This is a genomic window from Autumnicola lenta (assembly GCF_031846515.1).
Taxonomy (GTDB): domain Bacteria; phylum Bacteroidota; class Bacteroidia; order Flavobacteriales; family Flavobacteriaceae; genus Autumnicola; species Autumnicola lenta.
The window spans coordinates 1-57,671 of the sequence record NZ_JAVRHO010000004.1 but is presented as its reverse complement, the minus strand read 5'-3'; the positions used below and the strand labels follow the sequence as shown (position 1 = coordinate 57,671).

Here is a 57,671-nt window from a genome sequence, read left to right as displayed (position 1 = left end):
TTTTGGAGGTTTAATTGCAGATAAGCTCCTGGGGTACCGTAATGCGGTAGTATGGGGTGCGCTAGTAATGACTTTGGGACATGCATCCATGGCTCTGGAAGGTTTTACAGACAATTTTTTCTATTTGGGGCTGATACTTTTGATCCTCGGAAATGGATTGTTCAAACCAAATATTTCTTCTATTGTAGGGCAACTGTATAAGACAGACGACAAAGAAAAGGATGCTGGCTACACCATCTTTTATATGGGGATTAATGCCGGCGCATTTCTCGGAATTCTACTTTGTGGATACATTGGTGAAAACATTGGCTGGCACTGGGGTTTTGGTCTTGCGGGTGTCTTTATGTTCTTTGGAATGTTGCAGTTCTATTTTGGCCAGAAAATTTTTGGAGAGATTGGCTTAAAAACTACAAAGGAAATTGATTATGTAGATCAAAAGACAATTAAAGGTGAAGTGAAATCTGAAGGAGGAGGGAAATTTAAAAGTGAAGAGCCTGAGAAAAAAACTGAAGTTTCCGCTGGAGTAAAAGGAGACAGGATCCTCGTTATTTCTGTTTTTGCACTTTTCACCATCTTCTTTTGGTGGGCTTTTGAGCAGGCAGGTGGCTCCATGACCATTTTTGCTGCAGATTATACAGATAGGGTGCTGGTTGGTAGCGGTGCATATACGTTCAAAATAATTAATGCTATTATAACGATAGTTCCATTACTGGTAATAACCTATGTTCTGGGACTTCTTTTTAAACAGACCTTTGGCTCTTTTGCCAAGTCTAACACTTTCCTTGGTATTAGCTTCTTTATTATCTGGGGAATAGTAATTTATATTTTGTACAGAGAATTTATAGCAGATGCTTCAGAAGTTCCGGCCTCGTGGTTTTCTGTTTTAAACTCTTTGTTTATAATCCTTTTTGCTCCTTTGTTTTCAAAGATATGGGAGAGCAGATTTAATCCCACCGGTCCGGTGAAATTTGGAATCGGACTAATCCTATTAGGTGTGGGCTTTGGTGCTCTTGCATACGGGGCTTCTGGAATTCCGCAGGGAGCCCAGGTTGCTTCTGTAAGTATGATTTGGTTGATCCTGGCCTATTTCTTTCATACCATCGGGGAATTATGCGTTTCTCCGGTTGGATTATCTTATGTAAGTAAACTGTCGCCGCCAAAATTGGTGGGGCTAATGTTTGGGATCTGGTTTATGGCCAATTCTCTAGCTGGTATCCTTGGAGGTTATACAGGTGGCTATATTGATGCTATTTCTGAAGAATACTCATTATCTGTGTTCTTTCTCATTTTTACTTCAATTCCCATTTTGATGGGGTTAATAATGATAGCGATCAATAAATTTCTGGTAAAGAAGATGCACGGAATCAGATAGAATAAGATTCTATATATAACAGAAGCATTCTTATAATTTAGGAATGCTTCTTGCTTTGTTGAAGAAAAAAATAGAAATATGAAGCTTAAGATATTTACTTTCCTGATAATTGCCATTTTTGGTGCCGCTTCACAGGCGCAGGAAATTGAGTGGATGAGTATGAACGAGGCACTGGATGCACAAAAAGAAAACCCGAAGAGCATTTTTATGGATGCTTATACCAGTTGGTGCGGCCCTTGTAAGATGTTGGATAGTAATACGTTTTCCAATAAAGATCTTGCCCAATATGTGAATAAGCATTTTTATGCGGTTAAATTTAATGCCGAAGGTCCTGAAGAAATAGAATATAAGGACAGGGTTTTTAAAAATCCAAAATATGACGCAGAGCGTAGTGGGAGGAATAGTACCCATGAATTTGCCAGTGCAATGAGAATTTCAGGATATCCTACAATGGTGTTTTTTGATCAAAAAGGCGAAATGATTGCTCCTGTTGTTGGTTACCGGACTCCCGAACAATTAGAGATATTTCTGAAGTTATTTGCCGGTGATGAGTATAAAAAATTCACCAGTCAGGAGGACTTCACGGAGTACAGAGAGAATTTTAAAGGTGAATTTACAAACTGAAATAATTGCCCAATTGAACACCTAAATTTAGTTTTTGTCACCTTGAGCGGAGTCGAAAGGTCAAGCAAAAACGTCCCGACTGCGCTCGATGTAATAATTTTTACTACAAATTTATTAGTTAAGTGCTTTTCCGAACAAGCACTAAATCCAAAGATAATCAGAGACGGTTATTCCGGCTTTGATGAAACAATAAAAGCTCCCTTTTCACCTGTATAGTGGAAAGGGATTTTTTTATTTTCAGCGGTTTGTTTCCACTTTTCTACATAAGAACTGTAATTACTACCATCGGCGATAATTTGGTGAAGATTTAGTTCTGTAATTAATCTGTCGAGATTTAATTTTGGAGAGTTTGTCAGGAGTAAAATATTAGGTTCAAAATCCGGAATTTTATATACGGCTGCGCTATCCACAACCAGTAATTTTTTTCCTGAAAAGTTATAGATGCTTTGCATCTCATTTGAAGTCACAGTATTTGCTTTTGTGGCAACTTCATAATTCTTCAGAAATAGTTCTTTATCCGGTTGAATATTTTCAGAAGTATAAAGAGTCAGTATTTCGTTATTTCTGAAGCCCAAAACAGTTCCGCGACTTTTATGAAAAACTACAGCTTCAGCTTGTCGATAATTGTAGTTTTCGAAGAGGAGCCCGCACTGCAGAAAAATAACAGCAAATAAAAAGAAGCTCAAATTTTTGAAGTTCATTTTATGAATCAGCATAATTCCGGCAACAATCAGGAGATATGCCAGCACTGCAATTAATGCTGAAAACGTAATATCAGTGAGCACAAAGGCTTCCTGAGCAGCTACGACATCTACAAAAGAGTTCATTGCCGCAATACAACTTCCGTAGAAGTCCGCGAGGAAATCCGGAAGGGCATTAATCAGCGCCAGGAAAATGATCAGAATTCCAACTCCAAGGATAAATCCAATAAATGGAAGGAGCACGAGATTTGTCAAAAAGAACAGACCCGGAAATTGATGAAAATAATACAGGCTTAACGGCAAAACCCCAATTTGCGCTGCAATACTCACGCTAAGAATTTTCCAGAAGTAATCGGTGATTTTATATTTGGGCGAATAGAGGTTATCAAGTTTTGGCTGAATGGTGACAATTGCAAAAACTGCCAGATAACTAAGCTGAAAGCCCACCTGGAAAATGTAATACGGATTTATTAGTAGCAGTACCAAAAGTGACATAAACAGGGTGTTTATGGTGCTGGTTTTCCTTTTAAGCTGCATGCCAATTGCCAAAAACGAGAACATGGTCACCGCTCTAATTACCGAAGGGGACAAACCGGCTATAAAAGCAAATGCCCACAACAGGAGCACGATAATTGCCATTTTCAGGTACCTGCCTTTAGGGAAAAATTCCACCGGACGCAGGAGCCAGTTGAGAATAAGCAGAATGATTCCCACATGCAGGCCCGAAACTGCCAAAATATGGACTGCTCCGGCTGCAGCGTAGTTTTCATAGGTTTCTGCGGATATTTCCCTTCTATTACCCAGGATTAGCGCCTGGATAATTGCCATATCCTCAGGTTGGAAACTATGCGTTCTAAGGCTGGAAATACTTTTGTTTCGCCATTTCTCAGCGATGGCTTTAAAATGCCAATTTTCGTCCTTTAGTAACTCTATTTGCTGTTTAGAAATGTTCGTTTGCCGAAGAACACCCAGGTTCTTCATATATTCCCTGTAATTGAACTGGTGCGGATTGAGAGGCTGGTTTATTTCTTCCAAAGCAGCTGGAATCAGCAGTTTGTCGCCAACTTTAAGGTTCAATTCTGTTAAATCTTTGGAAATATTGATTAAAATTCTACCGGTGAGCTTTTTTCGGGTTAATGTTTCTTCTTCTGAAGTATTTTTATAAGCTTCAGAGGCTTCTGCAATGTATTTTTCGGCATAAAATCCGTCTTTTAGTCTTTCTGTAATGGTAACCTTAATAATGTCTTCAGAATTGACATTTTCAGAATAATGAATGTAGTGGTTTGGTTGATTTTTGGGCTCATGGAGGTGAACTGTGACCAATCCGATGGCGAAAAAGAGGAGATATGCTGTTATTCCGAAGAAAAAATCCTGAAATACATTTTTTGTAGCCCTGATGAAGGTGAAAATGAAGAAAAAAAGTACAGAACCAAAAATGACAATTATCGACCCACTGGAAAACTCAGCATAGAATCCAAATAAAATACCAAGCAGGAAAACCAGGCATAGCTTTATCAGCGTGACATTTAAGAATCTCAAGACACAGAAGAATTTACTTCTGAAGATATAGAAAAATTAAATTACCCGGCGCGCCATCACAAAATTATTATGCCAATAACTTTCTGAAAGTGAAGAAATTATTACTCCGCGTGAGCTTGTGGAGTGGATAAAAAGAATATGGTCCGGCAGTACGTCTACTACCAGTCCAACATGATTAATAACTTTTCTGTTTTTATTAGTTTCGAAAAAGAGCAGATCACCCACAGTGACTTCTTTTAAAAACAATCTTTTTCCTTCTAAAGACATCGCCCGTGATGTTCTTGGCAGCGGAATATCTTCTTCCAGGTAGGCTGTATAAACCAGCCCGGAGCAGTCCATTCCTCTTTTTGTAGTACCACCATATTTATAGCCGGTGCCTTCAAACTTTTTAGCGTTGGAAATGATGTTGTACACACGTTTATCTGCCGGTTCAATATCTGGGCTCGAATCAAATTTTTCTTCTGAAGAAACCATTCTTTCTGATCTGTCTTTAGAAGCAACTTTGGTTCTAAAGGAGCCGCAGGAAGTTAAGGAAATTGCGAAAATTAGGAGTAAACTGAATTTCAGAAGTCTGTTTTTAAGAATTTCTGATTTATTTCTTTTGAAGAAAACCTGATTTACGGCTGAAGTTTTTTCCATTTTTTCAACTTTTTGCAGCATTATAGATAAGTTCGGCAGTGGTTTGGCTTGCGCCGGCACCTCCTAATTTTTGTTCCAAAAGATAATAATCTTCAATTATTTTTTCACGTTTTTTTCCTTGGAGGATTTTATCAAGTTCTTGTTTTAAGTTTTTCTGATTAAAGTCATTTTGAATGAGCTCCTTTACTACTTCCCGATCCATAATGAGATTTACTAAAGAAATAAACTTTAACTGAATAATTCGCTTTGCAATATGGTAGGAAATAAAACTGCCTTTGTAGCACACCACCTCCGGAACTTTAAAAAGCGCGGTTTCCAGCGTCGCAGTCCCGGAGGTTACCAGTGCCGCATGCGCCAAATCGAGAATATCGTAAGTGCGGTTCATCACCAGGTTTACATTGCTTTTTTTTATGAACTGCTGGTAAAACTCCCTCTCCTGGCTGGGTGCACCGGCAATTACAAATTGGTAATCTTTGTAAGCTTCAGTAATACTCAGCATCACTTCAAGCATTTTCGATATTTCCTGTTTACGGCTGCCGGGCAAAAGGGCAATTATCGGCCTTTTATCCAGATTGTATTGTTTTTTAAAATCTTCAGCATCTACTTTCTTCCTGTTTGAAATGGCATCGATTAAAGGATGTCCTACAAAATGCACCGGGAAGTGGTGCTTCTTCTCGTAAAATTCCTTTTCAAAAGGTAGAATCACGTACATCTGATCAATGTCCCTTTTTATATCTGCAATCCGGTTTTCTTTCCAGGCCCAAATCTGAGGGGAAACATAGAAGTGAGTGGGGATTCCCTGCTGCTTTGCCCATTTTGCAATGCGAAGATTAAAGCCCGGATAATCTACAAAAATGAGTACGTCAGGATTATAACTGGAGATGTCTTCTTTGCAAAAGGAAATATTCTTAAGGATGGTACGCAAATTAAAAAGCACTTCCACAAACCCCATAAAAGCCAGGTCGCGGTAATGCTTTACAAGGGTGCCGCCCTGTTGCTGCATGAGATCTCCTCCCCAAAACCGAAATTCGGGATTTTCATCGACTTCCTTTAGGGCTTTGATGAGGTTGGAGGCGTGCAGATCGCCTGAAGCTTCTCCTGCAATAATGTAGTACTTCAAAGTCTGTAGGTTTTAAAATTTCTTCAGCTTACAATTTTATATACTGCAATGGCCACGGCGATGCAGATCGTAGCGAAGAGGACACCGCGGGCATGGTAATGTTGTTTTTTGTTCAGAAAAACAAAGAATGGGAGAAAATTAAGTATCGCTCCCAGGGCAATGAGCTTACCTAAATATTCGTTTCTTACAGCATCGGCCAGGGTATCGTCAATATTCATTTCAGAAAAAATTGAAATATAGAGAAAAACGCCACCAATATTTGCGGCCAGACCTACTAAAAATCCAATAAATAGATCCTGTTTAGACATTAAGATCGCGGCTGTTTAATTCTTTTATAAAATGGTGGGCGGTAAGATCGAACTGGACCGGCACTACGGAAACATATCCGTTTTTTAATGCCCATTCGTCTGTATCCTGGCCGTCATCTTTATTCACGAACTTCCCGGTGAGCCAGTAATAATCCCGGCCCTGCGGATTTGTTCGCTTGTCAAATTCTTCTTCCCAATGCGCGTTTGCCTGCCTGCAAACTTTTATTCCTTTAATTTTTGAAGCGCTTAATTTTGGCAAATTTACATTTAGGACAACTCCTTTTGGAAGTCCGTTTTTCAATACATCCTGCGTGATTTTCTTTACGTACTTTTTGGCTGGTTCAAAGTCTGCGGTAAGAGAATAATCCAGCAGTGAAAATCCTATAGCCGGAATGCCTTCCACACCGGCTTCCACAGCAGCACTCATCGTGCCGGAGTAAATTACATTAATTGACGAATTTGAGCCATGATTAATTCCGCTTACGCAAAGATCAGGCTTTCGGTGCAGGATTTCCTGCGTGGCAATTTTTACGCAGTCGGCCGGGGTGCCGGAACAACTGTATTCTTTATGCTTGTAATTTTTGTTAATTGTTACCGGCTCACAAAATAAAGTGTCGCTTATGGTAATCGCGTGGCCCATGCCGCTCTGTGGACTGTCGGGGGCAACCACGATCACGTCTCCCAATTCCTTCATCACTTCAACCAAAGCACGTATTCCGGGGGCGGTTATACCATCATCATTGGTTACTAAAATCAGTGGTTTTTCTTTCGGCATAACAGGTAATTTAATTTGGCTAAAATAGTAATTTCAAAATGAAAGCTTATCTTAGTAGTTTAACAAATTATTAGTAGCATCTATATTTGTTGGCACAGTTTTTAATGTATTTTGGAAGACGATAATGAAGAAATTTATGCGGTTTATGAAAAGAAATTTTAAAGTTCTTATTATGCTGATGGTTATGGCGGCCTCAGCATGCAGTTTTACAACTAAAAAGTTCGACGATCCCAGTAAAGATAAGCTCCTGATAGACCTTATTACTTATGTTTTAAATCAGGGACATTATGATGCCAGAGAAATAAATGACGAGTTTTCGAGGGAAGTGTATTTAGATTTCCTTGAGGCGATGGATCCTTCAAAGCGGTTTTTCTATGCTAAGGATGTAGAAAAGTTTAGTGAATATCAGGATCTTATAGATGATGAGATAAAGAATAAGGAAATCGAATTCTTCAATCTTTCCTATAGCAGTTTAAACGAGCGCATGGAAGAAGCACGAGGTTTATACAAGGATATTCTATCCCAGCCATTCGACTTTACTGAGAAAGAAAATATTAATACAGACTATGATAAGCTGGATTATGTTTCTTCTAAAGAGGAAATGAAGGAGCGTTGGAGAAAGCAGTTAAAATTTTCTACTTTAATCACTTTTAGAGATAAGAAAGAGCAGGAAGAGCAGAAGAAAGAGAATGATCCTGATTATGAAGTGAAATCTGATACCGAACTTGAAAAAGAGGCGCGGGAAGTAACTCTTGAAACACTGGACGAATATTATGATTTCACAGATGATCTTGAACGAGAGGATTATTTTTCAGTATACATAAACGCTATTGTAGAAGAATTTGACCCACATACCTTTTATTTTGCACCACAGGATAAAGATCGTTTTGATATTGCCATGTCTGGTAAGCTGGAAGGGATAGGAGCAAGACTTCAGAAGAAGAGTGACAACATTACCATTACCGAAGTAATTTCGGGTGGTCCTGCCTGGAGAAGTGAGGAGCTGGACGAAGGAGATGTAATTCTGAAAGTAAAGCAAGAAGATGAGGATGCCGCTGTAAGTATAGTAGGTATGCGACTTAACGATGCGGTAGATCTTATAAAAGGTCCTAAGGGGACTGAAGTCACCCTTACTGTTAGAAAAAAATTAATGGGTAACATTGAAGATATCACCATTACCCGGGATGTTGTTGAAATAGAAGAGACTTATGCAAAAACTTCTATGGTGGAAAAAGACGGAAAGAAATTCGGGTTAATCAATCTTCCTAAGTTTTACTTTAATATGGAAGATTATGAAGAGCGCAATGCTGCTTCAGATATTAAAAAGGATATCATCCGCCTTAAAGAACAAAACATGGAAGGACTCGTGCTTGATTTACGTAATAACGGTGGAGGATCTTTAAAAACTGTAGTTGATATTGCAGGGCTGTTTATTGAAGAAGGACCAATAGTTCAGGTAAAATCCAGTGGAGAAAGAAAAGAAGTGCTTGAGGACGAAGATCCGGAAGTACTTTGGGACGGTCCGCTTGTGATTTTGGTAAATGAACTTTCGGCGTCAGCTTCAGAAATCCTCGCTGCCGCAATGCAGGATTATAAACGAGCAATAATTATAGGTAGCAAACAAACTTACGGAAAAGGTACTGTGCAAAATGTTATAGATCTTAACCGTTGGTTAAGAAACAATGATTATGGTGATCTTGGTGCATTAAAACTGACAACCCAAAAGTTTTACAGAGTGAATGGTGGTTCCACCCAGCTTGAAGGTGTTAAAAGCGACGTGGTTGTTCCAGACCGGTACAGCTTTGTAGATATAGGAGAGAAAGATCAGGAAAATCCACTACCATGGGATAAAATAGATCCTGCGGATTATGAAGAATGGAGTGGTTATGTAGATCTGGACGCAACTATAGAGCAAAGTAAGCAGCGAATGAGTGAAAATGCTCAACTAAAGCTTATTGAAGAAAATGCAAGATGGATTAAGAACCAAAGTGAGGATAACAATTACTCTCTGAATTTTGAAGAATATTCCGCGAGCATTGAGCAAAGAACAGAGCAGGCAAAAAAATATGATTCAGTTAGGGAATACGAAACTGATCTTACTTACGTTTCTCTTCCTTACGAAGAAGATGCTTTTGCAAATGATACTATACTCAAAGAAAAAAGGGATAGATGGCACAGAAGCTTAAGCGGTGATGTTTATGTGGAAGAAGCTATTAATGTTTTATACAACATGAGGATGGACAGTTTTAAAAGTTCCAAATACGCGAATATTAAAGATTAGTTGAAGTAAATCTTACATTTGCAAAACGCCCTGAAATTTTTCGGGGCGTTCTTTTTTATATTTGAATTCTATGAAAAGAAAAATACTTTATCCAGTTATTATTCTCGCTGTTGCAGCACTATTATTAGTTGCTGAACAGTGTACGTAATAGAATGATTAAATAATAGCTGAAATTAGAGTGCATTTTCAGGAGATTCGACGGCTTTCAGTATGCGGCCGTCGGCAAGCTTCCACTCTGTCAGGCCATTGGCACTTCTTCCCATGACTATCGCAGCGGCGGCAGAGGGACTGCTGAATAAGTAATCCTGAACAAAAGTGAGGCTATTGTTTATATTTTGAATGACGCCATCCTCTACCAAACTCTGACGGAAGCTTAACCAGTTTTTTGGAAAAGATTTGGTGACAGAACCGGCTATCTGTGAATTTTTAAGTACAACAAAACCCTCGTTCGTTAGCTGTCCCTTTGCATTTGCACCTCTTGTAGAATTAATATAAAAAGTATTATCTATCTCTTCCTCTATTGTCTGACTGTCTTCCCGGAGTTCTTCAAAGATTTTAAATCCTAAGGTGTTAACCAGCAGTTTGATATTTTCTAGAAATTCTTCCATTTCTGCCTGATCAGACTCGGAAATTACAGGCCGGGGAGGGATATTTCCGTTGTCCAGGTCATATCTTTTCACTCTTATCGCAATTTCATATAACCTGCTTTCTAAATATTTTATATGGGCTTTGTTTAAATTTTCGTCTTTGCTGACAAAGACAATTGCTTCATTCCAGAAATCTTTATAAGAGAGGTGCTGAGTTAGACGCTTATAAATGCCCTCAGCTTCTCCTATGTAAGCGAGTTCTTTATTCTCGGATTTATCAGAACGTCCAAAAAGAATATAGATTCCGGTATTTTCAAGTTCAGGACGATCAGAAGAAATTTTTATTTTTTTCCGGGGAATTTTAAAAGCTTTTCCCGTCCAGTTAGAAAGCTCACAGGTCATTCGCCCATTGGGCTCTCCATCAACAAGAAATATTTTTATGGTTTTACCAAAGTTTTTCATTTCCTAAATATTAAGTGTCGGCTGTTTACCAGGTTTAAAAAGACAGTCTTTCCGAATCCAGTTTAATAAATATAAACAGGAGAATCGTAAAGCCCCATAGCCCGGAACCTCCATAGCTTAAAAAGGGAAGAGGTATTCCCACGGTGGGAAAGACCCCTATTACCATCCCGATATTCACCAGAAAATGGATAAAAATTATTCCTACCACACAATATCCGTAAACTCTGTGAAATTGATTTTTCTGCCTTTCTGCAAGGATAATGAGTCGCAGCAGCAGTGCGACAAACAGGATTATCAGCAAAGAGCTACCAAGAAAGCCCCATTCTTCTCCAACTGTGCTAAATATGTAATCTGTATGCTGTTCTGGAACAAAATGTCCTTTAGTTTGTGTGCCCTCTGTCCATCCTTTCCCGGTCCATCCACCGCTCCCGATGGCGATTTCGCTTTGATTTGTATTATATCCTATTCCGCGGGAATCTACCTCCTTCCCCAGAACTATATTAAAGCGGTCCCTGTGATGCTGCTTGAAAACGTTCTGAAAGACATAATTGACCGAAAGTGAAAAACCTATCGCCACTATACCGATAAGAAGATATTTAAGTGCACTGGGACGGTTTCTCCTGTTAAAAAAGTAGATTAACACAATGGCTGTCAAAGTTCCTGCAATTACCCAGTATGGACCAAACAAAAGAGTCGTAACAAAAAGTAAAACAGCAGCAAAACCTAAAAGAATGTATTCAAAATGAAGACCTTCCCGGTAGAGTGGAAAAATAAATGAGAAATAGATCAGGGCGCTTCCAGCATCGGGTTGCATAAGGACGAGAAATACCGGAATTCCGATTATCAAAAAAACTTTTAATTGATCTGAAAAGTTCTGTAACTTCACATCTATCCCGCTAAGGTATTTTGCGACAGCAAGAGCTGTAGCTACTTTAGCAAATTCTGCCGGTTGAATGCTAACTCCACCTATGACATACCAGGCGGTCTGTCCTGCAATAGTGCTCCCGAAGACAAACAAACCGGCAAGGAATAAAATATTTAAAGCATAAAAAACACTGGCAAAACGCTGATAGAATTTGGCCTCTATAGAAAGTATTATGATTATCAGAAAGAAGCTGAGTCCAATCCAGAGCGCCTGCTTTCCGTGAACCTCATCCAGGTCAAAGAAAGATGTTGAGGTTCCACTTAAGGAAGCAGAATATATATTGGCCCAGCCAAAAAGAACCAGAGCCAGGTAGATTAGAATGCTCGTCCAGTCGAATCCTGCTGAGCTTTTGGACATACTAGCGGTTAATTATAAAAGGTTCTCCGCTTAGGGGTTTGGCATATTCTTCTTCAAGGCTATGAGATAAAATCCAATCCTCCATATCTGTACGGGTAATATTATTGCGAATATACTTTTCTATCATGAGGCTTGCAATTCTTCCGGCATATCGGCTTCCCCAATATCCATTTTCTACAAAAACAGCAATGGCGATCTTAGGATCGTCTACCGGTGCAAAAGCAATAAAAATTGAGTGGTCAGTAAGTTGCGTCCTTTTTCCATCTATCCTCGTAAAATTTTCGGCTGTTCCTGTTTTTCCGGCAATTTCTATTCCCGGGATTCTCAGGCTTGAAGCTGTACCATTGGTGTAAACCTGATGCATTCCTTCTACGACAGGTTCAAAATGTTCAGGATCAATGGTGGTATTGTTCTTAACAGTAAATTTTTTCTCCTTAATCTTTTTGCCCTCCACCTCTTTTAATAAATGCGGAGTATAATACCATCCGCGGTTGGCAATCACTGCGGTCATATTAGCGAGCTGTATTGGTGTAAGCAAAACTTCACCCTGGCCTATAGCGTTGGATAAAGTGGCAGTTGAATACCATTTGTAAGTGGGGTAATTATAAATCTTATTATAATATTCAGAATCCGGAATTTTTCCTGGTCTTCCGTTCTGAAGGTCATTTCCTAAATAATCCCCTAGTCCGAAGCTTTTTAGATGGGCATTCCAGGTATCTATCCCTTCCTGCGGAGTTGGATACTTCTCAATAATCCTTCTATAGACATTAGCAAAATATGCATTGCAGGAATTGGCAATTCCCGGTACCATGTCCAGTGGACTGCTGTGAGAGTGACAACCCATTTTTCTACCTCTACCATAGCTGTAACCATGATTGCAGGAGAATTGATCATCTATATCTACGACACCTTCCTGAAGGCCTATAAGAGCGTTCATAGTCTTAAAAGGAGAGCCTGGTGGATATTCAGCTAAGAGTCCACGGTCGTATAACGGATTTGCAATAGTATCATACCAGAGCTTGGTGAAATTTTCAGAACGCTTCCTGCCTACAAGTTTAGCGGGATCATAACTGGGAGCAGTTATTAGGGAAAGGATTTCTCCTGAAGATGGCTCGATAGCAACAATTCCCCCACGCTTATTTTCCATTAATTTTTCACCGTAAGCCTGTAGAGCAGCATCTATAGAAATGGTAATGTCTTTTCCTTTCTCGGGAAGTGTATCGTAAATCCCTTCTTTGTAAGGTCCAATATCTCTGTTGAACCTGTCCTTCTGTATATGTTTTACGCCTTTTACACCTCTCAACAATTCTTCATATTGCTGTTCAACTCCCTGTCTACCAATTAAATCCCCTGAAATGTAATAGGGATTGTCATTTACAGTTTTTTGGTTTACTTCAGAAATATAACCGAGCACATTCGCGGCATTTTCTACCTGGTAATCTCTTAAAGATCGCTTCTGAATATAAAATCCTTCGTACTTCCGCATTTTCTCCTGCAGGTATGCATACTCTCCTTTTGTGAGCTGAGGTACGACGACCGAAGGTAACATTGGTGAATAAATCTTGGCCTTATCCAACTTCTTTCCCAGCTGTTGTGGAGTAAGGCTAAGGATTTTGCAAAATTCAGTGGTATCAAAAGGTTTTAAATTCCTGGGAATAACCATAACATCGTAAGAAGGCTGGTTAGAAACCATTAATTCTCCGTTACGGTCGTAAATATATCCCCGTTGCGGATAATCATATACAACCTTGATAGCATTGTTCTGGGACCTTAAAGCAAAGGAAGTATCTACCACCTGTAAATAAAATAAGCGGCCAAGGAAGGCAATTCCGGTAGTGATTATTAATATGTATAGGAGTACTCTTCTCATCTATATTTTTTGCTGAATAGCGCGAGGCTCAGGAAAATCAAAATTATTGTAAAAAGACTTGAGTATAATGTTTTTTCCAGAATTAATAAGATATGATTAAAACTAAACATTTCCAGAGAAAAAAGTATAAAATGATGAATAACAACCATTAAAAAAATATAACTCAATCTTGCTCCAAACGGCGTAGCGGAAAGCCGCAGGGTTTGGTGGTCATAACTAATTCCGAAGGAAAACCGCAAAAAATTTGGTCTTATGTAGGCTGCTACTAAACAAGCCGCAGCATGAATCCCCCCGCTGTCTTCAAAAATATCAATACTTATGCCAAGGAGGAATGATAATAAAAGGAATAAACTTCTATTTGAATTAAAGGGATACAGAAGAACAAAGAGGAAATATAAATAGGGATTAATGTACCCTAAAAAATTGATATTATTGAGCACCAGTACCTGTAGAAAGATAAGCCCAAAAAAGCGTGCTATATTTGATAAGGTACTGCTATTCATTTTGTTCCTCCAGAGCCTCTATTTCCTGTTTGTTTCTGTTTTCAATTATATAGACGTAACCAATATTGGTCATGTCATTAAAAAGATTTATATCTATGGTATAATAGCTGCCGGTAGCATCGAGACTAAAATCGCTAATGCTTCCAATAGGGAGGCCTTTAGGAAAAATAAGGGAGCGACCGCCCGTAACAATGGTGTCTCCTTTTTTTACCGGTGCCTGCCGGGGTACATCTATTAACTGAACAATATTGGGATCTTTTCCATCCCAGATTAAACTTCCAAAGTGGTTGGTTTTATTGAGCTGAGCGTTAATTTTCGATCGACTGTTTAAAATAGAAATTACACGGGAAAAATTTGCGTTGACACGATCTACTATTCCAATAATTCCCTGGCTCGTAACCACACCAAATTCTGCTACAATACCATCACTCTCTCCTTTGTCTATAGTAAGATAATTGTCAAATTTCGAATAGTTATTATTAATGACTGTGGCTGCCCTAAAGTAATAATCTCCTCTAAAAGAAGTGGTGTCAAGGTAGCTTTCTACTGCAGTAGTATCATTTAAATTGGTGAGGATGTTGCGCAGTTCCCGGTTTTCGTCAAGAAGTCTTTCGTTATATTCATCCAGGTGTAGGTATGTCTGGATATTGTTCGCCCAGGAATAAACGCCACCTGTTACAGCGTTTGCAGAGCTTATAAACTTGCTTTTGTGAAAGGAATGGGTCTGGATGGTTAAAAACAACGACAGCGTAAGCAGTAATAAGAAAAGAATATTATTCTTATTCCGGATAAGAAAATTAAAAATCTGCTGCATAACACGCTATTTCCCTATTTAATCAATATCCCTTTGTAGCGGTTTAATGTTTTTAGGGTTATTCCGGTACCTCTTACAACGGCTCTCAAAGGATCTTCCGCAATATAAACGGGTAAATCTGTTTTTTGTGATAACCGCTTATCTAAACCTCTAAGCATAGAACCTCCACCTGCAAGATAAATTCCGGTATTATAAATATCGGCGGCCAGTTCGGGAGGTGTTTGAGAGAGGGTTTCCATTACTGCATCTTCAATTCGAAGTATGGATTTATCCAGTGCTTTGGCGATTTCCCGGTAAGAAATATTTACCTGTTTCGGTTTTCCCGTGAGTAAATCACGACCCTGTACACTCATCTCGTCTGGCGGAACTTCAAGATCTTCAGTGGCAGCACCTATCTGAATTTTAATTTTTTCCGCAGTACGCTCACCTACATAAAGGTTATGCTGCGTTCGCATATAATAAACGATATCGTTCGTAAAAACGTCACCGGCAACTTTTACAGATTTATCGCATACAATTCCTCCAAGTGCGATAACTGCAATTTCTGTAGTACCACCTCCTATATCCACGATCATATTTCCTTTTGGCTGCATAATATCAACACCAATTCCAATAGCAGCAGCCATAGGCTCATGGATGAGATAAACTTCTTTTCCATTGACCCGCTCTGCACTTTCTTTAACCGCACGCATTTCCACCTCGGTAATTCCCGAAGGAATACAAATTACCATGCGTAGGGCAGGAGTAAAGAGCTTTTTCTTTAAAGCAGGGATCTCCTTGATAAACATCGTAAGCATTTTCTCACTCGCGTCAAAATCAGCAATTACTCCATCTTTTAATGGTCGTATAGTCTTGATGTTTTCATGGGTTTTACCCTGCATCATGGCGGCTTCTTTTCCTACCGCTGTGATTTTCCCGGTAGTCCTGTCACGGGCCACTATGGAAGGGCTGTCCACTACAACCTTATCATTGTGAATGATGAGTGTGTTCGCGGTTCCTAAATCTATTGCTATTTCTTCAATGAGAAAATCGAAAAATCCCATATAATAATGTGTGTTGAGGTTTGGTAAATGTACTAAAATTAATGCTTGAAATGACGGGTTCCCGTCAGCACCATAGCAATATTATTTTGGCTGCAGTAATCAATACTTTCTTTATCTTTAATTGAGCCGCCCGGCTGTATAACAGCGGAAATTCCTGCATTTCCGGCGATTTCCACGCAGTCAGGAAATGGAAAGAAAGCATCACTTGCCATTACAGCTCCCTTTAGGTCGAAATCAAATGAATTTGCTTTCTCAATACTTTGGCGCAAAGCATCTACACGTGAGGTCTGCCCCGTGCCGCTCGCAAAAAGTTGTTTATTTTTTGCCAGAACAATCGTGTTGGATTTAGTGTGCTTACAGATTTTCGACGCAAATATCATATCAGATAACTCCTTATCGGAAGGTTTATTCTCTGTTGCAAAAGTTAAATTCTCAGCAGCGTCTGTTATATTGTCTTTATCCTGAACCAGAACTCCGTTAAGACAGGTTCTTACCTGAGATTCCGGTAATGCAGTTTCCTTCTGAACAAGTAAAATTCTGTTCTTCTTTCCTTTTAAAATTTCTTCTGCTTCGGAAGAAAAAGAGGGTGCGATCACCACTTCACAAAATAACTTGTGTATTTCTTCAGCAGTAGCTTTGTCAATTTCCACATTACTAATCAAAATTCCGCCGAAAGCAGAAACAGGATCTCCGGCCAAAGCATCTACATAAGCCTGGTAAATAGTGTCTCTTTGCGCAAGTCCGCAGGCATTGTTATGCTTCAGAATTGCAAAAGTAGGGGCATCACCTTTAAATTCGTTCATCAGGTTTACCGCAGCGTCTACATCAAGAAGATTATTATAAGAAAGTTCTTTCCCGTGGAGTTTATCAAATAATTCATCAAATTCACCATAGAATGTACCTTCTTGGTGAGGATTTTCACCATAGCGCAATGCCTTTCCGGTTAAAATGCTCTCCTTGTATGCAGGGATTTCTGTGTCTGTATTGAAATAATTAAAAATCGCAGTGTCATAATGAGAAGAAATATTAAATGCTTTTGCAGCAAATTTCTTACGGTCCGCAAGACTGGTTTCACCATTCTTTTCATTCAGCAGTCCTTCAAATTCCTGGTAATCGTTTACTGAAGAAACACAAATTACATCCTTAAAATTCTTTGCCGCTGCACGGATTAAGGAAATTCCGCCAATGTCTATTTTCTCTATAATATCCTGTTCTGAAGCGCCGGAAGCTACCGTTTTCTCAAAAGGATATAAATCTACAATCACAATATCTATCTGGGGAATTTGAAATTTCTCTAATTCACTAACATCACTTTCGTTATCCTGGCGGTTAAGGATCCCGCCAAAAACTTTTGGATGAAGAGTTTTTACTCTTCCGCCAAGGATTGATGGGTAAGAAGTAACATCTTCAACAGGAATTACCTCTATTCCAAGATCTTTTATAAACTTCTCGGTGCCACCGGTAGAATAGATGGTGATTCCAAGATCATTTAGTTTTTTGGCAATTGGTGCTAAACCTTCTTTACTGAAAACAGAAATTAGGGCAGATTTAGCTTGTTTTAAGTTACTCATTATGTTGTGTTTGTTAGGGTGGCAAAAGTAAGTAATTCACTTAAAAAAATTAAAGGCTGCTGTTCTTATTTCTCAATAAATTTTGTAACGAATAATTAATGCCTGCGTCTTATCTTTAATCCTTCAAATAACAGCGGTTTTATATGCTTATTTATCTTAGAGTTTTAAAGGAAAGTTTCTTTTTTGCATTAAATGCACTACGGAATAATAAGCTGCGTACTTTTCTTTCTTTGTTGGGGGTCACCATAGGTATATTTTCAATTATTGCGGTTTTGGCTGCTGTAGATTCGCTGGAGCGTGAAGTGAAAGGAAGTCTTAGCGCACTGGATAACAGCACAGTGATTATCATGAAATATTCCTTTGGGAATACAGATATCCCGCAGTGGAAGAGACAACAGTTTCCAAATGTTTCTTATGATGAATACCAGCACCTTACTCGTAGCCTACCAGATTTGGAAGCTTCAACTTTTGCTCAGGGAGTACCCGAAGGATCTATAAAATATCAGGATATTACCAGTACGGGCGTGGGTGTGATAGCCATTACCAGCGGTTACTATGATATTGAACAGTTTGAAATAGCTGAAGGTAGATTTTTTACTGAATCTGAATCTGCCAGTGGTGCTGCTGTAATTGTTTTAGGGTATGAAATTGCTAATAATCTTTTTGAAAATACCAATCCATTAGGAAAGCAGGTTAGAATGTATGGCAGGAGATTAACAGTAATTGGTGTGCTGGAAAAGCAAGGATCGGGATTACTGGGAGATTCGCGGGATGGCCAGGTAATGGTGCCAGTAAATTTTACACGTCGGATTTTTGGAGATAATAACCAGAATATTTTTGCGCAAATAGTTTTAAAGCCTGAAGAAGGAACAGATGATGACGGGTTTGTTGCCGTAGCAGAGCAGCAGCTTAGGAATTACCGTGGATTAAAACCTGATGAAGTCAGCACTTTTTTTGTGAATCAGGTTCAGGGTTTTGCAGATAGTATAGACATGATTACAGGGCAGCTCAATATCATCGGATTGATAATAAGTGGATTTTCGCTATTAGTTGGTGGCTTTGGAATTGCAAATATCATGTTTGTGAGCGTAAAAGAACGGACCAACCTCATTGGAATTCAGAAATCTCTGGGAGCGAAGAATCGTTTTATCCTCTCACAATTTCTCTTTGAAGCCATTATCTTATCGGTAATAGGAGGATTAATCGGACTTTTCTTTGTGTGGCTGGTATCCATTATTGCTTCGCAGTTCACCGGTGATTTCGAGTTTGTCCTTTCTCCAATGAATATTCTAATTGGAACAGCAGTTTCTGCAATTATCGGTCTTATTTCCGGAATTATTCCGGCAATATCAGCTTCAAAATTGGATCCTGTGGAAGCAATCAGAACGGGAATGTGATTTTTGTAGGTTGGAAGGAGAGGAGTGGAAAGTGCGAATTTACTTTAAATGTTGAATTTTATATTCTGAATTTTCTCTCCTTTTCCAGCAATGCCTCAAAAATGGCAAGTATCGACCGTTATTTTTTACCACAAATTCACAAATGAATTCTTAATGCTCCCGCAGATAACGCTGATTTGCGCAGAATTTTTTAAAACGGAGCTATGCTGAAAATCAATTATCAATATCGAGCTTTTCTACCACGAATACACTAATAAATGGCAATTATCGGCAGGCTAAAAGTACGAAGGAAGACGTACGAGGTCCGAAATTTTTTACTTTTCTCTTTTCCAGCAATGCCTTAAAAATGGCAATTATCGACATGTAATTTTTGCCACGAATACACATATAACTTCTTAATGCTCCCGCAGATAACGCTGATTTGCGCAGAACCTTTTGAAAAGGAGATATGCTGAAAATGGCAATTATCGACCTGTAATTTTTTTGCAGTTGTGCTTTGAAAGATTTTCCTTAAACTCCAAACTCCAAACTCCAAACTCCAAACTCCAAACTCCAAACTCCAAACTCCAAACTCCAAACTCCAAACTCCAAACTCCAAACTCCAAACTCCAAACTCCAAACTCCGAACTCCGAACTCCAAACTCCAAACTCCAAACTCCAAACTCCAAACTCCAAACTCCAAACTCCAAACTATCTAGCCGACAATCCTCGCTACTTTCTCATTCACCCATTCTAAGAACTCTTCATCTTCTTTAGAAAAAGGATCAGGAGTGTTGGAGTCGATATCGATTTGTCCGATGTTTTCACCATCCACGAATAGCGGAACAACAATTTCTGCCTTTACATTTATGCTGCAGGCAATGTAATTATCCTGTGCCTTTACATCTGGCACGACGAAGTTTTGGTTAGAAACAGCAACTTGTCCGCAAATCCCTTTTCCGAAAGGAATAATGGTGTGATCTGTTGGTTCCCCGGCGAAGGAATGTAATTTTAGTTCTTCTCTATTACCATTTTTAAAGTAAAAACCCACCCAGTCGTAGTAATCGACATTCTCTCGCAGGAGCTCACAAATTTCTGTAAGCCGTTTATCTACAGAAGTTCCTCCTCCTATTATTTCTTCAACCCTGGTTTTTAATTTTTCAAATGACATAACTTTGATAGTTTCTGCAAAAGTATTTGATTTTTTATAGTCGGCAAGCTTTAGTATTTGTATAAATTTGTTAAAACCCATTACTTTTTTGCTTCAGCTATTTCGGAAATACAGTTCAGTGCTTCGATTCATTTTTATGTTCCTCGGGAGCTATTTTGTCTTTTCGATGTTCTATAATGCATATCTAATATTTTTCAGGTCTGAAAAATATTTTCCAGATTATCTTACGCATATCGTGGGAGAACAAAGTGAAGCGCTTATAAGCTCTTTTAACTATACTGCGAGCGTACTTCCGCATCAAACAGAGCCATCCATGAAGTTGTTTGTGAACGAGGTTTATTTGGCTAGGATCGTGGAAGGTTGCAATTCTGTGAGCATTATCATTCTTTTTACGGCATTTATTCTCTCATTCTTCGGAAGGCTGAAAAGCACAATAATTTATATTCTGGCAGGAGCAGTAATAATTTACGCGATGAATATTATAAGAATTGCCATTTTAGCGATCGGTCTTTATGAGTATCCGCAATACTCTTCGATCCTGCATAGTGTGGTTTTTCCGCTTATTATTTATGGTACCGTTTTTATTCTTTGGGTAATTTGGGTGCAGATTTTCTCTAATTCAGTTAAAACATGAAGCAAAAGAGGAGAATAGCAGGAATTTCTTTACTGGTAATTTTACTGGTGCTGGTCAGGTATTTCGAAAACGAGCTCTTTTACGATCCATTGATCTGGTTTTACCAGGGGGATTACCTGAACGATAAAATTCCTGAATTCGATTTCTGGCCGTTGGTGCTGAATGTCATGCTGAGGTTCTTCATCAATACAGCCATTTCCCTTGTCATCTTGTATGTTGCTTTCCTCGATAAGAACATTTTAAAGTTTAGTGCTCTTCTCTACGGAATCCTATTTATCCTCGCGGGCAGTATTTTTATTTATCTTCTGCTGAATATCGATAATGGGCATTTTCTGGCCCTCTTTTATGTAAGACGATTTTTGATCCATCCTATTTTTATCCTGATTTTGCTTCCTGCATTTTACTATTATCGCCTCAGGAACAAAAAATCCGGTAAAATTGAAAGCTTTTCCCAAAATACCTAAAGCACAATTTCTTTTTCTGCCATAAATTTGTTCTCTTAAGTTTTTGTAATCTGCTGATTACTAAAAAAGTTGTATTTTTGTAGCTGATGAAAAAATCACTTCATAATAGCATTTCCATATTAATGGCATTTGTAGTGCTGTTTTCTACCGTTTCTTTTACGGTAGATAAACATTTCTGCGGAAGCATATTGGTAGATACTGCAATTTTGGCAAAAGCCGAAACCTGCGGGATGGAAATGACGTCTTCTGAAGACACTATTATGGCGGATTCCTGCTGCAGCAATCAAAAAGTAGCTGTAGAAGGTCAGGATGAGTTAAAACAGTCATTTCAGTCCTTTGACCTGGATCAACAACTGTTTTTAACCACATTTACCTGGACTTACATCAACCTGTTCGAAGGACTTCCGGAACAGGTAATTCCGTTTAAAGATTATTCCCCGCCTTTGCTGGTCACAGATATACATCTGGTAGACAGCGTTTTTCTTATTTGATATCTAAAGATGTTCTGTAGGCTAAGCCTATCCTAAAGGCATAGCTACACCTATTTCAGAAATTCTCCTTCCGGATCTTTCTGAAGCATTTCATCTTTAAATTATCAAAAGAATGTTCAGTAAACTCATAAAATATTTCCTGTACAACCGGCTGGTGGCCGTGATCCTGCTCTTCTTTCTGGTAGGATGGGGAATTGTTACAGCACCATTTGACTGGGATACCGGATTTTTACCCAACGATCCTGTGCCGGTAGACGCTATTCCCGATATTGGTGAAAATCAGCAGATCGTCTTTACCGATTGGCCGGGCCGGTCTCCCCAGGATATTGAAGACCAGATTACCTATCCGCTTACCACTTCTTTACTCGGAATTCCCGGAGTAAAATCCATTCGGAGTTCTTCAATGTTTGGGTTTTCCAGCATTTATATAATTTTTGAAGAAGATGTTGAATTTTACTGGTCGCGTTCCCGCGTTCTCGAAAAACTGAATTCCCTTCCGGCAGGTTTATTACCTCCAGATGCACAACCGGCGTTGGGTCCAGATGCTACTGCTTTGGGGCAGGTTTTCTGGTACACCCTCGAGGGCCGCGATCCTGATGGAAACGTTACCGGAGGCTGGGATCTGCACGAGTTGCGTAAGATTCAGGATTATTACGTAAAGCTTGGACTAAGCGGAACACAGGGAGTTTCCGAAGTTGCTTCCGTAGGTGGATATGTTCAGGAATATCAGATAGATGTTGATCCCGATGCTTTAAAAGCTTACAATATCGGCATAGATCAGGTGATGATGGCGGTGAAGAATTCTAACCGGGATGTTGGTGCAAAAACCATGGAAGTAAATAAGGTGGAATACCTTGTTCGTGGGCTGGGTTATATAAAATCCATTGAAGACATTGAAAATACGGTTGTTACAGAAAATCAAAATACTCCAATATTAATCAGGGATATTGCTGAAGTTCAACTTGGCCCGGCACAACGCCGCGGATTGCTGGATAAAGGAGGAGCCGAAGTTGTGGGAGGGGTTGTGGTTGCTCGTTATGGTTCGAATCCGCTGGAGGTAATTCAAAATACAAAAGAGAAAATAGCAGAAATTTCTTCCGGATTACCTACTAAAACTTTGGAAGATGGAACTGAGAGTCAGGTTACTATTGTGCCTTTTTACGATCGTACGCAGTTGATCAATGAAACTATTGGTACATTGGAAACTGCACTTTCCCACGAAATTTTAATCAGCATAATTGTAATAATTGTTCTTGTACTTAACCTCCGGGCTTCGTTTCTGATTTCCAGTTTACTGCCTGTAGCTGTACTCATGACTTTTATTGTAATGCGGTATTTTAATGTGGATGCGAACGTAGTGGCACTTTCCGGGATTGCAATTGCGATAGGGGTGATGGTGGACGTCGGGATTGTTTTTGTCGAAAATACCATCCGGCATCTGGAATTTCCGGAGAACAGGAACGCTACCGGAAACAAACTGCTGGAAATTATCCATAAAGCGACCATAGAAGTTGCACCTGCAGTAACCACCGCATTGGCAACAACTATCGTAAGTTTTCTTCCGGTTTTCTTTATGGAAAATGCAGAAGGAAAGCTTTTTCGTCCGCTGGCTTTTACCAAAACCTTTGCGATTGGCGCGGCTTTTATAGTGGGGATTTTCATTTTGCCAATGCTTTCTTATTTCGCTTTCAACCTGAAGATAAATAAGGAACGCAGCCAAAAAATTTGGAATATATTGCTGATAATTTCGGGAATTGTACTGGCAATCCTGTTCGGATTTTGGCTTCCGCTGGCGCTTACTTTAATTGGACTTCTGAAATTAATCGATGCTCAAAAACCTCAATTATTGGGCAAATATTCAGACAATATAATTCTCGGGATCATTGTGGCGGTAACGGTACTTTTCCTTTCGGAAGAATGGATGCCGCTGGGCTTTCAGAATTCTTTATTTTCCAATTATATTTTTGTCATCATTTTATTGGCGCTTACACTGCTGTTTTTAATGGCAATCGTAAAGTATTATGAGCCGATTTTGACCTGGTGCCTGCAGAATAAAGGAAAGTTTCTGTTTTTACCGCTTATCACCATTTTCTTCGGAATAATGATTTGGTTCGGCTTTCCGAAGATCTTTGGTTTTGTAGCCAACGGAATAGAAAAAACGGGCTGGGAATTCAGGAAAACCAGTCTTTGGACAGAGATGGCACATACGTTTCCCGGAGTAGGGAAGGAATTTATGCCTTCGCTTAATGAAGGGAGTTATTTGCTGATGCCTACCACCATGCCCCATGCCGGTATAGAAGAAACGCAAAAAACGGTGCGCCAGCTGGACATTGCTGTTGCTTCTATTCCGGAAGTTGAGGTCGCCGTGGGAAAAATGGGAAGAGTGGAAAGTGCACTGGATCCCGCGCCTATTTCTATGTTTGAAAATATCATCAACTATAAGCCGGAATTTATGCTTTCTGAAGAAGGTAAACTAATGGCTTTTAAGGTAGACGAAGATGACAGGTTTATCCTGAAGTCCGGGGATACTTTAACCAATGCCGAAGGAATTCAGCGGGATATTTCAGCAGAACAGCTCGTGGTTGATGAAGATGGTGAATACTACCGTAACTGGCGGGAACATATTCTTAATCCGGATGATATCTGGGACGAGATTGTGCAAAGGACAGATTTACCCGGGGTCACTTCCGCACCAAAACTTCAGCCGATAGAAACAAGGCTGGTGATGTTGCAAACCGGAATGCGTGCTCCTATGGGAATCAAAGTCTACGGGCCAAATCTGCAAAGTATTCAGGAATTTGGAATTGAACTGGAACAATTACTAAAGAAAGTTCCTTCAGTTAAATCTGAAGCTGTTTTTGCAGATCGCGTGGTGGGAAAACCTTACCTGGAAATTGACATCGACCGTAATGCAATCGCGAGGTACGGCCTTAGCATTGAAGATGTTCAGCAAACTATTGAAACAGCAATTGGCGGAATGGAAATTACTTCTACCGTTGAAGGCCGGGAGCGTTTTCCGGTTAGAGTACGATATCCGCGGGAACTTCGGGACGATCCGGAATCTATAAAAAGAATTTTGGTTCCAACAAGCTCCGGGGCTCAGATTCCGCTCGGTGATCTTGCCGATCTCAATTATGAGCGTGGTCCGCAAATGATCAAAAGTGAAGACACTTTCCTCACAGGTTACGTTCTTTTTGATAAAAGGGAAGGCTATGCTGAGGTAAATGTGGTGAATGATGCTCAGGCTTTTATTCAGGAGAAAATTGATGCGGGGGAACTGGTAGTTCCTGCCGGGATTAGCTATAAGTTTTCAGGAAATTATGAAAATCAGGTTCGGGCGGTAAAACGATTATCCATTCTAATCCCAATTTGTCTGATCATCATTTTCCTGTTGCTGTACTTTCAGTTTAAGACAGTGATTGCTTCTACAATCCATTTTTCGGGAGTATTTGTGGCTTTTGCAGGTGGTTTCATCATGATCTGGCTTTACGGTCAGGAATGGTTTATGGATTTTGCGGTGTCCGGGATGAACATGAGAGACCTTTTTCAGATGGGAACAATTAATTTAAGCGTTGCTGTTTGGGTTGGATTTATTGCGCTCTTCGGAATTGCTACAGATGATGGGGTGCTCATGGGCACGTACATTCACCAGGTTTTTGAAGAAAGAAAACCGAATACAGTTCCGGAAGTTCGGGATGCTGTAATGGAAGCCGGTCTAAAGCGCGTTCGGCCGGCGATGATGACCACAGCGGTTACGATAATTGCCTTATTTCCGGTATTAACTTCCACAGGAAAAGGTTCAGATATTATGGTGCCAATGGCCATACCAATCGTCGGCGGAATGTTAATCCAGATCATGACGATTTTTGTGGTGCCGGTGTTACAGGCGTACTGGCGGGAAAATGTCAGCCCCACCCCGAATCCCCCTCTAACTCCCCCGAAGGGGGAGGACAATCAGGTTCCCAATAATTAAAAATTATTATGAAATCATTTATGAAATTATTCTTTATAAAATTTAAATCCCCCCTCGGGGGGGTAGGGGGGCTGTTCCCCCTTCGGGGGTTAGGGGGCTTTTTCCTTTTTTTCCTTTGGGGGCTGGGGGGATACGCCCAGAATTTGGACAACTATCTCCAAATTGCTGCGGAAAATAATCCGGAAGTAAAAGCGGCTTATACCTCCTTTGAAGCAGCACTGCAGCAAGTGCCTCAGGTTTCGTCCCTGCCCGATCCCACGCTCACCATGAGCGCCTTTGGAAGGATGGTAGAAACCCGGTTGGGAGCACAGGAAGCACGTTTTTCCTTAATGCAGATGTTCCCGTGGTTTGGAACTTTAGAAGCAAAAGCGACTACGGCAGAATTAATGGCTGAAGCAAAATTTCAGGAGTACCTCGATGTGCGGGCAAACCTTAATTATCAGGTGAAATCGGCCTATGCCGAAATTTTCCAATTATCGGCAACTATTGCGGTAAAGGAGGATAACCTGGAAATCCTGGATTCTTACCGGGAGTTGGCCTTGAGAAAATTTGAGGCCGGGAGCGCACCTATGGTAAATGTGGTAAAAATAGATATTAAGCGGGAGCAGGCAATTACTGAAATTTTGCTGTTGAAAGAGGAACTCGAAACATTAAAAACTCAGTTTAACTTACTCTTAAACCGAAGAATTAATGAAGAAGTTCTTGTTGCAGATACGCTGATGGTTGAGGAGCTATTTAATGAGATGAAGCCTGAAAATAACAATCAGCAGAATTTTAAAGATCATCCTGCGATAGAGCAGTTTAACCGGCAAGCAGCAGCTTATGAGAGTCAGCAGGTGGTAGCCAGGAAAAACGGACTTCCGCAAGTAGGCGTTGGAGTGGATTATGGAATTATTTCTGAAAGAACAGATGCGAATCCGGTGAATAATGGGCAGGATGTCATTATGCCAATGCTTTCAGTGAGTTTGCCCATCTTCAGAAAAAAATATAAAGCAGCACAAAAGGAAGCTGAACTTATGGAAACGGCAGTGCAGCAAAACAGACAGGCGAAAATCAACAATATGAAAAGTGAACTGGAGATGTCGCGCTACAAACTGAATAAATCACAGCGGTTAATTGCGCTTTACGACCGGCAGCTGGAAAGTTCTGAGCAGGCCAATAAATTGCAAATATCGGCCTTCAGTAATGCAACAGGAGATTTTGAAGAAGTGCTGCAAATGAACCAGGATATTTTAATGCTTCAGCTTCAGAAATTAGAGGCTGTAAAAGAAGCTTTTGTCGCTAATGCGAAGCTCGAGTATTTCTTCATCAACAAAAATCAGGAGTAATGAAAAACAGAAAAAATATAATAATCGTATTAGTGACACTGCTGATTGGTGGTCTTATCGGCTGGCTCGTGAAACCTTCAGAAAATGTTAGCTCTGAATCCGTTTCGGATCATGATCACGCGATGGAAGAAAATCAAATCTGGACCTGTTCGATGCATCCGCAGATTCGGCAGCAGGAGCCGGGGGATTGCCCTATTTGCGGAATGGATTTAATCCCTGTTTCTGAAGATAATGGTGTTGTTGCAGACCCTTCGGTTTTCAGGATGAGTGAAAATGCATTAAAACTTGCAAACGTAAGGACGATGACAGTGGGCAGCGGCAATGCAGAAAAGGAAGTTCGTTTAAACGGCAAAGTGGTGGTAGATGAAGGCAATGCATACACTCAGTCCACTCACATTCCGGGAAGAATTGAACAAATGCGGGTAAACTTCACCGGGGAAAGTATACAGCGCGGACAAACACTGGCGACAGTTTATTCGCCTCAATTAGTTACTGCGCAGGAAGAACTATTACAGGCACAGGCAATAAAGGAAAGCCAGCCGGAACTTTTTGAGGCGGCAAAACAAAAACTGAGAAACTGGAAAATTGGCGAAAATCAGATTCAGCAGATTTTGAATAGCGGCCAGGCGATTCAGCGTTTTCCAATAACGGCAGATGTAAGCGGAGTTGTTACTGAAAAAATTGCAGATCAGGGGGATTACCTCGAGCAGGGAATGCCGGTATACGAAATTTCCAATCTTGAAGAAGTCTGGGTGGTTTTTGATCTTTATGAAAGCGAACTCGGCTGGATCGAGGAAGGAAGTACAGTAGAGTACACAATCAGGTCCATTCCCGGTGAAATTTTTGAAGGTGAAATCAATTTTATTGATCCTTTGCTTAATTCCAACACCCGTGTGGCGCTGGCGAGAGTTGAGGTAAACAATGAAAATGGAAGGTTAAAACCCGGAATGTTTGCTTCGGGAGTGGTTACAAATCAGTTGGGACAGGATTCTTCCGAAGAAATTGTAGTGCCAAAGTCGGCAGTGTTATGGACAGGAGAACGCTCCCTGGTTTATATAAAATCTGACCTTGCAGATGGCGCGGGATTTAGATTACAGGAAGTGACTTTGGGAACGTCGCTGGGGGATTCTTATGTAATTGAAAACGGACTGCAGGAAGGTGATGAAATTGTGGTAAATGGCACTTTTACGGTAGATGCCGCAGTGCAGCTGGCCGGTAAACCAAGCATGATGAACCCCGATATTTACAAGGAAGTTCTTGATGAAACTTTTACGCTGCCGGTGGAAGCCAGAAATCAGGCGGCTTCAATAGTAGAAACTTATTTGGAATTAAAAGATGCGCTGACAGAAGATGATTTTGACAGCGCCGAAAAGTTTGCAGAAAGTCTTGGTCGAAAATTGGCAAATATCGAACCTGAGGAGCTTCAGGAGGAAGCAGGAGCTAGTCTGGCCTTTTACAAAGAGCAATTGCAGGAGAGGACTTTAGCAATCACTTCAGCCGGGGACATTTCAGAAATGAGAAGTAATTTTGATGAACTTTCAACGGTGATGATCGATTTTGTTTCCACCTTCAGGCCGGTAGATACAAGTCTTTTTGTTCAGCATTGTCCAATGGCAGATAATGATCGTGGTGCAGACTGGCTTAGCCTGTCCCGTGAAATACGAAATCCTTATTACGGTGAAGCAATGTTAACGTGTGGTGAGGTTTCCAAGGAAATAAATTAACTTTAAATATAAAATTGACAGAAAATGAAAAAGGTACTTAGAAATGCAATGTTTTTTGCTGCAATCGTAGGGAGTTTAAGTTTAACTTCCTGTAAAGATAATAAACAAGAGGAAGAGGTGGCACCACCAATGCAGAACGAGATGCACCAGGAGCCAATGACCACTGAAAATGACAATTCGGCTGAGGCTGCACCGGAATTTAGTGAGGACTCTATTGCAGAAATTTATAATGCTTATGTGGAAGTTAAAGATGCCTTGGTAAGCACTGATGCTTCAGAAGCACAGGAAGCTGCGGAAAATCTTGTAAGTACTTTAGAGGGAGATTCCGGGCGATCTGAACTACTGGAACCGGCACAAAAAATAGCTGAAAGTGAAGATGTAAATCAGCAGCGGGAAGCTTTTTCAGAATTAACCGCCGCTATGCAGCCTGTTTTGGAAGGAGCTTTGGCTTCCGGTGAAATTTATAAGCAGTACTGTCCAATGGCTTTTGAAGGGCAGGGGGATTACTGGTTTTCCAGTTCCAAAGAAATTAGAAATCCTTATTTTGGAGACAAAATGCTGAAATGCGGAAGACTTGAGCAGACGTTGAACTAATGATTACCTAATTGTAAGAACAAACTGCCGTCTTATTCTTTGTTGAATACTAAGATTGACGGCAGTTGTTTTTTCTAAAAAGCGGCTTGTGGAAAACACTGTTATTCATATTAAAAATGTTGTTTGCGGTCGTTGTATAACTACGGTGCAGCGAATTCTTTCAGACTTAAGAATCCCCTGTCGTGAAGTTTCTTTGGGAGAAGCTGTTCTGGAAAGGCCGTTAACAGATCTGGAATTGCATGACCTTCAGAAGGAATTTGAAAATGTGGGTTTTGAATTGCTTCAGAAAAAACCGGAGCGCATCATTAACAGCATAAAGTCTATTATTATCGAACAGGTCTATGAAGAGGGTTCTAAAAATGATAATCTTTCTAAAATCCTGAGCGAGCGGCTTCATTACGATTACAGTTATCTTACCAACCTGTTCAGCAAAAGTGAAAAACAAAGTATCCAGAGTTTTCAAAATTCCATCAGGATCGAAAGGATCAAAGAGTTACTGGAATATGATGAACTAAGTATTTCAGAAATTGCCGATATATTGGGCTTTGGCAGTGCTGCCTATCTTTCAACTTTCTTCAAGAAGGAGACCAAAACAAGTCCTTCAGGATACAGGATTTTACATTTGAAAAGGAACAAAGGCCTTGATTTTTTTTAAATTTGTGTATTGGATTAAGAGCCCAAAGTTTTATACTTGTAAAAGCTTAAAAAATACATAAAAATGGCCAGCAATACTCAGACAAGTCTTTTCGATACTTATGAAAATGTCCAGCTACCATCTTCCACAGATATTATAAAATCTCTTAACATAAAAGCCAAACCCGGGGAGGATCCCGGCCTTAGCAAGCTCAAACATAATTTTAACCACCGCCTTAAGGGCATTGCCAAACTAAAGGATGAAATAGAAAAACTTCCAAAAGTTTTTGCTATGCTGAACGAAAATTTCAGTAAAATCGTCAAGCCCACCGAAGAAAGTTTGGTAAAAAGTAAACTGGAGCTTATAGAAACCATGGATAGCGCGTTCAATAAAAAGTCATTTTCTGAAAGTCAACGAGAATATATACGTTCTTTGATGCTTAGGGAATTAAACAGCATTTCGGAAATGGGTTACGAGTATGATGAAAAATACGAGAAATATTTTGAAATGGACATGTTAGAGATGTCAGAGGGATCTACAGAATTTTTTCAGGAAATGGTGAACGATATGATGGGGATAGATGTGGATATTGAAGATATTTTAGGTGAAAAAAAACTTTCTCCTGAAGCCTTTGAAGAAAAATACGGGAAGGAAATAAATGAGAAGGCCAAAGCTTTTAAGGAAGAACAGGAAAATCAAAAGCAGCAACCTAAAAGCAGGCAGACAGCGACAAAGGAATTGGGTGAACCCGATCTAAACCTTCATTTTATGAAAACCTACAAAAATATTGCAAAAAGGATCCATCCAGATTTGGAGCAGAATGCAACGATAAGAAAAGAGAAGGAAAAGCTTATGCAGGAACTTGCCAGTGCCAAAGACGACCTGGATTTATTTCAGCTAATTTCAATTAAATTAAAAGTAGAACAAATTGAAAATAAGGAAGTGGTTTTGGATGAGGCTTATCTGAAATTATATGCAGAACGGCTTTTGGAACAAAAAAAGAACCTGGAAACCGATATTTTTGTGATGAAAAAACAATCGGGCAGAAACTCATGGTTATATCAAAATTTTCATGCACAACACGCGACAACTACGAGGAAACGTTTGGAAGCCTTTCAAAAAGAACTGCTTTCAGAAAACGATTATTACAAGGAATTGAACAAATCCCTCAAAACAGTAAAAGGAATGAAAGAACACATTAGGGCAGAACGGAAGGTTGATGACAGTATGTTTCAGGATATTTTCGATGTAAATTACTGAAAATAAATCCTATAGTAATTTAAAGTGCAAGGCCGTGATTTTCATATTTAATGTGGGCTTTGCCAGTGCGGCTTATCTTTCTACCACTTTTAAAAAAGCAACAGGATTAAGTCCTTCACAATACAAAACACAGCACCTGAACAATCGTAATACGCTCGATTCTGTTTAAGTTTCCTTAAATGTGTAAAATCTTACCATAATTTTAAAAGTTTCTTCCGCTTATCATTCTTAATTTAGGGTAAACCAATAAAAATCAAATTATTATGAGAAACGAGAAATTTATTCACGCACTTGGGAATTGTATTAACCATTGTAATTATTGTGCAGACGCATGTCTGGACGAGGACAATTTAAAGAAAATGGTTCCGTGTATAAGAACCGATAAAGTTTGTGCAGAAGCCTGTGCAGCACTGGTGCAAATATTGGCTATAAAGGATGCCGATGCGAAGGGACTGGTTGAATACTGCCAGAAAGTATGTAGAGATTGCGCCGAGGAATGTGAAAAACATGATTCGCAACACTGTAAAGATTGTGCAAAAGCATGTAGAGAATGTGAACAAGCTTGTAAAACTTATTTAGCATAAGTAAAATGATCAGCTAGTAAATAAATAAAACCCGGTTTATCTGGGTTTTATTTTTTAATACGAATTATATGAGTCAATACGAAAAGAACAGTCTTAGCCTTGGAAACGCAGTGGCTATGGGAACCGGGGTAATGATAGGTGCAGCAATTTTTGCCCTTTTAGGACAGATAGCAGAACTTGCAGGTGAATATTTTGCGCTTGCTGTTGTAATGGGAGGGGTTATCTCCGGATTTAGCGCTTATTCCTATATCAAAATGGCGCATGCGTACCCGTCGGCTGGGGGTATTGCGATGTTCCTTCAAAAAGCCTACGGGAAAGGGACCATTACGGCTTTTGCGGCCTTGCTCATGGCTTTTTCAATGGTTTTAAACGAAAGTCTTGTGGCGCGTACTTTTGGTACTTACACCATGCAATTGTTCAATGGAAGTGAAAACAGCTTTTGGGTTCCTGTGCTTGGAGTGGGACTTCTGGTCGCTGCTTTTGTGGTTAATATCCTTGGAAACGAAGTCATTGGTAAAACAGCAATGACTACTGCAACCATTAAAATTGGCGGAATTTTGATCTTTGCAATTGGAGCACTTTGGGCAGCCGATTTTAGTGTGGGTTCTGCTATGCCTTCTGAGGCACCCGAAAATAGTTTCACCAAATATATTGCCTCTCTTGCACTTGCTATTCTTGCCTATAAGGGCTTTACCACTATTACCAATAGCGGGGGAGAAATAAAAGAGCCTCATAAAAATGTGGGACGGGCGATAGTATGGTCGCTGGTAATCTGTGGTGCTGTGTATTTTATTACTGCCCTTGCAGTAGGATCTAACCTGGAAATCCCTCAAATTATTGAAGCAAAAGATTATGCTTTGGCAGAAGCTGCGCGTCCTCTATATGGAGATTTCGGTTTGTGGTTTACGGTTGGGATTGCCATAGTCGCTACCATAACAGGAGTTATTTTTAGTGTTTTTGCAGTTTCAAGAATGACGGCGATGCTCACCAATATGAAATTGATTCCGCATTCTAACCTGGGATTGCCGGGAAATATTCAGCAACACATGCTGGTATATATTGTGGTGCTCTCCATCGCATTAACGATTCTTTTTGACCTTTCAGGAATTGCAGCTATGGGCGCAATATTCTATTTAATAATGGACATTATTATTCATGTGGGAGTACTGCGCCATATGAAAGAAAAGGTGAAAGCAAACCCGGCAATTGTAATTACGGCCATCGTTCTGGATGCAGTGGTATTAATAGGATTTGTATGGGTAAGAGCGCAAACAAACCTAACCGTAATTATTGTCTCTGCAGGCTTAATTGTGGTAACTTTTTTCGGAGAAAAATTATTTCTGAAGAATACTGATCAGGAAGGTAAACTGGAAGATTCTGATGAGGATCAGAATGAAAAAAGTAATAAGAATTAGAATGAAACACACCTATAAAATCACCGGAATGACCTGTAACGGCTGCCGTTCCCATGTTGAAGAAGCTCTAAATAAAGTTGAAGGAGTTACAAATGCTTCCGTTGATCTGGAAAAAGCCGAAGCCGAGATTGAAATGAAGCGGCACATCAAAATTGGCAAATTTCAGCATGCACTAAAAGAAGCGGGCGGAAATTATGAAATTCTGATGCCTTCAGAATCTTCTTCGGAAGGGAATTCTGGTGAAAACCTGATGAAACATACCTATAAAATCACCGGAATGACCTGTAACGGCTGCCGTTCTCATGTTGAAGAGGCTTTGAACAAGGTGGGCGGTGTTATAAATGCTTCAGTTAATCTGGAAAAAGCCGAAGCGGAGATAGAAATGCAGCGGCATATCAAAATTGACAAATTTCAGCATGCATTAGAAGAAGCGGGCGGAAATTATGAAATTCTGATGCCTTCTAAATCTTCTTCGGAAGGGAATTCTGGTGAAAACCTGATGAAACACACCTATAAAATCACCGGAATGACCTGTAACAGCTGCCGTTCTCATGTTGAAGAAGCTCTGAACAATGTTAAAGGCGTTACAAATGCTTCCGTTGATCTGGAAAAAGCCGAAGCGGAGATAGAAATGCAGCGGCACATCAAAATTGGCAAATTTCAGCATGCATTAAAAGAAGCGGGCGGGGATTATCAAATTCTGATGCCTTCTGAATCTTCTTCGGAAGGGAATTCTGGCGAAAACCTGATGAGACATACCTATAAAATCACCGGAATGACCTGCAATGGCTGCCGTTCTCATGTTGAAGAAGCTCTGAACAATGTTGAAGGCGTTACAAATGCTTCCGTTGATCTGGAAAAAGCCGAAGGGGAGATTGAAATGAAGCAGCACATCAAAATTGACAAATTTCAACATGCATTAGAAGAAGTGGGCGGTAATTATCAGATTCTGATGTCTTCTGAATCTTCTCCGGAAGGGAATTCTGGTGAAAACCTGATGAAACACACCTATAAAATCACCGGAATGACCTGTAACGGTTGTCGCTCGCATGTTGAAGAAGCTCTGAACAAGGTCGAAGGTGTTACAAATGCTTCCGTTAATCTTGAAAAAGCCGAAGCGGAGATAGAAATGAAGCGTCACATCAAAATTGACAAATTTCAGCATGCATTAAAAGAAGCGGGCGGGAATTATGAAATTTTCATTCCGGGGGAAGAAGTCCATCATGAGCATTCAGAAAAAGAGAAACCTAAGGGTAAAGGTACGGGCACTTTTTACTGCCCAATGCATTGTGAAGGGGAGAAAACCTACGATGAACCGGGTGATTGTCCGGTTTGTGGAATGGATCTCGTCGAGGAAATGAGTCTTACCTCCTCCTTCGGAGGGGGGCAGGGGGGAGGATACACCTGCCCAATGCATCCGGAAATTGTAGAGGATGAGCCGGGAGATTGCCCAATTTGCGGAATGGACCTGGTGCCGGTCCAGGCTGATGCTTCTGCCGAGAAGAAAACATATCAAAAACTACTGAAAAAATTCTGGATTGCTGCAGGTTTTACTTTGCCCATTTTCCTTATCGCGATGAGCGAAATGCTGGCCGATAATCCGCTGTATGAGGCGCTGGATATGTACTACTGGAATTGGATACAATTGGGACTTTCCATTCCGGTAGTTTTTTATGCCACCTGGATGTTCTTTGAACGCGCATGGAAGTCTGTTACTTCCTGGAACCTGAATATGTTTACACTCATTGGAATAGGCGCTGGAATTGCCTGGATCTTCAGTGTATTTGGATTAATTTTTCCTGATTTTTTTCCGCAGCAATTTAAAACCGAAGCTGGAACCGTTCATGTTTACTTTGAAGCGGCCACTGTTATTTTAACGCTGGTTTTACTTGGTCAGTTATTGGAAGCCCGTGCTCATAGCCGGACGAATTCCGCAGTAAAAGAATTACTGAAACTTGCTCCAAATAAAGCCATTCGCGTGGTAAACGGAGAAGAAGAAGTGATTGCTACAGATAAAATTCAGGTTGGAGATATTTTGCGTATTAAACCCGGAGATAAAATCCCGGTGGACGGAATAATCGAAAAAGGCGAAAGCAGCCTGGATGAATCTATGATTACAGGGGAACCGATTCCGGTAGAGAAAAGTAAAGGCGATACGGTAACTTCAGGAACTATAAACGGAAATCAAAGTTTCACGATGAAGGCCGAAAAAGTGGGCAACGAAACCCTGCTGGCGCAGATTGTAAAGATGGTGAATGATGCGAGCAGGTCGCAGGCTCCTATTCAGAAACTGGCAGATAAAATTGCGGGATATTTTGTGCCGGTGGTGGTCATAATTTCGGTGGTCACTTTTATTATTTGGGCCATTTTCGGACCGGAGCCGAGTTATGTATATGCGCTCATAAATGCCATTGCAGTGCTGATTATCGCTTGTCCCTGTGCTTTGGGACTTGCAACTCCAATGTCTGTCATGGTAGGAGTGGGGAAAGGTGCGCAAAATGGTGTGCTGATTAAAAATGCACAGGCGCTGGAACAAATGGACAAGATCGATACCCTTATCATTGATAAAACGGGAACGATCACCGAAGGAAAACCATCTGTAGAAAAAGTAGTTGCTGCGAATGATTTTTCTGAAGAAGAAGTTCTGCAGAGAATAGCTTCAGTAAATATTTTAAGCGAACATCCTTTAGCCGAAGCCACAGTGAATTATGCTAAAGAGAAGAACGTGAAGATTTCGGAAGCCGAAAAATTCAGTTCCGTAACGGGAAAAGGAGTGACGGCAAATCTTCAGAATCAAAAAATTGCCATCGGGAATGAAAAACTGATGAAAGACGTTGCTGCTGAAATTTCTTCAGAAGTAAAGGAAAAGGTTTCTGCAGAACAACAATTGGGAAAAACCGTATCCTATCTGGCGGTGGATGGTAAAATAGCCGGGTTTATCACCATTACAGATCCTATTAAGAAGACCAGCCGGGCGGCAATTTCAGAATTAATAAGTCGCGGAGTTGAGGTGATTATGCTTACCGGCGACAATAAAAATACAGCTGCTGCGGTGGCTGAAGAATTACATCTCACCGACTTTAAAGCAGGAATGTTGCCGGAGGACAAACTAAATGAAGTAAAACGGTTACAGGCAGAGGGTAAAAAAGTCGCTATGGCCGGTGATGGAATTAACGATGCGCCCGCCCTGGCACAATCTGATATTGGAATTGCTATGGGAACCGGCACAGATGTGGCCATTGAAAGCGCAAAAATTACGCTGGTGAAAGGAGATTTACATGGAGTGGTAAAGGCTAAAACGCTGAGTAAAAAAGTGATGAAGAATATCAGGGAAAATCTCTTTTTCGCGCTTATTTACAACTCTTTGGGAGTACCAATTGCCGCCGGAATTTTGTATCCTTTCTTTGGGATTTTACTTTCCCCCATGATCGCTGCGCTGGCGATGAGCTTTAGTTCGGTTTCTGTGATTGCGAATGCTTTAAGGCTGAGAGGCGCAAAGATTTCCTGATACGATTTTTTAAAGTTGAGACAAATGAAAAGGCCGGAAGAAATTTTTCTTCCGGCCTTTCATCTTTCAAAATTACCAGCCAATTATTTACCGGCTTGTATTTTCTAGTTTGCTTAAGTTATTACCAGGAATAATAGTAAGGACTATAAACATTATATTCACTCTCATTTAGATACCCGTCAAAATCTGTATCCCAGGTGTTGTAAAGACCGGTTCTATACTCATTGACATCTACATAGGTATCAGTATTTGCGTCATACTCATCAAACCATGGAGAGTCAACAAGGCTTGCGTTCCATTCCTCATCACTTAGAAAACCATCCTCATCTGTATCATAAACTGAGAAATCTTCATCGTCGTAATATGTTCCATACATAGTTGTATAACCAGTATTCCATTCATCTTCGCTTAGGACATCATCATCATCTGTATCGGCATTTGCGAAGTTGACAGTATAAAATTCATCTTCATCTAAAACCCCGTCTTCATCGATATCCCAGGCAGTGTAATCATAGTCATAGAAAGCATCAAATTCATCTTCATCGATATTTCCATCGGCATTCGTGTCAAAATCAGCAAAAGCACTGGTTTCAGTGTCTTCCATAGTAACTGTAATCATTTCAGTTGCAAGGGCTCCGGTATCATCGGTGATAGGATCATCATCAATATCCCATTCGCCAAGAATACCATCTTCATCATCAGCATAAAGTTTCAGGACGATTTCATTTTCACCCATCATAAGATTCGCATCTTCATTAAGGACAAGCATAATATCACTTGTTGTAATATCATCTCCTTCAATCATTTCTGGATCAGTAATAAAATTATTAGTATCCTCTTCATCTGCATGTAGCGCTACTAACCAGCTATCCTGCCCAACAGTAACGCTTTGCACCATAATCATGTTATTAGTAAGGGTTTGGTCGTTTGCAATAATACTTCCAGTTGGGTCTGGTATAGGTTCTATTACGTCGTCATCTTCGTCGCAACTTGCCAGTCCTACCATTAAGACTAAAGCAAAGAAGTACTTACTGTACTTTTCAAAATTCATCATAGATTTCATAGTTTTTTATTTTACGGTTAATAAATTATAAAGCCCAATTTGTGAAATTTTAAAAGCCCGGTGAAATTTTGGGGGCTGTTTAATCTTACTTTAACTCGAATCTTAAAGCGGTTTAAAAATTAGTTTAGATAATGGGAAGTATTGTGAAAAAGCGTTAACCATAAAGTACTCCTTAACCTACGTTTTTACTGGAAAAACGTAATTTCCGTTGCAAAAAAGACATTCATAAAAAAAGCCTGCCACTAAAAAATGGCAGGCTTCTACATTTGTTAAGGGTAATTATCCTTTAGCAATAGGATTCAGTATTAAATCTATACGTTCCAGAGCGTCCTGTAAATGATACCTGGTTAACGTATCACCAGAATTGTAAACAGAATTTCTTATCTGCCTTTGGAGGGCTTTAAGTTCTCCACGTACTACCGGACGTATATCACTTTGGGCAACATCTATACTGCTCTGCGTAACCCAACTTCTATATCGCGCCGGAATCTCTGCCTGCTCTTTGGTCATTAAGTACTCCATCCTGTCCAGATATGCACGCTGAAGGTTTCGGCGATACCTGTCTGTTTTTCCTCCTGAAGATAATTCGCTCCAGATTCCTTTTCTAAGATCGGTCATCATGTTTAGTAGGGAATAAGCTTCGCTGCCGTTAACTTCTTCATTTTCCATCAATCGCGCCATTCTTCCGAAATCGAGGATGTTATTAAGCGCGCGTTCCTGCATACTTCTTATCCTTTCAATATTTCCGTCGAATTCAACTTTATTAAAGATATTAGGATCCATGAGCCATTCAGGAGTTTCAAAGAGCTGAGTGTGTAAAAAGTTCATAGCTCTTTGTTGTTTCTCTTTGTCTACATGAGTATAAACTGCACCTTCCTGATCGTAGGTTTTGTAATTTTCATAAATTCCTCCAATACTGGCTGCAACATGACCCATGTACCTGTTATACTGGCCTACAATCTGCCCGTAAAGGTCATCCAGATCTTCATAATCCTTTCCATCTTCTGCAGTCCATTCCAATAGATTTGGAAGGATACGCTTCAGGTTTTTAATTCCATATTCACTTGCAAGAACAGCGTCATCACCAAGGTCTTCAGTTTGTGAACTTGGATCTATTACTCCGCCACTTTGCTGTCTTCCGAAGCGATACATAGGATCACCGGCATGTTCCAGGATCCATTGGTCAAGAATCTCTTTTTCTTCTCTTCCTTCTTTCTCCGGAATAGGACGGTAACCCCACTTAACAGCATACTTATCATATGGGCCGATATTTGGCATTAGAGCAACATCACCATCTCCCGGCTGTGCGATATAATTAAAACGTGCATAATCCATAATAGAAGGAGCTGTACCAAATTCTGCCGTAAAAACAGGATCACGTAGCTTTTCTACCGGATAAGCAACGCTGCTTCCCATATTATGCGGAAGGCCAATCGTGTGACCAACTTCGTGAGAAGAAACAAAACGGATTAGGCGTCCCATAACTTCATCTTTAAAGGCAACGTTTTGTGCATCTTCGTTAATTGCAGCCGTTTGTACAAAAAACCAGTTTCTCAACAGCGTCATTACATTATGGTACCAGTTAATGTCTGATTCCAGGATTTCTCCTGAACGCGGATCGCTCACGTGTGGCCCGTTTGCATTCGGAATAGGGGAAGCAAGATAACGTACTACCGAATAACGTACATCTTCAGGACTCCAGTCAGGATCTTCTTCTTTAGAAGGTGGGTCTTTAGCGATAATTGCGTTTTTAAAGCCTGCTTCTTCAAAAGCCACCTGCCAGTCTTCAATTCCCTGTTTGATATAAGGAACCCACTTTCTTGGAGTGGCTCTGTCTATATAATAAACGATAGGTTCCTTTGGTTCTACCAGCTCGCCTCTTTTGAACTTCTCCATGTCTTCCTCTTTTACCTCAAGTCTCCAACGGTCTAAGTAACGGACTTCCTCACTTTTTTGAGCATCCAGACCATAATCTGTCTGTTCTCTTGCGAACCAGCCAACACGTTGATCGAAATAGCGACGTTCCATTGGCTCTTTTGGCAGTAAAATCATGGAATTACTGAATTCTAAAGAAATAGAACCTAAACTGCTGTTAGAAGGAGGGTTTCCGGCATTGTAGGTCTTTACATGCCTTACTTCTACGTTTTCGGGATAACTTCTAATGGTATCGATATAAGAACGATCCTCGTCCAGACGGGATACTTTATATTCTTCCCGTTCATCATCCTGAAGGCCCAGCGCCATAATATCTTTGGTGTAAAGTGCAGTAACGTCAATAACCACATTATTATAAACCGAATCTTTCCGTACGGTCTGAATAGGAAACTTCTGAAGGATTGGTTCAAAATTAGAATTTACCACAGCCTCGTGCACCGGTAAAGAATCTGCCGCGTAAACTTCATAAGAAACTACGCGAAGCAAAACATCGTCACCTTTCTTTTCCCATTTATGAACCTGAGTATTTTGTTTTCCACCACCAAAGCCAATTCCGCTGGCAGTTTTCGCAATCCGGGTCACCGTGAGCATTTCGCGGTTAAAGAGACTGTCCGGAATTTCATAATAGTATTTATCGTCCACTTTATGTACCGTGAACATGCCTTCATCTGTTTTTGCATCTTTGGTGATTACTTTTTTGTAAGGCTTTAGCTTGTCTTTGCTTTTGGCTTCTGTATTTGCTGAAGTTTGAGCGTTTTCAGTTTTTCCTGCCTGAAAAACAGCACAACCGGAAACAGATACAGACAAAGCCACAAGTAGCGCCTTGTAAGAAAAATTTTTAATCATGAATTTTTTAATTGAGGGTTTGTTTATTTAACAGGAGATCTGAATGATAGAACAAGATGATCTCCCGTTGTTTCTTTGACTCGTCAAAGCCTGAATGGTTTAAAAATAAGTTAAATAATATGAATTGGAGAAAGGGTACAGAGATATTTTAATTGGAATTTTTCCAAAGGAGGACGTCTGTTTCTATAGATCTTGCTCCGTATGAAGTTGATACTACTTTGAAGGACAGTGTGATAATCCTTTGTTAAGCTCTGTTTAAGACTGGGAAAAATGGTATTTACTGATTAAATTGAAGAGTAAAATAAAAAAGTAAATTATGAAAAAAGTAGTGCAATTAGTAGCCCAAAAAGCAGGAATTACAGAATCACAGGCAGAAACTGCAGTGAGAACAGTAGCATCTTTTCTCAAAGATAGATTACCCCCCGGGATTGCTGGACAGGTAGACAAATACCTTAATGATGAGCCTGATGAAAAAAAGGATGAAGGTAACAAAGCTGATGATGGCATTAGTGGGATAGGAAATAAATTTAGCAATACATTTGGCCCAAAATAAAGCTTCGGCTAATCTAAAACAGAAACCCCCTCGTTCTTTTTGGAAGAGAGGGTTTCTGTTTTACAATTATGCCAGATTTCTCTAAAGCTAATTTTTTCGAATCCTTCACTTCGACAGGCTCAGTGTGACGTGATTAGTCGGGCTGAGCCTGTCGAAGCCTTTTGAGGTTTATAATTAGCACCACCTAAAACCACTTTTCAACATCTTCCAGTTGAAGGGCGGCTATAGGCAATTTGTTTTTCTTCCTTAATCCGTTAAGCTTTTGGTGCACTTGTGTAGGCTTATTTTCCTTTAATTTGGAAACGCTTACAAATTCATGCATCACCACATCTACCCATTCCTGCGGGACCCCGATTTTGATAAAATCTTCCGGTTTTGGGGTGGGAGCTTTCTTCTCTGGTTTCATTTGCGGGAAGAATAATACTTCCTGGATGGATTGTTTATTGGTTAAAAACATGATCAACCTGTCCATTCCAATTCCCAGTCCCGAAGTTGGAGGCATTCCGTATTCCAGTGCACGAAGAAAGTCATCGTCGATAAACATTGCCTCGTCATCTCCTTTTTCAGAAAGCTTCAGTTGTTCTTCAAACCGCTCACGCTGGTCTATAGGATCATTTAATTCAGAATATGCGTTTGCAATCTCTTTTCCGCAGACCATTAGCTCGAAACGCTCCGTCAATTCCGGATTGTCACGATGTTCCTTACAAAGCGGACTCATCTCTTTGGGATAATCTGTAATAAATGTAGGCTGGATAAAATTGCCCTCACATTTTTCACCAAAAATCTCATCGATGAGTTTTCCTTTACCCATCGTCTCATCCACTTCTATTCCCATTTCTTTGGCAGCTTCAAAAAGCTCTTTTTCAGATTTTCCGGTAACATCATAACCGGTAAATTCTTTTATCGCATCAATCATTGTGATACGCTTGTAGGGAGCTTTAAAATCTACCTGGTGCTTTCCAAAAGTTGCCTCTGTTGTGCCGTTAACAGCAATCGCACAATGTTCGAGAAGTTTTTCGGTAAAATCCATCATCCAGTTGTAGTCTTTATAAGCTACGTAAATTTCCATTGCGGTAAATTCCGGATTATGGGTCCTGTCCATTCCTTCATTTCTGAAGTTTTTTGAAAACTCATAAACTCCGTCAAAACCCCCAACAATTAGGCGCTTTAGATACAATTCATTCGCAATTCTTAAGTAAAGCGGAATATCGAGTGCGTTGTGATGCGTGATAAAAGGCCGCGCCGCAGCACCTCCGGGAATAGATTGGAGGATAGGAGTTTCAACTTCAAAATAACCTTTGTCGTTGAAGAAATTCCGCATTGCATTAAATAATTTCGTGCGTTTTATAAAGATTTCTTTTACCTGTGGGTTTACCGCTAAATCGGCATAACGCTGGCGGTAACGATGTTCAGGATCTTTAAAACCATCATGAGTATTTCCTTCTTTATCGGTTTTAGGAAGTGGCAGCGGGCGCAAAGATTTGCTCAAAAGGCTGTAATCTTTTACCATTACCGTCATTTCCCCAACTTTAGTTTTAAAAAGTTCGCCTTCGATGCCTATAAAATCACCAATATCGAGCAGCTTCTTGTAAACATCATTGTATTTACTTTTATCCTCACCCGGGCAAATTTCATCGCGGTTAAAATAAACCTGAATTTTTCCTTTTGAATCCTGCAATTCCGCAAACGAGGCTTTTCCCTGGATACGTCGCGACATTAACCGACCTGCGATGACCACTTTTTTTCCTTCTTCAAAATCGGACTTTATTTCAGAAGTAGTGTGGTCCACCGGGAAAAGTTCGGCTGGATAAGGATTGATTCCGGATTTTCTAAGGGCAGATAGTTTTTCCCTTCTTACAATTTCCTGTTCAGATAGTTGCATGATGTTATTTTGTCAATTATCGCCCGGCTTATACCTTTGGCAGGTGCAAATATAATGACAATCAGGCTATCCACCAATGCCAGTGAAAGCCGAAATTTTAATTCTATCTTTGTGCCGAAAAATTTGAGTAAAATGAGTATCTGGCGCGTTGTTTTATCGGTTTTATTTCCTCCGCTGGCGGTCTATGACAAAGGTTGTGGTTCAATAGTGATTGTTCTTATCCTTACACTTTTGGGCTGGATCCCGGGTGTGATTGCCGCGTTAATTATTCTGAATAATCCAAAGAGCTAGAAAAATGAACAGGAAAATAGAAATTCAGAATCTCGGGCTTAAAGATTACAAGGAAATCTGGGAGTACCAGGAAAAGCTCTTTAAAGCAACGCTGGACAAGAAAATAAAGAACCGCCGGCAAAATTTAAATGAAGCAACTACAAATTATCTTTTGCTCGTCGAGCATCCACACGTTTATACTTTGGGAAAAAGTGGTGACGCTGCGAATTTGCTGATTTCTGAAGAAGAACTGAAACAGAAAAATGCCAGTTTTTATAAGATTAACCGGGGAGGCGATATCACTTATCACGGCCCCGGGCAGTTGGTGGCTTATCCCATTCTCGATCTCGATAATTTTTTTACCGATATTCATAAATATTTACGCCTGTTGGAAGAAGCAGTGATCCTAACGCTGAAGGAATACGGACTAAAAGCCGAAAGGAGTGAAGGCGAAACAGGAGTTTGGCTTGATGTAAATACGCCTTTCGCGAGGAAGATCTGTGCGATGGGGGTAAGGGCAAGCCGCTGGGTGACCATGCACGGGCTGGCGCTCAACGTGAATTCCGATTTGGGTTATTTCGATAATATCGTTCCCTGTGGAATAAAAGATAAAGCGGTTACTTCTTTAAACGTAGAATTGGGTAAAAAAGAAATTCCGTTGCCAGAAGTTCAGGAAAAATTATTAAAACATTTCGCAGATCTTTTTGAGGCGGAATTAATTTGAAAATAATTCTGAAAACCTTCCAATAATCCTGGTCAGATTTTCGCCGTATCTCTTACAGGTTCTTCCAGGTATATAATTTTTTTATTTCTGTAGATTCCATGAGGTCAGCTAAAGAATATTTCTATTTTTGTTAAAATATTTAACAAAAGAACTTCATCATCAGGGTTCTTCACATCACAAAAATGAAAAATAAACTTATTGTCCTGTTCACCTTCTTTTGTCTCTGTACCTATGCACAAAACGACTTTCAGAAGGGCTACGTAATTAATAACACCGGGGATACTATTAATGCTTTAATTAAAAATGAGGTATGGATAAATAACCCGCGGGATGTGAGTTATAAAACTTCAGAAAATGGAGAAGTAAAAATACATACCATAGATCATGTACGTGAATTTGGGGTGCCGGAACATTATCAGTATAAAAGAGTGGATGTTAGGATGGACAGAAGCACTAATGATTTTTCCAGATTGAGCAATGACAGGAATCCAGACTTTCAGGAGGAGCGGTTGTTTTTACAGAGCCTTGTTGAAGGGGCAGCAAATCTCTATTTTTATCGTGAAGGAGGTTTGGAACGATTTTTTTATTCAGTAGAAGGATCGCATCCGGAGCAGCTTATTTATAAGAAATACAATACGCCAGATAATAAAGTCGGGATCAATACCAGGTATAAGCAGCAGCTATGGCAGGATGTAAAGTGTCCTTCTGCTACTATTAATTCTTTTAAAAACCTGGATTACAGGCGTGGAGAACTTGTGCGCTATTTTGTAAATTATAATAAATGTAGCAATTCTAATTACCAGGATTTTACCCAAAGAAAGGATACAGATTTTTTTAATGTCAAGCTAAAATTGGGTGTTGGTGTTTCGGCTTTAAAAATGGACCAGAGAGAATATGGTAATGCTGTTGAAGGGCAATTGCAAACAAGCCTAAGGTTGGGAATGGAAGCCGAATATTTCTTTCCATTTCTTAAAAGAAAATGGTCGTTTTTTATTGAACCGACTTATTATGAATTTGAAACTAAAGATAAAGGTGTAGCTTACTTTACTGTTGCATCTGTGCCTTCCAATCCTAATGCCAGCTATGCACGAGTCGAGGGATATTTTGAAGTAGATTATTCTGCTATAGAAATACCGCTGGCTTTTAGATATTACATTATCTCTAAAGAAAATTCAAATTTTTTCCTCAATGGTGGTCTTGCAATTGGGAGGATATTAAAGTCTTCAACGAAAGCCACAAGAATAGATGGATCTAGTTTAAATACAAATTTTGATCTTAAGGATTCTGGTTCAGCAAGCTTTTTACTTGGTGTGGGATATTCATTTAAATCTTTTAGTTTGGAGGGTAGATACCACATCGGTAAATCCTACAGGACACGCCAATATAATGTTGGCCACAGCAAAGATTTCACCTTGAGCCTGGGTTACAGAATATTCTAAAATCAATTGTTTTTACTCTTCTTCGGAAGAACACCGATCAAAATTTATAGTATAACAGCGTACTATCATCTCCCTGCACCACAAATTCCAGGTTTCTATCGAGGTCTGCATTATTAAGATCAATTTGAGAAGTGCCGTAAACCGGAAAACCTTCTAAAAGTTCAGCGTTAGAATTAAAGACATATACTCGTTTTGCCTGCGTATCTGTCACCGCAATTAAAACCCGGTTATTAACATAGAAAATCTGAGGTTCTGTATATAGTCCAAAATTAAGCTCTACTTTTTGTCCTTCTATTGTCAAAATATTATCCGAAAGCGTTACTAAAGTCTTGGGAGTTGCATTTAAATAGTGATTTTCGGCAAGATCTTTATTTTCTTTTTGCACATTTCCTTGCTGACTAATACTTATTAACTCCCCGATATCACTTGTGGAAATGAATTTTCCGTTGTATTCATACCACTCATTTCCGGATAAACCAAAAGTTTCCGTTACCGGAACACGTACATTCCCCTGCCGACTCAGGATATTTATTTTTCCCGAATCTTCAGAAACCAGGATGTAATCTTTGGTGCCAATCCGTATATGCTTCGGCGGATTCGTTATTTCTGAAGTCGCTTTGTTGAAGTCAAATCCTTTAACAGCTTTCCCGTCTCCATTGTACATATAGACTCTGTCTCCCTGTGTTACCAAAAATCGATATTTTCTATTTTTGTCGTAATCAAAAACCGAAAGCGGCTGGGTAATAGCATCATTAAACTGAAGAGGGAAAGGTTTCACCGTGTTCCCATTCCTGTCCAGAACCTGCACAGAATTTTGTGTGCTGAATGCAAGCTGAAATTTGCCATTTTTGAAGAGGTCTACTTCGTGAATATTTCCGGTAATCCTGCTTTTTAAAGTTTTCTTCCAGTAAATATTTTTCTTGTTGGAGATGAGGTACAGCGTATTGTTCACGTCCTGCACCGCAATATCCATCTGATTGGTGAGATGATTTCTGAAGAAAAAAGGACGGGTAGCCAGTTCCGCTTCCAGGGAGAAAGAGAATACTTCTTCAGGGGCTGCGCCGGACACTTGTGTTTGTTCCGATGCTTGTAAAATCCCATGAATATGAGCAAAATCGTCTTCCTGGACGAATTGTATTGCGCCAATACGATAATCTCCAAGTTCTATATTAAGGACGTTAGTTTTTAATTCTTCAGAAACACTGCTGGCGAGCAATGGTAAAAACTGCTTTCCATTTGCAACCAGAAGCATCGAAGATTCTGAAGAAAGTTTCTCCATCGCCTCCTGGTAATATGCTTTTTCACTCATAGAATTGTCATTCTGAAAATCGGCTATTACTTTTTGTAAATCAGCTACGTTATTGCCAAAAATCAGGAAGTTATTCAGCCTTATAAAGTGTTTTGGATCTTCAATAGTAATTAAATGAGAAAAACTTCTGCGGAATTCCGGACTTTCATTAATGGTGTAGATTTCTGTATCGCGATAATTGTCATTTTCGGCACTGCTCTTAGAACGCATCTTCTGAAAGGTTTCTTCAATATTAAGGGACTTCAGTATAAAAAGAGAATTCCCGTCCATATATATAAAACCCATTTCATTTACTTCAGAAAAAGGCGCTGTAGCTTCATTAATACTATCTTTCCCTACCTTTTTCAGATTTTGCTGAAGTATTTCCGCATTGTTAAAGGTGAAAGAGAGAAAACCTGAAGCCGAAGAGGGTGTTACCTGTGCAATTTCATTCCTGTTTACTCCTGCGCCATCGAAAATATTCAAAACTGAAGCAGAATCTTCCGCGGTAATGGCAATTCCGTTTATTTTTAATGCTTTTTCTTCCAGTTCTATGTCTACAGCACTCCAATTTGCCATTTTTCGAGTTGTATTAAATTGAAGAACTTCAAAAAAGTGCTGAAAACCTTCAGTAAGGTTATGATTTATAAAAACTGAAGTATTAGAACGATCTGTCGCAGCAAATAACTGCTGAAAACTGCCATTTTCAGCACCGTTCTTATCCTGAAGGCTTTGCTCCAGCACTTGTCGGGAATTGCTGGCCAGAAAATTTCCTCCTTTTTCTGAAACATACGTGCTGACTCCTTCTATAGTATAGTGCTTAATTTGCCAATTTTCGGACTTCATAGTCTCCAAAGACTTATTCCCGACAGAATCCAGATTAATTTTTGGCTGTCCTGTGGTTGCCAGCAGGTAATAGTGACCTTGATTTTTCCAATCACGATAACTGATAAGAGTTTCTCCTATACTATCTATGTACTCTAGAAAAATCAGCTGATCCTTAAATTCCCTGAGCTTTGTAGCTTTATTGGAAAGAACAGGGTTTGTAGAGACCTGCGCCAAAAATTCTTTTAAATCGGGTGAGTGAATTATTACAGAAGCATCCTCCTGAATAAAATTTTCGATAGGAAGCTTTTCTTCCGCATCATTTGAGCATGCGGTAAATAATAAGAGTTGAAAAAAGAAGAATACAAGTCTCTTCATCGATATATAGGTTCAAAGTTTATGAGTCAAACGTCAGTTCCAGTTGCTCCGGTAAAAGTCTAAAGCTTTTTCTATGGTACTTTGTGATGCCGAATTCTCTTATTGCTGCCCTGTGTTCTAAAGTTGGATAGCCTTTATTTTGTTTCCAGTTATACATAGGAAATTCTTCATGAATTTTCTCCATATAGGCATCGCGATGCGTTTTTGCAAGAATTGAAGCCGCTGCAATACATAGATATTTGCCATCTCCTTTAATAATACAGTCATGAGAAACGTTTTTATAAGGCTTAAATCGGTTTCCATCTACTAAAATATGTTCGGGACAGTTAGATAGTTTTTCGATCGCCCGGTGCATGGCAAGAATGGAAGCATTTAAGATATTAATTTCATCAATTTCGTCCATAAAAACATGTGATACACCGAAACACACGGCTCGCCTCTCAATCTCATTTTTTAGAATATTGCGATTTTTAAGGCTTGTTTTTTTTGAATCATTTAAAAGTACATGCCGGAAATTGCGAGGTAGTAAAACAGCAGCAGCAGTGACCGGTCCGGCAAGACATCCGCGGCCTGCTTCATCTGTTCCTGCTACACTAAAAGAAGATTTAAATTTTTTAAGCATATTTAAGAATTATGCGCTAACGTTTTCGATGCCAAATTTAACAAAATAAGCGATGAACTCAGAGTGATGTTGGGGTTTTAAGAAATTAAAAATCAAATATATTTTGTTTTATTAGTAATTTATTATGATTTTTGGCGCAGGCTAATTCAAATTAAATAATAATGAAAAGAAGATTAAATGGAATGCTGACGCTGTTACTGGCGTTGGTCGTGCAAATTACCTTTGCGCAGGAAAAAACTGTCACCGGTACAGTTACAGATGATCAAGGTTTGCCTCTACCCGGGGTAAATGTAATTGTTCAGGGAAGTAACAGAGGTGTTCAGACTGATTTTGATGGGGAATTTAGTATTTCCGTAAATCAGGATCAGGTTTTGGTTTTTAGTTACATTGGTTTTGCTACACAAGAAGTTCCAGTGGGAGCGGGTAGTAGTATTAATGTTGAACTTGACGTTGATGCTGCAGCTTTGGAAGAAGTGGTGGTGACTGGTTATAGTACCAGTACAAAACAGTCTTTTACCGGTAGTGCGAAAACTGTTGATGCCGAATTGTTGAACCGTAAAAACGTTTCTAACGTTGCCCAGGCTTTAACTGGTGAAGTTGCCGGTGTTAGGGTAATCAACAATTCAGGACAGCCGGGTAGTACTCCAAATATTCGTATAAGGGGTATTGGTTCTGTAAATGGTAACACTTCTCCGCTTTATGTAGTAGATGGTGTTCCTTATGCAGCTAATAATCCTGGTACTGCAGATAACCCTGCTGGGGATGTAAGTCTTGCCGGTATTAACCCGGAGGATATTGCGTCTACCACTATTCTTAAAGATGCTGCCGCAACCGCTATTTATGGTGCTCGTGGGGCAAATGGTGTGGTTGTAATTACTACCAGAAAAGGTAGAGCTGGTAGATCAATGGTTGAGGTTAGTACAAGAACTGGTGTTAACTTTAGTCTTTTGCCTCGTTATAATACAATAGATTCTCCAGAGCAATATATTGCTCTTGGTTGGGAAGGTCTTTATAATCGTGGTGCTGCCGAAGGTAGGGACCCGGTTGCTTATGCTAATGCAAATTTATTTTCAGGAAGCGGTATTGATCCACGATATAATTTGTGGAATGTTGCAGATGGAGGTGAATTAATTGATCCTGAGACAAGAATGGTAAGGCCTGGTGTGACCAGAAGATACGATCCGGAAGATTGGGAAGATTATGGTTTCCAGACTTCAACAAGAACTGAAGCTAACCTTAAAATTAGCGGAGGTAATGAAACTACCAGTTATTACTCATCTGTGGGTTATCTTAATGATGTTGGGTACATCATAGATTCAGATTTTGAAAGGATTTCAGGTCGTTTAAACTTGACGCATCAGGTTAAAGACTGGCTTTCTGGTTCTGTAAATATGGGATACTCACTTTCAGAAACAAATAATAATGGTCAGTCTGAGGATTCTGGGAGTGTGTTCTGGTTTGTAGATAATATTCCATCAATCTACCCTTTGTTTCTGCGTGATGCAGATGGTAACATAGTAGACGATCCTATTTATGGTGGTCCACAGTACGATTATGGTCAGGGACGTGGTTTTGGAGCGCTTACCAACTCTATTGCAGATGCTAATTATAGTGGTAGTAATTCCAAAAGACACGAATTTAATACTAATGCTTTCTTAAAAGCAGACATTACTGACGGGTTAAGTTTAGAAACCAGATTTGGTACACAGTACTATAACGACAGTTTTAATAGTCTTCAGAATCCATTTTACGGTCCTAGTGCTGGTCAGGGAGGTTCTATTTACAAAGAGAAAACAGAACTTTTTACTTACAACTTTTTACAGTTGTTGAGATATAGCAAGAGTTTTGGTGGACATAGTATAGATGCTCTTGTTGCTCACGAAAGTAATTCCTGGGCAAGACAGACATTATATGTGTCTAAAAACAACCTTATTGATCCTGATGGAACAGAATTAAATAATGCTGTTGTAAGTAGTTCCCTTCCGGGTTCTTATACAGATGATTTTACTCTTGAAAGTTTCTTTGGGCAGATTAACTATAACTTCGATGACAGATACTTCCTTTCTGGTAGTGCCAGAAGGGATGGTTCTTCAAGGTTCTTACAAGATAAATGGGATAATTTTGGATCTGTAAGTGGTGCATGGGTGCTTTCGAATGAAGGATTTATGCAGGATCAGGGTCTTTTTACATTCCTGAAATTAAAGGCTAGTTATGGTCTTATTGGAGAACAGGGTGGTATAGGTTTTTATCCTGGATATGACAGATTTGATATTGGTAACTTAAACGATCGACCAACTTTTTCTTTTGATGCCGTTGGAAACCCGGATCTAACCTGGGAAACTTCAAAAATGTTCCAGACCGGTGTTGAATTTAGCCTGGGAAGATTCCTGGATGGATCTGTAGATTACTATAGAAAGAACACTGACGACCTTCTTTTTGAAAGAAGAATTCAACCTTCCAGTGGTAGGGCTCTTATTACGGTAAATGATGGAGAGTTGTTAAACCAGGGTATTGAATTTGATCTTTCAGCACATGTTATTAAAACTACAGACGCTTATTTCGATATATCTGTAAATGGAGAGATTATTGAAAACGAATTGTTAAGAATGCCTATAGATCCTGAAACACAGGAGCCAAAAGTTTTGGATCAGCAAGGTCTTTATGGTAGGTCTGCAGGTCATTCAATCTATGACTTTTATGTAAGGGATTTTGTTGGTGTTGATCCTGCAGATGGTAGATCTCTTTGGAAAGTGTATTATGTAGATGCTAACGGGGACGGATCATTCCAGACTGGCGAGCAAATTAATAATATGTTGAACTATCTTGAAGATAACCCTGATGTGGAACAAAGTGATATTATGGAGTCTACTACAAAAACTTATTCACAGGCCACAGAACATTATACAGGGCAGTCTGCAATTCCAGATGTACGTGGTGCGTTTAATTTGGCTGCAGGTTACAAAGGTTTTAGTTTAAGTGCTCAATTCCTTTACAGCATTGGAGGTTATTCTTACGATGGTGCTTATGCAAGTCTAATGCACAACAGGGTTGTAGGTAATAATAACTGGCATACAGATATTCTTAACAGATGGCAGCAGCCTGGAGATATGACTAGCGTTCCTCGTTTGTCTAATAACCTAGAACCAAATTCAGATGTAACAGGTTCTTCAACAAGATTTATAACTAAGTCAGATTTCCTTGCTTTTAATAACGTGCAATTGGCCTACAGTGTTCCAGGTGCTTTTACTGAAAGTATGGGATTGAATTCACTGACTATTTCCCTTAGCGGAGATAATTTATTCTTATTGTCTGAAAGAGATGGATTTAATCCATCTACTGCAGAGGCAGGACAGTCCAATACTTACAGGTACTCTCCCCTTTCAACATTTACTGCAGGTGTAAGAGTGAACTTTTAATTAAAAAAAAATAAAAATGAAAATTAAATATTATTTAGGAATAGCTATTGCCTCTCTTGCTTTTACCGGCTGTAGCGAAGATTTTCTGGAAACCGAACCAACAGAGTTCGTTTCCAGCAGGCAGATTGCTGAATTTTCTGAAAAGAATCCTGAGCTTCAGGCAGCAAACATTTCCGGTATTTATGCATTAATGTATAATACCGAGACCGGTGGAACGACAGGTCATGATGATTTCGGACAAAAGAGTTATGATATTTACGGAGATTTATTGTCTGCAGATATGGTTTTGGCAGGATTAACCTACGGATGGTATTCTGGTATTTCCCAAATGCAAGCTACAATAGATTATACAGATATAGAGAATTACAGAGTCTGGAGATATTACTATAGGATAGTTTTCTCTGCCAATTTAGTTATTGAGCAACTTGGTGGTAACGACGCTGTGCCGGAAACAGAAGAAGGGCAATACTTTATGGGACAGGCAAAAGCTTTAAGAGCCTATGGTTATTTCTATCTTGCACAATATTTTTCAGAGGAGTATAATCCTTCAGAGCCTATTTTGCCTCTTTACACAACAACTGCTGTAGAAGCCCAGCCTTTAAGCCCGACTTCAGAGGTTTATGATGTTATGGTTTCTGACTTGCAGGATGCTATTGAACTTTTAGATGGCTATAACCGATCTGCAAAGCAGGAAATTAATAAAGAAGTTGCTCAAGGCTTATTAGCATACGTTTATGCTGCTATGGGGAATTATGAAGAAGTTGAAACTCTAACTCGCGATGTTATCGATAACGGTGGTTTTTCTCTTATGACTGCTGAAGAAGTGGCTAGAATGCGTCATGATGGACCTGATACAGATCCTTATGGTGGTGGCTTTAACGATGTTAATACTTCAGGATGGATGTGGGGTGTGGATATCACTCTTGATCAGGGACTTGATTTAGTTTCATGGTGGGGTCAGGTAGACCTTTTTACTTATAGCTACGCATGGGCAGGTGATCCAAAATCTATAGATGCGCTACTGTACGATGCTATTCCTGCAGATGATGTTCGTAAAGCGCAATTTGTAGATGCTTATAGTGATGGTGTTTTGTATCCAATAAACAAGTTCTATGCACCTGCTCGTGAAATTGGAGGGCAACGTAATGTTACTACAGATTACCTTTATATGAGAGTTGCTGAAATGTATTTGTTGCATGCTGAGGCTGCCGCTAAGACTGGTAATGAAGCGGAGGCAAGAGAAACATTGAAAACTCTTTTGGATGAAAGGGTAGATGATTCTTCTTATGTAGACAATCTTTCTGGTGCAGCTCTTGAAGCTCAAATTTACCTTCAGACAAGAATTGAACTTTGGGGTGAAGGTAAAAGTTACCTCGCGATGAAGAGAAACCAAGCTACTATTGTGAGAGGTCCAAACCATCTCACTAATGCTGGGGAAGCTATACCATATAATGCTGATAGATTGACTTTTGAAATTCCGCTTAGCGAAATTCAGAATAATCCGAATATTACTCAACAGTAAAGAATAATAAGGTTTGAGAGGCACAGTTAATGTGCCTCTCGTAACCATTTATTAATTCCATAAAATACACATAATAATATGAAAAAGTTTTTTCTAATAATGGCTGCGGTTGTTTCCACTTCCTTCTTTACAGGATGTGAAAGTGACGATGAATTTACGGCGCCCAATTATGTTTCTTTCGAAACAGGTCCTTTGGACTTTTCTGTCAATGAAAATAGTGATGCCTCATATGATATTACTGTTTACACTGCTAACGTTACAGGATCGGATAGAACCATTCCAGTCGAAGTGGCAGGTTCTTCTACTTTAAATGCTGAGTCCTATTCTATTCCCGCTTCTGTGACAATTCCTGCAAACACTAATGAAGGAACATTTACTGTAACTTTAACAGATAACAATCTTGCTAATGCAGGAGGGAACTTAATTTTAAGTTTAGATCCTGAGGATGAAGATTTATACACAGGTAGTCCTTTAACAATTGGTGTGTCTAAAGTTTGTGCTATAGACATTAACGACTACATCGGTTCCTTTACAGGTACTGGGTCGGGGAGTGAGGATTACGGCTATACAACCGAGGTTGAGACGTTCCGTAATGAAGAAGGAGATCTTATGATAAATGGTCTGGTTTTTCAATGGTTTCAGGACTGGTGGGGAGAAGTAATAGTTACAAACCAACCAGTTACGTTTGATGTAAATATGGAAACAGGTGTGATCACAATACCTGAACAGCCTTATATTACGTCTACATATGAAGGAGATCCTCAACCAGCTTATAGCATTAAGGGTACTGGTAGAATCAACGCTTGTGAACAGCAAATTATGATAAGACCTGTTTTAGTTCAGGATGGAACTGAAATTGATGGCACCACTTGGGGAGCAGCTTTCTTGGAAACTATACGTTTGGAAGGTGACGATACTGTTGACTCCGAAGGAGAGGATGATACTGACGACTCTGGAGATGATGCAGGTGAAGAAGATTCTGAAGGAGATGATTCTGAAGGAGATGATTCTGAAGAATAATAAATAAACCAATAATCTGGTTAAAAAACCACCCCTCGGGGTGGTTTTTTTGTTTAAACCATTTTCTGGCTCAATTCATTTAATATTATACTTTTGTGTTATCTCAAAATAAGTAATGAAACAAGTCTTTTTTACTCTTATTATACTTTTCGTTTCACTGTATTCACAAGCTCAGGAAAGAACCCTTTCGCGACCCGGAGGAAATAACGCTGATGAAACCGGAGCGGCACAAGCAGATTCTGTTGCAGTACCTCCCATCGATTTGTACCAGATTATTTCTTATAAAAATGATACTACTTACGTAGATACCACCCTTAACATTAAAAAAGATTATCGGTTCAATTATCTTCGCAAGGATAATTTCGAACTTTTGCCTTTTTCCAATACAGGACAAACCTATACTTCTCTAGGCCATGACCCGGAATTTGATAAAATTATGCCGCAGTTTGTAGCGCAGGCAAGGCATTTCGGCTTTTTTGAAACTGAGGATATTAATTATTACCGCGTTCCCACACCATTTACAGAAATCTATTTTAAAACCGTCCCCGAGCAGGGGCAACAGTTGGATGCGTTTTTCACTGTAAATACGAGCGATAGACTTAACTTTTCAGTAGCATATAAAGGAGTGCGCGCCCTGGGTAAATTTCAGCATATCCTCACCAGTACCGGCATTTTTCGTACCACAGCCAACTATCGTACAGAGAATAATAAGTACCAACTCCGCACCCATTTTGTCACCCACGATCTTCTGAATGAAGAAAATGGAGGCTTGTCTGAGCAGGCGCTGGAACAATATATAGGAGAGGAAGAGGAGTTTGATGACAGGTCTCTTTTAGATGTCCGGTTCGAAAATGCACAAAGCACTTTAAATGGAAAGCGCTTTTATCTGGACCACAAGTATTTCCTAACCAATCCGGCTTCAGATAGTCTCAGCAGCTTGTCTCTTGGTCATGTCTTTAATTTTAATTATAAGAAATTTCAGTTTTCGCAGGAATCCGCAGTGCAGGAGGTTTTTGGAAAATCATTTGAGAGCAGTAATCTTCGTGATCAAACGCGGCTCGAAGAAGTGTATAACGAAGCCAATGTTGAATTCAGGAACAACATTCTTGGGAGACTTAAATTCCGCGCAGGATATAACCGTTACAATTATGGATATAACTCGGTTTACATTCTGGAGGATCAAAAAATCACCAATAGGTTAATTGGCTCCGTGGTTTCTGTGGGGGGTGAATATGAAAAAGATATAGCAGGATTTCATGTTGATGCCAAAGCATCGTTAAACCTTGGAGATGATTTCTCGGGTAATTTTGTAATAGCTAATGCTTCCTATTCCCTAAACGAGGAAAATCAAATAGAATTTGGTTTTAAGCAAAGCAGTCAAAATGCCAATTATAACTACCTGCTTTACCAGAGTGACTATATAAATTATAATTGGCAGAACGATTATGATAATATCAATTCTCAGAATCTCCATTTCAGGATAAATTCTGAGAAACTTTTTGATGCCACAGCAAATCTTACCCAGATCCAGAATTATGCCTACTTTGCGCTGACTGATGTTGGGGTAGTAAAGCCATTTCAGTATGGAGACCAGGTAAGATATCTAAAGTTACGCGCAGAGCGGGAATTCGATTTCGGAAAATTTGGAATGTATCATACGCTCATGTACCAGAATGTTATGGATGGTGCAGATGTGCTTAAATTGCCAGATTTCGTGACAAGAAATTCCTTTTATTACCAGGACCACTGGTTTCAAAGGGCTTTATATCTCCAAACAGGATTTACATTTAAGTATTTTTCAAAGTACGAAATGAATGGATATGATCCGGTTTTAGCAGAATTCTTTGTCCAGGATCAGCAAAACTTAGGCGGATTTCCCGTTGTAGACTTCTTTTTCAATGGAAAAGTCCGGCAGACCAGGATTTTCTTTAAGCTGGAGCATCTTAATTCGCTCATTATGGGAAACAATCATTTTTCTGCTCCCGGTTACCCATATACCGACTTTCTTGTCCGTTTCGGACTGGTTTGGAATTTCTTCTTATAAGTTTTTGCTTTTGAGGTGGGCGTTTCCGCTCCCGGAAAAGGTCGCGGCCGGGCTATCCGCTGTATCTTATAGCGGTTTTGGAGTAGGGGGAGAAGTGAGGTGTATATAAGGAGGTCGAAAATTGTCAAATTTCGGCATAGATCCCGCTATAAGGATGCCGCTCCTATCCCTAACGCAAAAAAAGTGAAAAAGTGAAAAGTGAAAAAGTTTAAAGTGTTGTATTTTTTTCTCACGTATAGTTCCTTCCCTTTTTTCAAGGGAAGGTGGCTTTATCAGCGATAGCAGATAAATCCGGAAGGGTGAATAACATGATTTAGAAGGAACTCAGTCCGCTGATCTTCTTGAAAAAAGAATTTGAACAGCATACCTCGAACTCAAATTTACAAGGTTCTAAAAACCTTGCAGGTCTGGTGCCAATAATTGCCATTTTACAGGCATGATCTTTTTTTCGAGCATAGCTCCTTCCCTTTTTTGAAGGGAAGGTGGCTTTATCAGCGATAGCAGATAAAGTCGGAAGGGTAAAAACCACAATTTGAAGCAGGAATTTCTGATTCTGGCTCCAGATCTTCTTGAAAAAAGAATTTGAACAGCATACCTCGAACTCAGATTGACAAGGTTCTAAAAACCTTGCAGGTCTGGTGCCAATAATTGCCATTTTACAGGCATGATCTTTTTTTCGAGCATAGCTCCTTCCCTTTTTTGAAGGGAAGGTGGCTTTACCGCTGATCTTCTTGAAAAAAGAATTTGAACAGCATACCTCGAACTCAGATTGACAAGGTTCTAAAAAACCTTGCAGATCCAGTGCCGATAACTGCCGTTTTGGAAGCATGATCTCTTTTTACGTATAGCTCCTTCCCTTTTTTCAAGGGAAGGTGGCTTTATCAGCGAGAGCAGATAAAGCCGGAAGGGTAAAAACCATCATTTGAAGCAGGAACCGAATTTTTAAAGGATAGCTTGTACTACATATACTAAGGAGAAGGCCAATATTTGCCAAATTTGGACTGCGACGTAGGGTAAGGCTGGAGCTTTCAATTTTAAGTGAAAAAAAGTTTCAGGTTTAAAACAGCAGTTTTCAATGAGTTAGGCTAGGTTCTTAAAGAAAAGATAAAAAAAGATGGTAAGGGTGCTTGTGTAATCTAAATTCAGGTGTATATTTGCAGCCGCTTACAGCGGAAGCAGTGATGTTTTAGAGGAAGC

Annotated in this window: 43 protein-coding genes (1 of these 43 running past the window's edge); 25 read left to right on the top strand and 18 right to left on the bottom strand. The window is 39.7% G+C overall.

The window, feature by feature from the left end; genetic code table 11:
• Both RM545_RS03610 and RM545_RS03605 read left to right on the top strand, forming a co-directional pair.
• Positions 1 to 1,372: the 3' portion of a peptide MFS transporter gene (locus RM545_RS03610; RefSeq protein WP_311493953.1), read on the top strand. Its footprint begins 236 nt before the window's first position; 1,372 of the gene's 1,608 nt are visible here — the last part of the coding sequence; its start codon lies off the left edge, out of view; it ends in the stop codon at positions 1,370 to 1,372.
• Positions 1,373 to 1,450: 78 nt separating this feature from the next.
• Complete coding sequence (locus RM545_RS03605) at positions 1,451 to 1,996, top strand: thioredoxin family protein (RefSeq protein ID WP_311493952.1); 546 nt, start codon at positions 1,451 to 1,453, stop codon at positions 1,994 to 1,996.
• Between the two features lie 167 nt (positions 1,997 to 2,163).
• Here RM545_RS03605 and RM545_RS03600 read toward each other — a convergent pair whose 3' ends face one another.
• Genes RM545_RS03600 through surE form a run of 5 tightly spaced genes read right to left on the bottom strand, consistent with a single transcriptional unit; the run spans position 2,164 to position 7,078 of the window.
• Positions 2,164 to 4,236: a ComEC/Rec2 family competence protein gene (locus RM545_RS03600; protein WP_311493951.1), complete on the bottom strand. Its 2,073-nt coding sequence runs from the start codon at positions 4,234 to 4,236 to the stop codon at positions 2,164 to 2,166.
• Between the two features lie 36 nt (positions 4,237 to 4,272).
• Positions 4,273 to 4,875: a C40 family peptidase gene (locus RM545_RS03595; protein WP_311493950.1), complete on the bottom strand. Its 603-nt coding sequence runs from the start codon at positions 4,873 to 4,875 to the stop codon at positions 4,273 to 4,275.
• A gap of 4 nt (positions 4,876 to 4,879) precedes the next feature.
• A complete protein-coding gene (gene lpxB / locus RM545_RS03590) occupies positions 4,880 to 5,995 on the bottom strand; it encodes a lipid-A-disaccharide synthase (protein ID WP_311493949.1) in 1,116 nt (371 codons plus the stop codon).
• Positions 5,996 to 6,018: 23 nt separating this feature from the next.
• Complete coding sequence (locus RM545_RS03585; RefSeq protein WP_311493948.1) at positions 6,019 to 6,303, bottom strand: hypothetical protein; 285 nt, start codon at positions 6,301 to 6,303, stop codon at positions 6,019 to 6,021.
• The gene (gene surE / locus RM545_RS03580; protein WP_311493947.1) at positions 6,296 to 7,078 is read right to left on the bottom strand and encodes a 5'/3'-nucleotidase SurE; all 783 of its coding nucleotides are present in this window, start codon (positions 7,076 to 7,078) and stop codon (positions 6,296 to 6,298) included. The genes RM545_RS03585 and surE overlap by 8 nt, the downstream gene beginning before the upstream one ends.
• Before the next feature lie 145 nt (positions 7,079 to 7,223).
• On the opposite strand from surE, the gene RM545_RS03575 reads away from it, so the two are divergent.
• Complete coding sequence (locus tag RM545_RS03575; protein ID WP_311493946.1) at positions 7,224 to 9,359, top strand: carboxy terminal-processing peptidase; 2,136 nt, start codon at positions 7,224 to 7,226, stop codon at positions 9,357 to 9,359.
• 173 nt (positions 9,360 to 9,532) lie between these two features.
• On the opposite strand, the gene RM545_RS03570 is transcribed toward RM545_RS03575, so the two are convergent.
• The 7 genes from RM545_RS03570 to purH are packed head-to-tail and all read right to left on the bottom strand — an operon-like array spanning position 9,533 to position 17,491.
• Entirely contained in the window at positions 9,533 to 10,408 is an 876-nt protein-coding gene (locus tag RM545_RS03570) for a GIY-YIG nuclease family protein (RefSeq protein ID WP_311493945.1), read from the bottom strand.
• Between the two features lie 34 nt (positions 10,409 to 10,442).
• The gene (gene rodA, locus RM545_RS03565; RefSeq protein ID WP_311493944.1) at positions 10,443 to 11,690 is read right to left on the bottom strand and encodes a rod shape-determining protein RodA; all 1,248 of its coding nucleotides are present in this window, start codon (positions 11,688 to 11,690) and stop codon (positions 10,443 to 10,445) included.
• A gap of 1 nt (position 11,691) precedes the next feature.
• Entirely contained in the window at positions 11,692 to 13,560 is a 1,869-nt protein-coding gene (gene mrdA / locus RM545_RS03560) for a penicillin-binding protein 2 (protein WP_311493943.1), read from the bottom strand.
• Entirely contained in the window at positions 13,557 to 14,063 is a 507-nt protein-coding gene (gene mreD, locus RM545_RS03555; protein ID WP_311493942.1) for a rod shape-determining protein MreD, read from the bottom strand. The genes mrdA and mreD overlap by 4 nt, the downstream gene beginning before the upstream one ends.
• Positions 14,056 to 14,877 carry a rod shape-determining protein MreC gene (mreC, locus tag RM545_RS03550; protein ID WP_311493941.1) on the bottom strand — a complete coding sequence of 274 codons (822 nt, stop codon included), beginning with the start codon at positions 14,875 to 14,877 and terminating at the stop codon, positions 14,056 to 14,058. Before mreC ends, mreD begins: the two co-directional genes overlap by 8 nt.
• 14 nt (positions 14,878 to 14,891) lie before the next feature.
• On the bottom strand, positions 14,892 to 15,920 hold the full coding sequence (locus tag RM545_RS03545) for a rod shape-determining protein (protein ID WP_311493940.1): 1,029 nt from the start codon (positions 15,918 to 15,920) through the stop codon (positions 14,892 to 14,894).
• Between the two features lie 38 nt (positions 15,921 to 15,958).
• A complete protein-coding gene (gene purH, locus RM545_RS03540; protein WP_311493939.1) occupies positions 15,959 to 17,491 on the bottom strand; it encodes a bifunctional phosphoribosylaminoimidazolecarboxamide formyltransferase/IMP cyclohydrolase in 1,533 nt (510 codons plus the stop codon).
• A gap of 143 nt (positions 17,492 to 17,634) precedes the next feature.
• Between purH and RM545_RS03535 the strand changes: the two genes are divergently transcribed.
• Entirely contained in the window at positions 17,635 to 18,888 is a 1,254-nt protein-coding gene (locus RM545_RS03535) for an ABC transporter permease (protein ID WP_311493938.1), read from the top strand.
• Positions 18,889 to 19,582: 694 nt separating this feature from the next.
• On the opposite strand, the gene RM545_RS03530 is transcribed toward RM545_RS03535, so the two are convergent.
• Positions 19,583 to 20,038 carry a GAF domain-containing protein gene (locus RM545_RS03530; protein ID WP_311493937.1) on the bottom strand — a complete coding sequence of 152 codons (456 nt, stop codon included), beginning with the start codon at positions 20,036 to 20,038 and terminating at the stop codon, positions 19,583 to 19,585.
• 88 nt (positions 20,039 to 20,126) lie between these two features.
• Here RM545_RS03530 and xrtF point away from each other — a divergent pair, with 88 nt between their 5' ends.
• The 13 genes from xrtF (at position 20,127) to RM545_RS03460 (ending at position 36,647) form a co-directional block, all read left to right on the top strand.
• On the top strand, positions 20,127 to 20,672 hold the full coding sequence (gene xrtF, locus RM545_RS03525) for an exosortase family protein XrtF (protein ID WP_432264571.1): 546 nt from the start codon (positions 20,127 to 20,129) through the stop codon (positions 20,670 to 20,672).
• Positions 20,669 to 21,136, top strand: a complete 468-nt coding sequence (locus RM545_RS03520) for an exosortase F system-associated membrane protein (RefSeq protein ID WP_311493935.1) — start codon at positions 20,669 to 20,671, stop codon at positions 21,134 to 21,136. The genes xrtF and RM545_RS03520 overlap by 4 nt, the downstream gene beginning before the upstream one ends.
• An 86-nt stretch (positions 21,137 to 21,222) precedes the next feature.
• Positions 21,223 to 21,627, top strand: a complete 405-nt coding sequence (locus RM545_RS03515; protein WP_311493934.1) for an HYC_CC_PP family protein — start codon at positions 21,223 to 21,225, stop codon at positions 21,625 to 21,627.
• A 112-nt stretch (positions 21,628 to 21,739) separates the two neighbouring features.
• Entirely contained in the window at positions 21,740 to 25,600 is a 3,861-nt protein-coding gene (locus RM545_RS03510) for an efflux RND transporter permease subunit (RefSeq protein WP_311493933.1), read from the top strand.
• A gap of 8 nt (positions 25,601 to 25,608) precedes the next feature.
• Positions 25,609 to 26,928, top strand: a complete 1,320-nt coding sequence (locus RM545_RS03505; protein ID WP_311493932.1) for a TolC family protein — start codon at positions 25,609 to 25,611, stop codon at positions 26,926 to 26,928.
• Entirely contained in the window at positions 26,928 to 28,652 is a 1,725-nt protein-coding gene (locus RM545_RS03500; protein ID WP_311493931.1) for an efflux RND transporter periplasmic adaptor subunit, read from the top strand. Before RM545_RS03505 ends, RM545_RS03500 begins: the two co-directional genes overlap by 1 nt.
• A gap of 24 nt (positions 28,653 to 28,676) precedes the next feature.
• Positions 28,677 to 29,246 (top strand): DUF3347 domain-containing protein, encoded by a 570-nt coding sequence (locus RM545_RS03495; RefSeq protein WP_311493930.1) that lies wholly within the window; start codon positions 28,677 to 28,679, stop codon positions 29,244 to 29,246.
• Between the two features lie 88 nt (positions 29,247 to 29,334).
• On the top strand, positions 29,335 to 29,901 hold the full coding sequence (locus RM545_RS03490; protein WP_311493929.1) for a helix-turn-helix domain-containing protein: 567 nt from the start codon (positions 29,335 to 29,337) through the stop codon (positions 29,899 to 29,901).
• Positions 29,902 to 29,964: 63 nt separating this feature from the next.
• Positions 29,965 to 31,140, top strand: a complete 1,176-nt coding sequence (locus RM545_RS03485; protein ID WP_311493928.1) for a hypothetical protein — start codon at positions 29,965 to 29,967, stop codon at positions 31,138 to 31,140.
• A 34-nt stretch (positions 31,141 to 31,174) separates the two neighbouring features.
• A complete protein-coding gene (locus RM545_RS03480; protein ID WP_311493927.1) occupies positions 31,175 to 31,309 on the top strand; it encodes a helix-turn-helix domain-containing protein in 135 nt (44 codons plus the stop codon).
• Between the two features lie 94 nt (positions 31,310 to 31,403).
• Positions 31,404 to 31,724 (top strand): four-helix bundle copper-binding protein, encoded by a 321-nt coding sequence (locus tag RM545_RS03475; RefSeq protein WP_311493926.1) that lies wholly within the window; start codon positions 31,404 to 31,406, stop codon positions 31,722 to 31,724.
• Positions 31,725 to 31,792: 68 nt separating this feature from the next.
• Positions 31,793 to 33,139: an APC family permease gene (locus RM545_RS03470; RefSeq protein WP_311493925.1), complete on the top strand. Its 1,347-nt coding sequence runs from the start codon at positions 31,793 to 31,795 to the stop codon at positions 33,137 to 33,139.
• A gap of 1 nt (position 33,140) precedes the next feature.
• Positions 33,141 to 36,647 (top strand): heavy metal translocating P-type ATPase, encoded by a 3,507-nt coding sequence (locus tag RM545_RS03460; protein WP_432264570.1) that lies wholly within the window; start codon positions 33,141 to 33,143, stop codon positions 36,645 to 36,647.
• Between the two features lie 121 nt (positions 36,648 to 36,768).
• Here the strand turns inward: RM545_RS03460 and RM545_RS03455 are convergent, their stop codons facing one another.
• Together RM545_RS03455 and RM545_RS03450 are read right to left on the bottom strand one after the other, a co-directional pair.
• A complete protein-coding gene (locus RM545_RS03455) occupies positions 36,769 to 37,710 on the bottom strand; it encodes an EF-hand domain-containing protein (protein ID WP_311493924.1) in 942 nt (313 codons plus the stop codon).
• 279 nt (positions 37,711 to 37,989) lie between these two features.
• Complete coding sequence (locus RM545_RS03450; protein WP_311493923.1) at positions 37,990 to 40,491, bottom strand: zinc-dependent metalloprotease; 2,502 nt, start codon at positions 40,489 to 40,491, stop codon at positions 37,990 to 37,992.
• Positions 40,492 to 40,807: 316 nt separating this feature from the next.
• On the opposite strand from RM545_RS03450, the gene RM545_RS03445 reads away from it, so the two are divergent.
• The gene (locus RM545_RS03445) at positions 40,808 to 41,044 is read left to right on the top strand and encodes a DUF2267 domain-containing protein (RefSeq protein ID WP_311493922.1); all 237 of its coding nucleotides are present in this window, start codon (positions 40,808 to 40,810) and stop codon (positions 41,042 to 41,044) included.
• A 184-nt stretch (positions 41,045 to 41,228) separates the two neighbouring features.
• Here RM545_RS03445 and lysS read toward each other — a convergent pair whose 3' ends face one another.
• Positions 41,229 to 42,926, bottom strand: coding sequence for a lysine--tRNA ligase (lysS, locus tag RM545_RS03440; protein ID WP_311493921.1), 1,698 nt, complete (start codon positions 42,924 to 42,926; stop codon positions 41,229 to 41,231).
• A 132-nt stretch (positions 42,927 to 43,058) separates the two neighbouring features.
• Here lysS and RM545_RS03435 point away from each other — a divergent pair, with 132 nt between their 5' ends.
• The 3 genes from RM545_RS03435 (at position 43,059) to RM545_RS03425 (ending at position 45,359) form a co-directional block, all read left to right on the top strand.
• A complete protein-coding gene (locus RM545_RS03435; protein ID WP_311493920.1) occupies positions 43,059 to 43,217 on the top strand; it encodes a YqaE/Pmp3 family membrane protein in 159 nt (52 codons plus the stop codon).
• 4 nt (positions 43,218 to 43,221) lie between these two features.
• On the top strand, positions 43,222 to 43,920 hold the full coding sequence (gene lipB / locus RM545_RS03430; protein WP_311493919.1) for a lipoyl(octanoyl) transferase LipB: 699 nt from the start codon (positions 43,222 to 43,224) through the stop codon (positions 43,918 to 43,920).
• 182 nt (positions 43,921 to 44,102) lie between these two features.
• On the top strand, positions 44,103 to 45,359 hold the full coding sequence (locus RM545_RS03425) for an outer membrane beta-barrel protein (protein WP_311493918.1): 1,257 nt from the start codon (positions 44,103 to 44,105) through the stop codon (positions 45,357 to 45,359).
• A 37-nt stretch (positions 45,360 to 45,396) separates the two neighbouring features.
• On the opposite strand, the gene RM545_RS03420 is transcribed toward RM545_RS03425, so the two are convergent.
• Together RM545_RS03420 and rnhB are read right to left on the bottom strand one after the other, a co-directional pair.
• Positions 45,397 to 47,850 carry a DUF3352 domain-containing protein gene (locus RM545_RS03420; RefSeq protein ID WP_311493917.1) on the bottom strand — a complete coding sequence of 818 codons (2,454 nt, stop codon included), beginning with the start codon at positions 47,848 to 47,850 and terminating at the stop codon, positions 45,397 to 45,399.
• Between the two features lie 19 nt (positions 47,851 to 47,869).
• Positions 47,870 to 48,472, bottom strand: a complete 603-nt coding sequence (rnhB, locus tag RM545_RS03415; protein ID WP_311493916.1) for a ribonuclease HII — start codon at positions 48,470 to 48,472, stop codon at positions 47,870 to 47,872.
• Positions 48,473 to 48,633: 161 nt separating this feature from the next.
• On the opposite strand from rnhB, the gene RM545_RS03410 reads away from it, so the two are divergent.
• From RM545_RS03410 to RM545_RS03395, 4 genes are all read left to right on the top strand, one after another.
• Complete coding sequence (locus tag RM545_RS03410) at positions 48,634 to 51,888, top strand: SusC/RagA family TonB-linked outer membrane protein (RefSeq protein WP_311493915.1); 3,255 nt, start codon at positions 48,634 to 48,636, stop codon at positions 51,886 to 51,888.
• A gap of 16 nt (positions 51,889 to 51,904) precedes the next feature.
• Positions 51,905 to 53,410, top strand: a complete 1,506-nt coding sequence (locus tag RM545_RS03405) for a RagB/SusD family nutrient uptake outer membrane protein (RefSeq protein WP_311493914.1) — start codon at positions 51,905 to 51,907, stop codon at positions 53,408 to 53,410.
• A 78-nt stretch (positions 53,411 to 53,488) separates the two neighbouring features.
• A complete protein-coding gene (locus tag RM545_RS03400) occupies positions 53,489 to 54,430 on the top strand; it encodes a hypothetical protein (protein WP_311493913.1) in 942 nt (313 codons plus the stop codon).
• A 115-nt stretch (positions 54,431 to 54,545) separates the two neighbouring features.
• On the top strand, positions 54,546 to 56,474 hold the full coding sequence (locus RM545_RS03395; RefSeq protein ID WP_311493912.1) for a putative porin: 1,929 nt from the start codon (positions 54,546 to 54,548) through the stop codon (positions 56,472 to 56,474).
• The last annotated feature ends 1,197 nt before the right edge of the window (positions 56,475 to 57,671 follow it).

What these genes read in the sequence shown, in the direction of transcription:
- RM545_RS03505 (WP_311493932.1), top strand. Translation starts at nt 25,609, where the DNA reads ATGAAATCATTTATGAAATTATTCTTTATAAAATTTAAATCCCCCCTC.
- surE (WP_311493947.1), bottom strand. Translation starts at nt 7,078, where the DNA reads ATGCCGAAAGAAAAACCACTGATTTTAGTAACCAATGATGATGGTATA.
- RM545_RS03535 (WP_311493938.1), top strand. Translation starts at nt 17,635, where the DNA reads ATGCTTATTTATCTTAGAGTTTTAAAGGAAAGTTTCTTTTTTGCATTA.
- rodA (WP_311493944.1), bottom strand. Translation starts at nt 11,690, where the DNA reads ATGTCCAAAAGCTCAGCAGGATTCGACTGGACGAGCATTCTAATCTAC.
- purH (WP_311493939.1), bottom strand. Translation starts at nt 17,491, where the DNA reads ATGAGTAACTTAAAACAAGCTAAATCTGCCCTAATTTCTGTTTTCAGT.
- RM545_RS03410 (WP_311493915.1), top strand. Translation starts at nt 48,634, where the DNA reads ATGAAAAGAAGATTAAATGGAATGCTGACGCTGTTACTGGCGTTGGTC.
- RM545_RS03445 (WP_311493922.1), top strand. Translation starts at nt 40,808, where the DNA reads ATGAAAAAAGTAGTGCAATTAGTAGCCCAAAAAGCAGGAATTACAGAA.
- RM545_RS03400 (WP_311493913.1), top strand. Translation starts at nt 53,489, where the DNA reads ATGAAAAAGTTTTTTCTAATAATGGCTGCGGTTGTTTCCACTTCCTTC.
- RM545_RS03520 (WP_311493935.1), top strand. Translation starts at nt 20,669, where the DNA reads ATGAAGCAAAAGAGGAGAATAGCAGGAATTTCTTTACTGGTAATTTTA.
- RM545_RS03595 (WP_311493950.1), bottom strand. Translation starts at nt 4,875, where the DNA reads ATGGAAAAAACTTCAGCCGTAAATCAGGTTTTCTTCAAAAGAAATAAA.
- RM545_RS03420 (WP_311493917.1), bottom strand. Translation starts at nt 47,850, where the DNA reads ATGAAGAGACTTGTATTCTTCTTTTTTCAACTCTTATTATTTACCGCA.
- rnhB (WP_311493916.1), bottom strand. Translation starts at nt 48,472, where the DNA reads ATGCTTAAAAAATTTAAATCTTCTTTTAGTGTAGCAGGAACAGATGAA.
- RM545_RS03450 (WP_311493923.1), bottom strand. Translation starts at nt 40,491, where the DNA reads ATGATTAAAAATTTTTCTTACAAGGCGCTACTTGTGGCTTTGTCTGTA.
- RM545_RS03470 (WP_311493925.1), top strand. Translation starts at nt 31,793, where the DNA reads ATGAGTCAATACGAAAAGAACAGTCTTAGCCTTGGAAACGCAGTGGCT.
- RM545_RS03570 (WP_311493945.1), bottom strand. Translation starts at nt 10,408, where the DNA reads ATGAAAAACTTTGGTAAAACCATAAAAATATTTCTTGTTGATGGAGAG.
- RM545_RS03605 (WP_311493952.1), top strand. Translation starts at nt 1,451, where the DNA reads ATGAAGCTTAAGATATTTACTTTCCTGATAATTGCCATTTTTGGTGCC.
- RM545_RS03515 (WP_311493934.1), top strand. Translation starts at nt 21,223, where the DNA reads ATGAAAAAATCACTTCATAATAGCATTTCCATATTAATGGCATTTGTA.
- RM545_RS03425 (WP_311493918.1), top strand. Translation starts at nt 44,103, where the DNA reads ATGAAAAATAAACTTATTGTCCTGTTCACCTTCTTTTGTCTCTGTACC.
- mrdA (WP_311493943.1), bottom strand. Translation starts at nt 13,560, where the DNA reads ATGAGAAGAGTACTCCTATACATATTAATAATCACTACCGGAATTGCC.
- RM545_RS03575 (WP_311493946.1), top strand. Translation starts at nt 7,224, where the DNA reads ATGAAAAGAAATTTTAAAGTTCTTATTATGCTGATGGTTATGGCGGCC.
- RM545_RS03395 (WP_311493912.1), top strand. Translation starts at nt 54,546, where the DNA reads ATGAAACAAGTCTTTTTTACTCTTATTATACTTTTCGTTTCACTGTAT.
- RM545_RS03475 (WP_311493926.1), top strand. Translation starts at nt 31,404, where the DNA reads ATGAGAAACGAGAAATTTATTCACGCACTTGGGAATTGTATTAACCAT.
- mreD (WP_311493942.1), bottom strand. Translation starts at nt 14,063, where the DNA reads ATGAATAGCAGTACCTTATCAAATATAGCACGCTTTTTTGGGCTTATC.
- RM545_RS03500 (WP_311493931.1), top strand. Translation starts at nt 26,928, where the DNA reads ATGAAAAACAGAAAAAATATAATAATCGTATTAGTGACACTGCTGATT.
- lysS (WP_311493921.1), bottom strand. Translation starts at nt 42,926, where the DNA reads ATGCAACTATCTGAACAGGAAATTGTAAGAAGGGAAAAACTATCTGCC.
- RM545_RS03435 (WP_311493920.1), top strand. Translation starts at nt 43,059, where the DNA reads ATGAGTATCTGGCGCGTTGTTTTATCGGTTTTATTTCCTCCGCTGGCG.
- RM545_RS03585 (WP_311493948.1), bottom strand. Translation starts at nt 6,303, where the DNA reads ATGTCTAAACAGGATCTATTTATTGGATTTTTAGTAGGTCTGGCCGCA.
- RM545_RS03530 (WP_311493937.1), bottom strand. Translation starts at nt 20,038, where the DNA reads ATGTCATTTGAAAAATTAAAAACCAGGGTTGAAGAAATAATAGGAGGA.
- mreC (WP_311493941.1), bottom strand. Translation starts at nt 14,877, where the DNA reads ATGCAGCAGATTTTTAATTTTCTTATCCGGAATAAGAATAATATTCTT.
- RM545_RS03485 (WP_311493928.1), top strand. Translation starts at nt 29,965, where the DNA reads ATGGCCAGCAATACTCAGACAAGTCTTTTCGATACTTATGAAAATGTC.
- RM545_RS03510 (WP_311493933.1), top strand. Translation starts at nt 21,740, where the DNA reads ATGTTCAGTAAACTCATAAAATATTTCCTGTACAACCGGCTGGTGGCC.
- RM545_RS03545 (WP_311493940.1), bottom strand. Translation starts at nt 15,920, where the DNA reads ATGGGATTTTTCGATTTTCTCATTGAAGAAATAGCAATAGATTTAGGA.
- RM545_RS03455 (WP_311493924.1), bottom strand. Translation starts at nt 37,710, where the DNA reads ATGAAATCTATGATGAATTTTGAAAAGTACAGTAAGTACTTCTTTGCT.
- RM545_RS03495 (WP_311493930.1), top strand. Translation starts at nt 28,677, where the DNA reads ATGAAAAAGGTACTTAGAAATGCAATGTTTTTTGCTGCAATCGTAGGG.
- RM545_RS03405 (WP_311493914.1), top strand. Translation starts at nt 51,905, where the DNA reads ATGAAAATTAAATATTATTTAGGAATAGCTATTGCCTCTCTTGCTTTT.
- lipB (WP_311493919.1), top strand. Translation starts at nt 43,222, where the DNA reads ATGAACAGGAAAATAGAAATTCAGAATCTCGGGCTTAAAGATTACAAG.
- RM545_RS03460 (WP_432264570.1), top strand. Translation starts at nt 33,141, where the DNA reads ATGAAACACACCTATAAAATCACCGGAATGACCTGTAACGGCTGCCGT.